We start from the raw sequence: 57,671 nt of genomic DNA on the forward strand, positions 1-57,671 counted from the left end.
ATTAAGGATTTTTTGTGAAAAAAATAAATCAGGCAACACTACTCTTAGTTGCATTATTAGGGTTGAGCGCGTGTGGCGGTGGCAGCTCTAGCGAAACTCAAAACGATGTAAAGCAAGAGCAAACCAGCACGCAACCTCAAAAAAAAGATATAACAATTACAGGCAGTGTTGAGAAAGGACCATTCGTTATTGGTTCAACAGTGACAATTAATATTCTTGATGAAAACGGCGAAAACACAGATTCTACGATTGTTACCAAAACTACAGATGACTTAGGAAACTTCGAGTTCAAGGTACCTGAAGGCTCAATCATTCAAATTACCGCTGCAGGTTACTATAGGAATGAAATAACAGGCGCACTCTCTGAAGGCCAATTAAGCTTAAGAAGTATTTATAAGGCAACTTCTGATGACACTCAAAGTGCAAATGTAAACTTATTAACTCATCTCACTAGTAATCGAGTATTAGAACTGATTAAAGCCGGTGAAACTGACTTTGATAAGGCCATTTCACAAGCTGAGGAAGAGTTCTCTGCTAACTTCCAAACTGTGATCGCACGTTCAAATAATGAAAGTTTCTCTGAACTATCTATTTATGCAGATGCAAACTCAGATGATAATGCCTATCTACTCACGCTTTCTTCAATGCTATACCAACATGCTATTGATCTAGCAGAGTCTAACAAGTCTTCTGCAGAAGCTGAGTTAACTTCAATACTAAATGAACTAGAAAGTGACTTTGGTACTGATGGCAAAGTAGATAACACTGACAAACTTACTGCTATACAACTTACCCAAAAGCGAATTGATCCTGCTAAAGTGACACAACACTTAATTGATTGGCTTGGAGATAATAGTCAATTCACCGTGCCAGACATCAATGCGTATCTTGATACTGATTTGGACGGCATCGCAAACAATAAAGATGACGATGATGATAACGATGGCATCGCCGATGAAGATGATACATCTCAATTTGTAGCTGATTTTGTAATTGATAATCAGAATATCTCTCTTGCCGAAGACGAAACGGTTAGCGTTGAAATCGCAACTAATAACCCACTAGGCACTGACGAGACAATTAAATTTGAACTCATCTCAGATGTAAGCTCAGGTTCTCTTAATATTGACTATCCTAACATCTCATACACGCCTGTTGAAAATTACAACGGCAAAGACGAGTTCACGTTTAAACTTATTCAAGGGAATGTTGAAAGTAAACTTGTTACATTTTCTATTGATGTTACTGCTGTGAATGACGCACCAACTATTGAAGGAAAACCTGATTTAAGCATTATAGCTAATAGTGAGTACTCTTTTTTACCTTCAATTTTTGATATTGAAGGTGAACAATTAAATGTATCTGTTGAAAATTTACCTAAATGGCTTACTTTCGATTCTGCAACAGGAGAACTTAGAGGTACCCCCACAAATGCCCAAGTCGCAATTTATAATAATATTAAAATGTCAGTTAGTGATGGTTCTATTACCAGTAAACTTTCAACTTTTTCTATAGAAGTAACTTATTCAACACTTGAGGCCCCTGTTAACCTTAAACAAGCGAACACTTCGAAGGATAAACTTCAAGAAATACAACTCAGCTGGGATAAAGTAGAATTTGCTAAAAGCTACACTGTAGAAATTTCTCTTTTTGATGATTTTAGTAGTATTTTACAAACAGAGACTACCGAACTTAACAACATTTCCTTAGAAAAAACGCCTAACCATTATTTTTGGAGGGTAAAAACTGTAAACCCAATTGATCAAGAAGGCTTTAGCAGTGAAATCATGTCACTTGAAGCTGGTGTTTTTACTCGTACATATGGTGGTCTCTCATCTGAATCTGTAAAGACTACAATTTCAACAGATGATGGTAGTTTTATTACCCTAGCTTCTACGAACTCCTTAGATCTAAATTCCAATCTGAACGGTGAAGATGACTGGATTTTTAAAATCAATTCTCAAGGTCAAGTGGAATGGGAGTTTTTTTATATAGGAAGTGGAAGAGATAGATTAAGAGATTTAACTGTTCTTGAAGATGGAAGTATCTTGGCTGTTGGTCAAGATTGGGATACTAAAAAATCCATCGTACTAAAACTCAGTCCTGATGGAAATAAAACCTGGGAAAAACTATATAGGCCAGATAACTTTAATGAGAGATATGATTTTTCCCAAGTTATAGAAGTCAAAAATAAAGTTTACGTTGTCGCTATACCTTGGATATGCACAAGTTCCTCATGTAATTGGGACTCTGCTAAACTACATTCAATAAATCCTCACAATGGTGTTATTTCAGGTCAAATTCAATTACCAGCTTTTCAAGGAGCTCAAACTTCTCCCAGAATTATTAAAGCCACTAAAGATGATAAGATCTTACTTTCTGGTGATACCTATGCTGACTCTACAGATCCACTAAATAGAGGTGCGTTCATGTTCGTTCTGAATGATGACTTATCTATGCAAACGTCTTGGAATAATCAGGGGCAATATGAACTTATGGGTGCTGATGATATTATCGAGCTAAGGAATGGTTCTTTCGCCCTAATAGGGGGAGATGCAGTAGATGGAGACAGTGCGGTTGTTACTCTTGTGAACAATAAAGGAGAGTTCATAAGACAAAAGGCTTTTCCTGATCTGCGAACTTCTGGTTTCTTTAAATTGGTAGAGAGTGAACAAGGACATATTCACTTTGCAGTAACTCAAAACGGCCAGGTTTCTATCGCTAAACTAGATCAGAATCTGAATGTTCTTGATACAAAACTGCACTATAGTTCAAGTGACTCCAATCCCTCTATTCACTCCACACTAATTAATAAAGATGGGACCCATACGGTTACGTTAATTGATAAAAATAACAATAAATCAATTGCTATTATTAAAAAGTAAGGTACTACGGGGGTTGGGTTCTTACCAACCTCCTTCACCTGTTTATTTCACAACCTAAACCCTTTCATCTGCTGCTTCAGATTATCGATAAACATCCTTGTTTTTAAAGGCGTAAAGCTTGTTTTAGGATAATACGCCCATAAACGATTCACTTCGCTTTTTACGTTGGGTAACACAGGCGCTAACACGCCCATATCTAGTTCTCTCTCAACATAATCTGGAGAAATGAATATTAGACCCATACCTTGTATGGCGGCTTTCAAAATTGCATCAAGATTCTCTGACACAAAGTTATAGTTCGAGAAAGCAACGAACTCGCCGTTTTCCAGTAAAATACCGCCTTTTTGCTGGTAATAGTTATTGAGCAACATCTTATGCAGAGCTAGGTCTTCTACTATATTAATGGATGGGTGTTTTTCTAAATAGCTAGGTGCAGCAAACACACTCATTTGATAATCAATTAAGTGCGTGCCTTTGTGCGACACAGAGTCAAACTCTTCATGATACCGAGTGATCACTAAGTCATGACTTAAATCAGGATCATTACCTGGAATGAGTACATTTAATTGCACCGACATTTTTGGATATTTCTGCAAGAACCGCTCTATGTTTGGCATTAACAATGAGCTACCAACAGCTTGCGTTGCCGCGACTTTTAGCACGCCCTGAGGCTCTTCATGGGCACTTTTTACTGACTCCAGCATGGCATCAAATTGCTCAAGCCAAGGTGAAGCCTTTTGTAAAAAGCCATGTCCTGATTCGGTTAGACTAACTTGTCGAGTGGTTCTTACAAATAAACTGGTTGCTAGTTGTTTTTCCAACCAATCAATGCGTTTACTTACCGCTGAAGCCGAAATACCTTGTTGTTCGGCAGCCGATGTAAAGCTTTTAGTGTTGGCGACAAGTTCGAAACTTTTTACTGCAGATAACCAATCCATTTATTATTTCCCGTTAGGAACTAGTATTTTTATTATTACCCTATTTTTAAGAAAGTAAAAACCCAGTATTTTGTGAGTCTGTTTATTTTTTTAAGAAAAGTTATGTCTTCGATTGTATTTCTAGCGGTGCTATTGATGTCTTGCTCTCAGTTTGCAAGCCAACTTTATATGCCTGTTTTGCCAGACATAGCTAAAGATCTGGCGTTAAGCTCCAGCGCCAGCCAAGCAGTGATAGTCAGCTTTTTCATCACGCTTGGGCTAACTCAGTTAATTGCTGGACCTCTAAGAGATAAATATGGTGACAGACACATTCTAATCGCTGGGCAGCTCATCTTAGTAGCAGGCGCGTTAATATGTGGTTTTGCAGAGTCAAATTGGCAATTTTTGCTAGGCCGAGTTTTACAAGGAATAGGTTCAGCCTCACCAGTTTTGATCAGTCGAACCTTGTTAGCGCAGTATTTAACTGGTGCAAAATTAAAAAGTGCGATGGCAAGTCTTGCAATGGCAGCGTCGATCACGGCAATACTTTCGCCCATGATAGCGGGTACACTCGCGCAGCTTATTAATTGGCAAGGCCTCTCTTTTATCATGGTGCTGCATTTTGCACTGGTGTTGTGGTTAGGCTTTGTGATCCTTCCTAAATCACAAAAAAACGATGCTCATTCTATTAGACCTCGAGCGTTGGCGAGTTTATATAAATCACTGTTACAAGATAAAAATTTAATCTTACTGGCAAATTTTAAGTGGTTACCTACTTACTTATATTTGACCATTCAGCTGTATTTACCTTTTTATTTACAGGCACAGTTTCAGTTTAATACAGAGCAAATTGGCTACGCGATGATGTTACCTATGGCGGGCTTGTTAGTCGGTTCGTCTTTAGCAAAAATAATGCAAAAGCGTATGAGCTATATGAAAATCGTCAAATTGCTCTGGCCTGCGCTGCCAATAGCTGCGTTTATTTTCGAGTTTAGCCATATCAGTGCGTTAGTTATGCTATTTGCTTACACGCTAATTATGATGGTATTTGGTGCATATTTTCCGAGTTACATGCACATCATTGGCTTACTACAACCTGAAAAAGCCGGCTCAGCCAATGCGCTAGTAGGCGCGATAGAGTTACTATTTTTTACAGCTTTGGCTTGGTTGACTAATGTTATTTTATTTAGCAGCCAACACATATTGCCCCTTATCGTGCTAGCTTGTTCAATGGTCTTATGGTTTTGCTGGAAAAAACTATCATTAAACCTAACCCTATGTGAGAGATAAAAAGAAATGGAATTCACAACAAAAAGACTGATTATCCGCCGACTTAAAGTCTCTGATTTAGAGGCAGTATTAGCACATAGAAGCGACCCCTATACCTCTCGCTATATTGGCAAGCCCGCGACTCTTGCTGATGCGCAAGCGCGGATCGCACAAGCTCAACTGCCCTGGGAAGGCAGAGAAGGTGAAAGACTCATACTTGCGATTGAGTGTAAAGAAAGTAGCCTGTTACTTGGTGAATTGATGTTCAAGTATGTTTCTATAGAACATCTATGCGGCGAAATTGGATACCGTTTAGCCAGTCAACATCATGGTAAAGGCTATGCATTCGAAGCTGCCAGCGCTTTGATCAAAGAAGTCTTTACTCAGTTTGAACTTAACAAGTTAAATGCAATTTGCGCCGTTGATAATATTGCGTCTTGGAAGCTAATGGAAAAGCTGGGGATGAAAAGAGAAGGAAGACTCAGAAATAATTTGATGCTTCCTTCTGGCACAACAGACTGCTTTACATATGGCGTATTAAAGCATGAAGTGATTTAGACCTTTGACTTTTATCACTGTTAATTATGTATCCACCTAGCTCTTTATGCTTTTAACTTTTATACCCTTATCCCTTTAACTCTTTATACCCTTAAACAAGAGCGGATAGCGTCTGATCACTTCGCCGATATAGTCATCGGCAAGTATCGATTTTTCAAATTGCTCGATATCTTTACTGGCATGGATCACCCATTCAAGGCGCTCAATCGCCCTTAAAAACCCCCGCTTCAAATGAAATTGTTGCTTATACTCATCACAATTTCGCGCTAATATCTCGATTTTTGCAGGGTCAGCTTTCAAGGCACTCAGTACTTCCTGAATATAAGCATTGTCTTGTGGTTTCGGGGCACGTCTCACTCTATTTCTCATCACTTAGCCACTGAATAATATTGTCTATAATCACTTTACCCTCCAAGTACGGCTTTGAGAGCTGTCTTGATCATAACGCATGTCCACAAATGTGTGCGGACAGTTTAACACCCGTCCGAAATCTGTCCGACTGACCGTCCGATATTTATTATTAATATTAACAAACTATAAAAAACAAATAATTTCATAAACTTATATGTTGGCACACTGTTTGTAATACCTAACTATCATTCAGGTATTATTTTTAAGGCGGACAGCTGTGATCAGAGACACCCAAGGACAAGACAAGCAAGTAACACCACGTCGAAATAGCAAAAAGTGGTTATTGTTTGCATCAGGCTTACTAGCTACAACAGCATTAACGGCTTATTCAGTGCCCAAATTTAGTCAGCTTTTAAGTACTGATTTGGTGGTTTCACAATCAGTGATCCAAACTGCCGTTGTTGAACGTGGCGATATGCTCGAAGACATTCGAGTAGAAGGTAAAACACTGGCAGCAATTAACCCTGCGGTGTATGCCATTGCACCGGGTACGGTCACTTTACATGTGAAAGCGGGCGATAACATTACTCAAGGGCAAGACTTGTTGAGTATTAACAGCCCTGAATTAAGAAATCAATTACTTCAGGAACAAGCAACTTTAGCGCGCTTAGAGACAGAGTTTAATCGTCAGAAAATCACCACAGAGCAACGCTTACTCGATACCCAGCAGCGTGCTGAACTAGCACGTGTTGACCTAGAAGCTGCATCGAGTGCCATGGAGCGTGCTAATGCCAGTATTAAAAAGCAAATTATTTCTAAATTGGAGCTCGAAGAGAAAATCGTTGCGCTAAAACGTGCAGAACTTAATAAAAAGCATGCGATTGAAGCGCTAGATTTAGAGCAAAAAAGCCTTAACTTTGAGCTTAAAATTGCCGAACTAGCGTTAACCCGTCAGCAGCACTTAACACAAGAACTCGAGCGTCAAGTGGCGGCTTTAACCATTCAATCACCGCTAACTGGCATAGTTGGCACTGTGAGTGTGCAACAAAAACAACATGTGCAACGAGATGCAGAACTGATGTCATTGGTTGATTTATCAGAATTAGAAGTCGAAGCTTTTATTCCTGAGAACTTAGCGGATGAACTTGCGATTGGCTTAGCCGCAAATATTCAAATCAATCAACAAACATACCCTGCAACTCTTGTGGCAATTTCTCCTGAAGTTGAACAGGGCCGTGTAGCAGGTCGCATTCGCTTTGACCAACAACCAGAGAAGCTTAGACAAAACCAACGTGTCAGTGCGCAACTTATTTTGTCGCAAAAACAAGATGTCCTAAAAATCAAACGTGGCGCCTTTGTCGAAACTGGCGCTGGCAAAATTGCCTACTTAATAAACGAAGGACAAGCACAACGTCAATCAATCAGCATTGGCGCTAAAAGTATTCACGAAGTTGAGTTAACATCGGGCGTGAAAGCCGGAGATAAGCTCATCATCTCAAGTCTTGCTGCGTTTCAAAACCAACAAAACGTCATGCTTAGTAATTAATAAAAAGGAAAATATCATGTTATCAATGCAGAACATCAGCAAAATTTATCGTACCGAGCTTATCGAAACCCACGCCTTGGTTGATGTCAACTTTGAGGTAAATGAAGGGGACTTTATCGCTGTCACTGGCCCTTCTGGGTCTGGTAAAACAACTTTCTTAAACTTAACTGGTTTGCTCGAACCTTTTGATAAAGGCCAATACTTTTTAGACGGTCAGGATGTTAGTAAATTAAACGACAGCCAACTTTCTAAAATTAGAAACGAAAAAATTGGCTTTATCTTCCAAGGTTTTAACCTGATCAGCGAATTAAACCTTTACGACAACATTGAAGTGCCTTTAATTTTTAGAGGCTTACCAAGCCATGAGCGTAAGCAACGTATCGAAAATGCCCTTGAAATGGTCGGTCTTGCTAGTCGCGGAAAGCACTTTCCTGCGCAATTAAGTGGTGGTCAGCAGCAACGTGTTGCGATAGCACGTGCACTTGCAGGGCAACCTAGATTCTTATTAGCCGATGAGCCAACAGGTAATCTCGATACGCATATGGCGCGCCAAGTGATGGATTTACTACAAGAGATTAATCAACAAGGTACGACCTTACTGATGGTGACACATGATAATGAACTGGCCCAACGTGCTCATCGCAACATTCAAATACTCGATGGCCAGTTAACCGACATCAACAAAAGCCAACTTACTGATTTAGCTGTTTAGAACCTAGGTGCGACATGAAAGATTTATTTCAACTCGCCCTGCAAGGCGTTAAACAAAAAGGCAAACTCACTATTTTAATGATAGCCAATTTGGTGATCGGTATTACATTACTTCTCACCATGAGTACCACAGTGAAGTTAAGCGGAAACAGTGTGCTAACCGACAAAGCGCCGCAGATGCATCACTTTAGCCTCAACTATATGGATAGCGATTTTGATATCCGTAACCAGTTTCGCTATCCGCCATTGACGTTTCAAGATGCTCAGGCACTTAAAAATGCCGAGTTAGACTACAAACATCTGTCATTTAACTATGACACGCGCTTTATTTTAGAGTCAGAGCAACTCGATAGCGCTCGACCTATGATAGCCACGGCATCCGCCTCAGATATCGATTACTTTAGTGTTTTTAATGTGCCTTTTATCTACGGTGCACCTTGGTTAGAAGCACAATCAGACAGTGACGTCATCGTGATCGATAAAAAAGTCAACGACCACTTTTTCTCAGGAGAAAACTCAGTAGGCCAATTTATCAAAGTCGATAAGCAGCCTTTAAAGATTGTCGGTGTGATGGACTTATCTCAACACAACCGTCGCATTTCAAATATGCGCTTTAGCAACCGTTATAACGATTTAGCGATAGTGCCTATGGCAACGGCCGAGAGAATGAACCTGCCTCGTGCTGGTTATATGCCTTGCCAGACCAAAGAAGAAAATCAACGCAGTGAATATCGCCAACATAATGTATCAGCACTTAAATCGGCTGAGTGCGGTTACCTTCACACTTGGATTGAATTTGACCAACAAAACCACCAGCAACAACTCGCTGCTGCAAGTTTGTGGGCGCGTAATTATACGCAACAGCAAGCAAACCTAGGTCGTTTTCCTCACGAAGAGAAGTATAAGTTGAACGATTTACAGCTACTACTGAATGAATTTACACAATTCATGCGTTGGGAAAAAGTTTATCTTCAGTTTTCTTATCTGCTATTTGCAATTTGCCTAGTGAATACGGTGGGCATTTTGCTTGCGAAGTACCAATCTAAGAACAAACTGGTTTCGCTCTATCGTGCACTTGGTGCGAGTCGCTGGTATATCGTAAAAATACATCTTATTGAAATAAGTTTAATTGCCTTCGCTGCCATTATTGCAGGTGTACTATTCGCCCACTTAGGCCTTGAACTAATGTTCCAAGTTAACATGTATCAAATGGACTATTCGGCAGATCCAAGTTTGGTCAAACACTTATTTAGTATGGATTACAGCTTTGCATTGACGTCTGGTGCGTTCATTTATGCCGCTATTTTAATTGCAGGTTTATATCCGGTTTACCGTATCAGCGGTATTTCACCAGCATCGCAGCTAAGGGGGTAATCATGTCTTTAAAACATATTCTAAAATTAATTCTGAAACAAAAAAGCATCTCGATACTAATTGTTTTCCAAGTTGCCATTACCCTAATGATCGTCAGCAATAGCGCCTTCATTAGCTATGCAACACTTCAAAACTGGTTAATTCCATCAAAACTTGAAGAAAAGCAAATCTTAAATGTGGTTACTAACGTCTATGATGAGCAAGTCGATAAAGGGCAATTAATTGAACGCGACTTAACCGCAATTAGAGCACTGCCTGAAGTTGTATCAGCAACATATAGTGGTGAAGAAAACGTCATTGATACACGTCGCTCGAGCAATGTTGTGTATGGCGATAACCTTGATGAGAATGCCAAAGATCACTCCATTGCACTGTTTGGTGTCGACCAACAGGGCGTGGGTTCTTTAATGCTCAATATCAGCAGTGGTCGTGATTTCTACGCAAACGAGTTTGTCACAGGTGATGCTGCAACCACGCCAGCAAGCGTTGCACTTATCAGCGATGATTTAGCTAAAACCCTATTCGAAGAGACTTCGCCTTTAGGTCAAACCGTCTATTTGAATGGTTCAAAAACACCTTATCAAGTAGTAGGGACTTTTGAAGATAAAATGCTTGGAGAGAGCGCAACTTACGACCAAGTTTGGTATCACGGCATGGTTATTCCAGAAGCGATTTACGGCCGTAACAACGAAATAAACTACATTATTCGTGTTGCACCTAATACCTCAAAGAAAGTCTTAGAAACAATTGAGACATTACTTTATCAAGAGCCGGGACGTATCGTGTCTCGTGTCGAATTCTCAGCACGTGCCAAGAAACGTTTATGGGATGGCAGAAGTAGCTTTGCTTTTGTGATGTTTGCTATTAGTGCGGTCGCCTTACTTATTACCTCATTAGGCATTATTGCGCTCGTTACTTTCTCGGTCAAAATGCGCCATAAGAATCTAGGTATTTTGAGAGCACTGGGCGCGTGTAAAGGCATGGTACTAAAAAGCCTGATCATCGAAAACTCACTACTGGCACTGGTTGGCTTAGTAATAGGCTTCTTTTTATCTTTGTGGCTAAACATGGCACTATTACAAACACTTGGGGTGCAAGGGACTCCCGATATTGTCGTTGGCATACTGGTGACCTTATTTGTTTGGCTTTTAACTTGCTTTGCGGCTTATTTACCCGCTAGAAAGGCAACGTTAATTTCGCCTGCGCAAGTGACTAAAGCCAGTTAAACCGAATAAATAATAAAACTAAGCTAGAGAGAAATAAAATCTCTCTAGCACAAAAAAGAAAAACAATATGCAGCAAAGTAAAATTCTGATCATCGACGACAACCCTGACATAGTAAAAGCACTCAGGGTTTTATTTTTAATTAATGACATTGAGTGCGATGGCGCAACTTGCCCAGAAGAAGGTATGTCAAAACTGCAACAAGGTGGTTTTGATCTCGTCATTCAAGACATGAACTTCACACGAGATACCACTTCAGGTGAAGAAGGCGAAGCACTCTACCACCGAATTCGTCATTTTGACCCAGACCTCCCGATTATTCTGCTCACTGCTTGGGCTAATCTTGAAATGGCCGTAGCGCTAATAAAAGATGGCGCAGCCGATTACATTGCCAAACCTTGGGAAGATCAAAAGCTTCTTACAACCGTGCAAAATTTGCGAGAGAGCTATCAGCTACAACAGCAGCAACTGAGCAGTCACGTCAAGCAAAGAGCCCGATTACAACACCTCAACGACAACTTCGATCTGGCTGGCATGGTATTCGCTGACAACAGTATGATTAACCTCGTTGAAATGGCCACTCAAGTTGCCCATTCAGATGCCCCCATCTTAATCACTGGACCAAATGGTGCAGGTAAAGAAAAAGTCGCTGAGCTTATCGTCGCCAATAGCCAATATAAAGATGCCCCCTTTATAAAAGTAAACGCGGGCGCATTACCTGCAGATTTAATCGAAGCAGAATTATTTGGTGCAGAGGCTGGCGCATATACTGGGGCAACCAAAGCCAGAGAAGGTCGTTTTGAAGCAGCCAATGGTGGCACTTTATTTTTAGATGAAATAGGCAACTTGCCTCTATCTGGGCAACAAAAGTTACTTAGGGTATTACAAAGTGGCGAATTTGAACGCGTAGGCAGTACCAAAACTCGTAAAGTCTCAGTGCGTATTATCAGCGCAACCAATACCAACCTTCCTCAAGCTATCGCCAATGGTGAGTTTAGAGAGGACTTATACTATCGGCTCAATATGATTGAGTTAAAACTCCCGCCTCTTTCCCAACGAAAAGACGATATCCCCTTGTTAGTGCAATCATTTCTTGATTCAGATAAAACACTGAGTGCCAATGCAGAACACACATTAATGGCGCACTCGTGGCCTGGCAACGTGCGAGAATTACAAAATGTGCTTGGTAGAGCTGCACTACTTTGCCAAAACAACACCATTGAAAGTAATGACTTAGGTATTACACTGTCAAAAGTACCGGTTGAAGAGAAAGTCGAATACAGTTTGCAAGACATCCAAAGTGCACTCGATAAACATCAAGGTATTATTGCTAAAGCAGCCCGTAGTTTAGGATTGAGCCGTCAGGCATTTTACCGTCGTATGGAAAAGTTCGGATTAAAGTAATGCAGCACAATGAGATAAGTTTATTACACAAAACAGGCTACTCTTTACTAGCCTGCTTTACGGTTTTTTGGTTCATTTATGCAGCGGGTGGTCAATTCGGATATCAGGGGCTTTGGCTAACCGCTGGTGCGTTTATTTCTTCATTTATATGCTTATCTTCTGCCCTACTCTATTTTGTTAGCTTTCAACAAAAGCAGCTTGATGCTTTACATGATGGCATTAAAAGTTTCAAAGATGGCGACTTTTCTATTCGTATTCACCCTGATGGCGATAAACACCTAGCACCCATATTAGATTTATATAACGACCTAGCTCGCAACCTTACTGAGCAAAGACAGACTTTAAGCCAAAAAGAGCACTTGCTAGATAGCATTGTTCAAACCTCGCCTATGGCAATTGTGCTTTTTAACCCTTTTAAGCAGGTGGTCTATCACAACCAACAGGCGAACGAGTTATTACAAGTTGCAGGCTCATTAAAAGGCAAAGAATTATATGGCTTACTTGATAACGTCAGTGCACCAATTCGTTCCTTTTTGCTTGAGCAAGGCTCAGGCATTGTCAGCTTTGAACACAATGACTTAAAACATAGTTATTATATTGCCAACCAAACCGTCACTTATAACCATCAGCCACACCAGCTTGTTTTATGCAAAGACCTATCTTTAGAAATTGGTAAAGAAGAGCTACAACTTTGGAAAAACGCCATTCGTTTAATTAGTCATGAACTAAATAACTCATTGGCCCCAATTTCTTCTCTCACATCGTCTGCAGAAGCCATTTTAGAAAAAAATACCCACCTAGATTTACTGCCTGATATTCTGCAAACCATTAGCCAAAGAGCCTCTAATCTGAACGCTTTTATCGCGAAATATGCCGAATTTGCACGTTTGCCTAAACCTAATATCAACAAACAAAACCTAGCAGATACACTGCAGAGCGTTCAAAAACTCTATACCTTTGAGCTATTGGCTGATTTGCCATGCGAATATGCCTATTTCGATGTTTTACAGCTAGAGCAAGTTTTAATAAACCTCCTTAAAAATGCCCATGAATCTGGTTCAAATGTGTCCGATATTGGCATTAAAGTCGTTAAAGATTATAACCGAGTTCGCTTTGCTGTGGTCGATAGAGGTCAAGGGATCACTCAGGGCAAAATCAGCCAGGTAACTTTGCCGTTTTTTTCAACAAAACAAGGCGGCAGTGGACTTGGCTTGAGTATTTGTTCAGAAGTGATCAACGCGCACCAAGGTCAATTAAAGATTAAAAATCGTACAAACGGTGGAGTTATAGTTGAATTTGACATCCCATTAAAACTTTAAAAACAAAATATTAAAAAACTCATAACTCATTGATAAACATCAAAATATGAATATATTCATAAAGCTATTTCTGCAAATTTGTAATGTGATGTAATAAAATTAAGCATAAAAATCGCATTAAGTAGTATAAATCTGTTTCAATCTAGGATAAATTAGTCCCCATAATGCGTTTGAAGACAGCCAAAACAGAAACTAAATTGTTCTGAAAACTTAACTCACTTCACGTATTAATTATCGAAAAGGAAGCAACCAGAACCAAAGCAAAACTACCGTCGGATAAGTGTAGTGCTTAAGTTTTAATGTATTACGACTTATGAATATATTCATAAGCGATTAAAGGAGCTAACTGTGAATTTTGAAACCAGACAAAATATGGCCAATGAAATTTGGCAAATAGATGCTCGCTCGGCGCTCGACAAAGTGCATCAACAAATCAAAAACAATACATTAAACTCTCTGCCAAATCTTCAGAACCAGCGACATGCGCATGGTGCGATCCAATCATATTGGCACAGTTGTTTTAAGCTGATGGCGCCACTTCAAGTTCAAATTGAATACGTGAACTCTACTAGCTCAAATGAATGTGTTGAATTAAAAAATACTGGCCCAGCTATTATTGACCTTGAGAGCTGGCGCTTGGAGCTTGCGGAAACAGGCGAGACTTTGTTCACCTTCCCACGTAATAGCTATATTAAACCAAGCCAAACCCTTAAAGTTGAACAGCAGCAAAGCACTTTCATGTTTAATAAGCTTAGTCCAGTTTTCAAACAGTGTGGTTGCCATATTAGATTATTAGATGCTGAAGGCAGTGTGGTTAGTGCTTGGATTAATGGCCGCAAGGCGCATGAGTCAATCATTATTTCGCACATCAGTCATGATACAAATACAAACCGCAATAAAGACAAAGATCACATTGAGTTAATCAACTTAAGTACTTCTTGGGTAGATTTATCTGGCTGGACTATATGTATCAAGGATGGGCCTGAGTTTACTTTTGCTCAAATGGCAAAAATGGAGCCCTGCTCTGAGCTAAAAATTTACGCTAACCATAATGAGCCAGGTTGTTACTCATTTGACAGCTCGACTCCTATTTTTCAACAAACAACAAGCACCGTTGTATTATTAGATAAAAATAAGCAGCGTGTTAACGAATATCACTTTGCATAACTCCCTAAGCTTCATAGTGATTTTGGGGGGCATTAGCCCCCTTTTTTTTACCATGCTATGATGCAAGCTCATAATAAAAATAGAGCTCAGGGATATGATTTTATATACACTTTTAACCATTCTACTGATTGTACTGGGTATGCTCACTTTTGTGCCCAAGTACCAAGATGCCATTAACCGATTTTCTACAGGTATTAATTTTTTCCTTACCTTAATTGCAACCTTATTTGGTGTGTTATTAGCTATGGCATTTGCCAACATAGAAGAGGATCAAAAAGAAAAAGAACACGTTATTAAGCTCATGCAAGCCACGATTGCAGCCATTGAGAGTTCTCATGATTACTCTAAAGATCTGTATGAGTTTTATTTAGATCTGCCAAAGGAAGATGAAACACGTGCACACTTTTTTGATAAAAACCCTTTACCATTTCCTGATTACCTCAACACCTTTATGAGGCAAAGCCTGGTAAATAGAACACTTTCAGAAGAAACCCTGATAGATTTAAACGAGTATAAGTTTAATTTACAGAAAACAAGTAATGGCAATCAACCGCAAATTTATCTTGTGTTATTGACGTATACGATTGAGTCACTGCGTCTAGAGATTGACTATCAAAAAGGTGAAAAGTCACTGCATGAATTAGAACAAGCAATAGACAGTAACGATAGAAAATTTAATTTAGCTTTGGACAAATTAAAGAGCTCAAGTCTTTAAGCTATTCTTAACCATATAAAGATGACAGAGCGAGGGGGAAGCCCTCGCCTACATTGAAGTTTCGTTTCTCGTTTCTCAAGAATCTTAAATAATCACTTCAAACTCGATCTTCGCTTGCTCTTGTGGCGATAGCAAGCTTTTAAGATGCTCAGCAATGTCTTTGCCACTATCATTCAAGAAAAAATCAAAGCCTGCCCCATTGCCATCAATAATAATGGAAAGCCCTTCATCAATTACGGTAACTTTTGAAATGCGTTCAATCTCAATACTTTGACCATTTTGAGTGCCAATAACTGTGTGTAATGATTTATTCTTTATTTTAAGCACATCGCCATCACGACGGATCTGATTGGTTAAGGCGTTGTCTTGTTTATACTTAGGATGAAAACGATAGCATTGGCCTGCGAACAAAATTGCCATACAAATCACGAGATAATCGGGCAACACGGGCTCTTCGATACTAAAATGTCCTATCAAGAGTAAGCCAGTCAAACCGAGCACTAGCCCCATAAGCGCTTTATCTGACACTCTTAATTCTGATAATTTCAAAATAGTCCCCCGCTTATTTTTATATACACGGTATCTGATGGTGTTTTAGTGTGCAAGTCACGAATGTAAAACATAGTAAAAAAGCACCTAAGCCTTTAATCCACACCAAAGTGTTTTAATCAAAAGCAAAGATGCTTCGAGTAGGAGTCTGCACGACGCAAAAGCGCAAAACTCTATTTCAAGGAGAATTTAGATAAAAAGTTTTACTTTTTAATTAATACCAATCCGCAATAACACTTAATCATTTTGAGGGATTAAACCTGATGATAGCGGCGTTAAAGATTTCTCATTTAGAACAACTAAATAACGAAATATTTGCCTTGCCTACACGGATGTAGGTACCTCAGCGATAGCAGGACGCGTGAGCGGTGCTATCAACGAGGTTTTCTTGCCTCAAAATAGATCACTTACTTAAGCGGGTTGGTATAAAAGAAAACTCCAGCACATCAAAACAAGCACCCAGCGTGTGGTAATCACATTTAGCACCCGCTTCACTCTTTTGATTACTGTATTTTTGATTTGCACCAGTCAATACTCTGAACCAAGCACCGAAATCATGATCTACAAAATGCTGCCAACAATAACCCCAAAGTGCGCTGTATTGTTCTAGGTACTGTGGCTGTTTAGTCACATCAAACAACATAGCTGCAGCTGCAAAGCTTTCGGCTTGTACCCAGAAATACTTATCGCTGTCACAAGTTTGGTATTCAGTATCAAAGCCATACACCAAACCTCCGTGGAAGGTATCCCACGCCTTGCTATAGGCCACATCAAATAAGTACTGGGCTTTTTCAACAAACTCAGGGCGCGCTTCAAAGGCATTGAGTTGCATTAGTAACTTAGCCCACTCTGTTTGGTGGCCCGGCTGGAAACCCCAAGGACGATATAGATTTTTCGGGTCGTCTTTGTTGTATTCAAGATCTGGCTCTAACTCTGGTGTAAAGTGCTCATACACTAAACCTAAACTTTGGGCTGAGAGCTCAAAACAAAAACGATTGGCCAAATGCTGCGCTTTTTCAAGATAACGAGGTGATTGAGTCGCACCATATGCTGCGATTAACGCTTCACAAATATGCATATTGGCGTTTTGGCCACGATAGTCACACAATCTGCCATCTTCATAAATGGTATCGGCGTAGATCCCCTCTTTCGCTTGCCAAAAGCGCGACTCTAGTAACTCGAATGTTTCACTTATTTTTGCATCCGAGTCAATCACACCGGCTTTATAACAATGGGCGTAACACAGTAATACGAACGCATAGCCGTAGGCTTGTTGTGTCATGTCTTGCGGTTGGTTGTCTTGCAAAGTCCATGCGTAAGCTTTTGAAGATTCGCGCCAATGTTGTTGCTCTACATAGTCCAAACCATGCTTTGCAATGACTAAGTAATCGTCGTTGTTTAACAGCTTTGCCGCACGACAAAAGTTCACAACCATTCGTGTGCTACTGACAAGCTGCCGAAATCCATTGTTAAATGTTGTGCCATCGTCTAAGTAGTTTTGGAAATAGCCACCAAGGTCGTTGTCGACGCAGCGGTCTTTATAAAAGTCGACGATCGATTGACTGTGTGTTGTTAAAAATTCTGAGTTATAAAAATTCACGTGTGTTTTACTCTAAAAAGGCAGCATCGTATGTGCCACTAAATTGTTCGTTAAATAAATCGCTGACTTGTGTGAAGCTTGGCAACGCAGGGAATGCACCTTGTGTCGAGACAGCAATGGCGCCCGCGCAACTGGCAAAAGCCACAGCAGCTTGAATTTGTGTTTCGCTATTCAGTAAGCTCTCAAGTTGGGTGGTTTCGCTAAGTAAGTATAAAATCGCGCCAATAAAGCCATCGCCACCGGCTGTGGTATCAACCACTTGCGTTTTCGCTGGACTCACAAAGCCTCGGAATTGTTTGCTCACATACTCAATCTCATCACCGCCATTAGTGATCAAAATAAGCTTACAATTTGCTGCTAAACAATCAGATAAGTACTGCTCAGGATTACCTTGTGATAACAGTTCAAACTCTTCTTTGGCAAACTTGACGACATCGGCTTGCTTCACCACTTGGTTAACCAGCTCAATATCAATGCGTTGATCTTTCCAAAGATTGGCGCGCAAATTCACATCAAAACATACCTGTAAGTTCAACGCTTTTGCCTGTTCAAGCACAGTTTGCGTGGTTTTTGCAGCACCCGCTTCGGTCAGCGTATTACTACATAAATGCACAAGGCTGTTGTTTGCAAACCATGCCTCGCTTACTTGCTCTGGTGTGAGCAAAAGGTCAGCGCTGTCTTTTCGCATAAAGGTAAAGCTTCTGTCGCCACTTGCATCTAAATGTACAAAGGCCAGAGGCGTGGGAGCAGTCTCGTGCTTTAAAGTAAACTGAGTATCAACGCCGTAATGCGCAAGGCTGTGAATTAAAAACTCACCAAACTGATCGCTCCCCACTTGTCCGGCAAATTGCGCCCGCCCACCGAGTTTGGCCAAGGCCACTGCAGCATTGGCAGGTGCACCACCAGGAAATTGTCGATAATCGTTAATGATTAAGCCATCTTGCTCTTGGCTTTGAAACTGCAAAAAATCGATCAGCGCTTCGCCATAACATAACACCCCACTCATGCTGCACTTACCTCTTGCGCTCGACCCTTATATTGGCTCATAGCAAAAAATAGGATGTAGACATAAGCGAACACAGGCACTAAAAAGCTCACTTGTACAGAGAACTTATCAGCGACAACCGCTTGAAGTAGTGGGAAAACCGCACCGCCAACGATGGCTTGGCATAATAAACCCGAGCCCTTGGCTGTTAGCTGGCCTAAACCACGAATTGCTAAACTGAAAATCGTTGGGAACATGATTGAGTTAAAGAAACCAACCGCTAATACGCTCCACATTGCAACCTTGCCGGTACTAAACACAGTGACCATCAATAGCACCACAGCCATCACTGCATTTAAGGCTAATACCAAGCTAGGCGCATATTTACGCATTAAGATTGAGCCGATAAAACGACCTATCATCGCGCCGCCCCAATAGTAAGCCACCATGTTGCCTGCTTGCTTTGTTGTCAGACCACCAATTTCAGGACGCTCGAAGTAGTTCACTAAGAAGCCACCGATAGACACTTCAGCACCCACGTATAAGAAGATACCCAGTGCGCCCATGACAAGGTGCTTTTGCTGCCAAATTGAGCCGTTCACTTCAACGTCTTTTTGCTGTTCAAAATCCAGCTTAGGCAGTTCGATAAACTTGAACGAGCAAGCCACCGTAATGGCTGCCAGTGCAATTAAGAAGTAAGGCAGTTGCACTTGCTCTGCACCAGCACTGCTGCTGGTTGCCGAAAGAATAAAGAAGGTACCAAACAGTGGCCCTGCAGTATGACCTAATGAGTTAATCGCCTGTGCCAGATTCAAGCGACTGGCTGCATGCTGTGGCTCGCCTAAGCAATTAACATAAGGGTTTGCAGAGACTTGCAGCACGGTGATACCGCCTGCAAGTACAAATAGTGCACCTAAAAATAACGCGTACTCTTTCACGCTTGCTGCAGGTATAAACAGCAAGCAGCCCAAAGCTAATGTCGATAAGCCAATGAACACACCATTGCGATAACCAAATTTAGCTACCACACGACCGGCCAATGGCGACACTAGAAAATAAGCGCCAAAGAAACAGAACTGCACCAACATAGCTTGGGTATAGCTCAGTGAAAATTCTGCTTTTAAGAATGGGATCAGAATGTCGTTTAACGCGGTAATAAAACCCCAGATAAAAAACAAACTGGTCATGGCATAAAACGCCATTTTTTGATTAATTTGTTTTGCCATGATTAATTCGCCTCAGACGTTGCTACCGAAGGAGCAGCAACTGAATAAGATGGTGGACGATGCTCAAGTGCACCACCGAACGCAGGGTTAGGCTTAGTATCTAAGGTAAACTCTAGACGCTGCGGGCTACGAATGTATGACTCGTCAATCCAGCTATTCAGCGTGTCTTTACCATTGATTTTTAAGCCTTTAATGTAAATGTGTTCGGCGCTTGCAGCAGGTGCTTGAATGGTTAAATTACCAATTTGTGCCTGTTCAAATGCTGGGCTTGATAACACCATGTCTGCACGACCTGGGTAGAACGGATACATACCTAATGCCGAGAACACATACCAAGATGACATCTGACCTAAATCGTCTTGCCCTGGAATACCTGACACTGAGTTATGCCAAAGTTGCTTCATGGTCTCACGCACCGTTTGCTGCGTTTTATACGCATCGCCTGTGTATAAATACATCCAAGGCGTGGCAATTGACGGCTGATTTGATACGTCTGCATATTGCGCTGAGTCACGGTATAACACCCAAGTACCATCAGGTTTACGGAAATGTGAATCTAAACGCTCAGACATCACCTCATCACCACCTAATATTTGGCTTAGCCCTTGGCCATCAAACGGTAACATCCATAAATACTGAGCCGGGCTACCTTCGACAAATAAGTGGCCACTGAATGGGTCAAACTCTTCTTTCCAGCTACCATCTTTATTACGACCTTGAATATAGCCAAGCTCTGCGGTCGCTTTAGGGTTATAAAGGTTTTTCCAATAACCTGAACGCGTAAGCATTTCAGTACTGTGTGCGTCTTTACCTAAGCGTGCTGCAAATTGTGACATGGCAAAATCAGCAGAGACTTGCTCTAAGGTTTCGCTCGCCCCTTCCCACGAATTAGATTGATCAGATAAGTAATTTAGCGTTAGCCACTCATCTAAAGACGGTTTTTGGCCACGACAGAACACCGGACACCCCACGTCTGACAAGTCGTACTCGGTTGGCACTGTTGAGGCTTTGTATAAAGACTCGTACGCGCCCTCGATATCAAACTTATCCGCACCAAATGCCACAAAGTTAGCAATGGCAATCGCTGATGGGTCGCCACTCATTACCCCTGTTGGGCCATTGTTGTGCGTCCATCTGTCCCAAATTCCATTAAATTGATTGGCTTGATTGAATAGCGACTGAGCGATATCACTGGCAACTTGCGGGTGCGTTAAGCTCACTAACTGCAGTTGTGAACGATACACATCCCAACCTGAGAAGTTCGCATACTGCGCCGTTTGCTTGTCAGTGACCGTATGAACTTGTTGATCAAAACCTCGGTACTCGCCGTTCACATCACTGAAAATATTTGGATGGAACTGACTGTGGAATAATGCCGTATAAAAAGTCGTCAGTAAGTCTTTATCGTCAGACTTCACTTTCACGCGACTAAGCGCATCATTCCAACCCGCATAGGCTTTGTCTTTTATTTGCGCAAAGCTTTGCTGAGCTTGTTCTTTGGCAAGGTTCTCACGGGCATTGTCTAGGCTTACGTAAGAAATACCCACACGCATTGTGACAGGTTGTTTTGCTTTAACGTCTAAATCGACCCATAGACCTGAGCCTTTACCCCACTCTGGCACACCGGTTTCACCATAGCCCATTCCGCCTTGGCTAGAAGTCGCATTGGCTGTGACCTTGTCATCAACATACGCACCACTGCCCGTGATCGGCGCATCAATCTTCGCCACAAAGTGTAGCGTGTAATAATCACGACGGTTATATTCGCCTAAATAACCGCAAAAGTTACCACTGGTGACATAACCACTCACCTCACCTTTTTCTAAATCCACTTGGGTAAACGCATCACCACTGCCCAGCTGAGAATAAGCCGTTCTAAAAATAAGCTTGGCTTGCTCTGGAGAGTCAAAGGTAAATTCGGCAATACCAGTACGATCGGTTGCTGACAAACGTACATCAATGCCAGAATCTAGACCTACTTGGTAATAACCAGGAATGGCTGTTTCATCATCGTGGCTAAAGTTCGCGCCATAATAGGCGTTGATTTTATCAGTCGCAGGAGAGTGTTTAATGGCTTGATTAAACGGTAAAACTGGCACATCGCCTGACGCACCTAAACATCCAGTGCCCGACAAACGGGTAAAAGAAAAACCCTTTAAGCGCGTCGCTTGCCAGTTATAGCCGCCCGGTGAGACTGGAATACGCACGTTGTCTTCATTGATGCGCTTGCTGATCCCTTCGCTATCTTTCATTAATGCTTCGGTGTAAGCGTGCTCAGGGCCAAAGTTGAACATACCAAATGGCTGTACCGCACCTGGCACAACGTTTGCTGCTTGACGATGGTTAAATGGACCTTTGGTACCAATAAATGGATTTACAAAACTGGCTGGATCTTGCACATAAGCAACGGCTTTGCTGTTTGCTTGCTCTGCAGGCTTTGCCTGTGCATCTTCATTGCGGTTATCGCCGCAGCCGCTGAGCACAAGGCTCAGCGAAACCGCCGGCGTAACAAGAAGCAATGAACGAGAGAATGTCTTTTTCATGCTTCTGTCTCTTATTTTAATAAGTTGTTGTTCACTGGGTTACTCATTGACGGCGGACGTGCAGACAGTGATTGACCAAATGACTTGTTAGGCTTAGCCGACATAGTGAATTCAAGCTTGCCACCGCCCATGATGTCATCATGAGTGATGTAGCTGCGCTCAAGCTTTTTGCCGTTTAAGCGTACTTCTTTTACAAATTTATTCTTCTTAGACAGGCCTTTCGCAACCACAGTGAATCGCTTGTTATTTGCCAATGCTAAAGAAATCTTCGGTAATTGCGGTGCACCTAATGCATAAGTTAAATCGCCCGGTGATACTGGGTAGAAGCCCATTGCCGAGAAGATATACCACGCCGACATTTGACCTACATCGTCGTTACCCGCAAGACCATCTGGCTTATCCGAAGACAGCGTATCCATGATTTGACGAATACGTGCCTGAGTACGCCACGGCTCGCCGGCATAATTATAAAGGTAGGCAATATGATGGCTTGGCTCATTACCGTGAGCGTATTGACCAATTAGACCTGCAATGTCTTCATGCTCTTTGATTTTCTCGTACGACAGCTCTGTTTCAAATAACTCATCTAGACGCTCAACAAACTTCTTGTCGCCACCTTTTAGCTTAATTAAACCGTGTACGTCTTGTGGTACATAAAAACTGTACTGGTAGCTGTTACCTTCGGTGAATGCACCCATGTATTTTGCTTCTTGCGGATCAAAGTCTGGATTCCATGAACCATCTTTCATGCGACCACGCATAAAGCGTACTTCTGGGTCGAACACGTTTTTGTAGTATGTTGCACGCTCGTAGTATTCAGCCGCTGTTTTCTTATCACCAAGCGCCGTGAAGAATTGACCAATCGTATAGTCATCATATGCATACTCTAAAGTGATAGACGTTGACTCAGGTAGCACGTCTAACGGTACATAACCATATTGTTTGTATTCAGGAATGGCATCGTAATGCGGGTGGTTTGCAGTATCGATCATGGCTTTTTTAGCTAGCTCAACGTCGAAATCACGAATGCCTTTTAGATATGCATCAGCAATGACTGATACCGCGTGATAACCGATCATCGTCCACGTTTCATGGGCTTGGAACGACCAGATAGGCAGCATTTTGTCATGGCTCTGCTGATAATGATCAAGCATTGAAGAGATCATATCTGATACTTTATCAGGCTCAATGTAAGTCAATAATGGGTGTAGTGCGCGATAGGTATCCCATAGTGAGAATAGCGTGTAGTGCGTGTGCTCTTTCGCTTGGTGAATTTCACCATCAACACCACGATATTGACCGTTTACGTCTTGATATACACTCGGTGCTTGTAGTGCGTGATAAACCGACGTGAAGAACTGACGCTTTTCAGATAGCGAGCCTTCTACTTCAAACTTATCAAGTGATTTGTGCCATGTTTCATCTGCTTGCTTAACCACTTTATCGAAGTTCCAATGCGGGATTTCTGTTTTTAAGTTTTCAAGTGCATTTGATTTACTTACTGCTGAAATACCCACTTTCACCATCAGTGGTTCGCCTTTTAGACCTTCAAAGTCTGCAACCACTTTAATGGCTTTACCTGCTGCTTCTGGGATTTTGTAGTTAACAATGGTCGATGGCTTTTTGCCATTACCTTCGGTTAAGCAGCCATTACAACGGTAGCGTGTGTTGTCTAGGTTAATCAGCTCGATATCGCTAAACGGTTTTGAAAACTCAATGGCAAAGTACATTTGACGATTATTCGCCCAGCCATTGGTAGCACGATAAGCTAAAATAGTACGGTCGTCGATAACGCGCACATCACTCCAAATGACTTTGTTTTTGAAGTTATAAATGCTGTGCGTTAAGTCCATTAACACGCTGCCTTTATCATGCTCTTTAAAAGTGTATTTGTGCATGCCCACACGGGTAGTCGCAGTCAGTTCAGCATTCACCTTGTAGTCTTGTAACCAAACTTGGTAATAGCCCGGCTTTGCCGTTTCATTGTCGTGACTAAAGCGAGAACGATAACCCGCATCTGGGTTGTCAGCTTTACCCGGTTCTAACTTCACTTCACCTGTAATTGGCATCATCAGTAAATCGCCAAGATCTGAGTGACCCGTGCCGCTAAAGTGGGTATGCGAGAAACCAACAATGGTGGTGTCGTCATAATGATAGCCCGCACAACGCTTGTAAATTTCTGGCTGTGGGTCAATACCTCTAAATACTGAATCGGTATCTGGGCTCAATTGCACCATACCAAAAGGTACAACTGCACCTGGAAAAGTATGGCCGTCGCCGCCAGTACCAATAAATGGGTCTACATATTGCGTGTTTGCTGCAACTTGTGTCGCACCTAACATCATCACACCGCCCGTAACGAGTGAGTAAGTCATGCGTTTAGCACTGTGCCACCCGTGGCTTATCGTTTTCATTGTTTGCCTCTTTGCCAAATAGCCTAAATAAATATAGATTCCAATCTTTAACGATTGGTATTGGAATGAGCCGATTATCCTTTAATTTCCTATTAAAGGTAAAATGGAACGTTCCAAGAATAATTTGAATATACTGATCGATTTGCTAGAATACAACCCATTGCGACAAAATTAATACCAATACTCTTAATTAAGTGTTCAATTTTGAGGCGAAGAAAGCTTTCGATAACAAGGCAAAAATTTTGCTATTTAGTTGTTCTAAATGAGAAATTTTTAACGCAGTTTGCGGTAGCTTTATTCCTTCAAAAGGATTACGTATTATTGAATATTGGTATAACCACTGGTTGGCGCTGTTATCGAGACAACCACATTTTATAGATAGCCAAAATTTGAAAACAAATAATACTAACAAGCAGTCTGTCACTGTACATGACGTAGCCCGTGTAGCGGGTGTTTCAAAGTCTACGGTGTCACTTGTTTTACGCGGCAGCGATAAAGCCAGCGACCGCGCAAAAGAAAAAGTACTCAAAGCCATCGAAGAAACAGGATACGTATATAATCGTGAAGCCGCAGCGATGCGCAGTAAGTCTTCAGATTTAGTCGCTATTGTGATCAACGACTTAACCAACCCTTATTCTGCAAATTTAGCGGTTGCCCTTGAAAAACACATTCGTGAATTGGGTTTAATGGCAACGCTCGTTAACACCAGCGAAAATGCCCTAACGCAAACGCAAATTGTAGCCAAACTGCAAGAATACCGTGTGAAAGCCTTTATTATCTGTCCAACGCCAAACACCCAAGCAAGCTGGCTCAATCAATTACAAAAGCCGCATACGCAAGTGGTCAGCATCATGCGTCAAGTAGATGGCAGCCAAGTACCTTGTGTATTACCAAACAACGAAATGGGTGCTTATAACGCGACGAAAGCGTTAATCGCACGCGGTCATAAGAACATCGCCTTTATTGGTGGTGATGCAGCAATATCGGATTACCATCAACGTTTAGCTGGGTTTAACAAAGCCGCCAAAGAGCAAGGCGACATACAAACTTGGGTGTTTAATAGCACCACAAACCGTCACGGTGGTCGACTCGCCATGTCAGAATGCTTAGCTCAAGTGCCGCAAGTTGAATCTGTGGTCTGCTTTAACGACATTGTGGCTTATGGCGTGATTGAATATCTAGCCGAGCAAAACTTAAAGCCTGGTGCTGATATCGGCGTGATCGGGTTTGATGACTTAGACGACTCTAAATTGATGAGTGTGCCACTGAGCACAGTAAAAATTGATGCCAACGATATCGCTAAAGCCGTGTGTCATATCTTAAAAAACGACACGCAAGAAGGATTAACGCAAGTCCCAGTAGAGCTAATAGAACGCAGCTCATAACTGTTCAAACCAAGTTCTATTCATGGCGCCATTATTGCGTCATGAATAGGCTGTGAACTAGAGGCCGGCCCCGGTTATTTTTTATTTTCAAACGTGTTGTTCTCAATTTCTCCAACTTCGTCACTCTTTCAAAAACATTATTCATTTGCATAGAACGACCTAGCCATTTCGATTATTTTATAACTTATACCCAAATTTTATACATACCGATTTTTTCAATAGATTCAACATTCTAGTACCTTAAACACGCCTAAAAGTAAAAATTTTGTGAATTAAAGGTTGATCCCTTGCGAAATAACGTCAATTATTTAGGAACGTTCCAAACAGGCAAAGTAATTAAGTAAACAACATTTTGCTTTTCTAAAAAGCCAAAATTGGAACGTTACAACAACATCAATGGGAACAAGTTATGACATCTAATAAACATCTTAAAACACCTATCTCGTTAGCACTTGCTTTCGCAGGCCTAAGCTTTAACACACTTGCATCTACCACGTTGAATGCCGATCTCACGGTACCAAATGGGATGATTAACGCATCTGAACAAAACACACCATACGAAACAGCGGACAAAGCATTTGATAACGACCAATACAGCAAATGGTTGGCGTTTTCTCCTACAGCTTGGCTTAGCTATGAGCTCAATGATGCGAAAATCATCACTGGCTATACGCTGACTTCAGCAAACGATGCGCCAAGTCGTGATCCGCAAAATTGGCAGTTACAAGGTTCAAACGATGGTATTAATTGGCAAACAATTGATAACCAAGCGGGTCAAAGCTTTTCAAGTCGATATCAAAGCAAGCAATATTCTGTATCGAGTAATCAAGCCTATAAACATATTCGCTTAAATATCTCAGCCAATCATGGCGCAAGCCTAGTGCAACTCGCCGAAGTTGAACTATTTAGTAAAAACGCAGATAACAATAATGGAACAACACTGCCAATCAACCAGTCTTTGAGCCTAAGCCAAGGTCAATGGCAACACTTTGGTCCTTTCAACGTCGCAGGCAGAGTAAACGCCTCAACGTCTGGCAGCGGTGATGCTGACTTGTATATCAACTTAGGTACACCTGCGACGACTCAAAACTACACTTGCCAAAGCATTACTCCAACCGCAACAGAAAACTGTGAGGGATCTGGCCAAAACCTTTATGTGTCGGTATACGGCTACTCGCAAACAAACGTCAATATCAACATCACTGAACAAGGTGTCACAGATCCTAACGATGGTTTATGGAAAAAACCTGTGGTGGATTTTGTAGATGTAAACCCAGAAACAACCGGCTCACAATTGTTTAAACGTATCATTGCCGACCCTGCAGGCCATATGGCACAGCGCTGCGTTGATGTCGCTAAAATTCTATATAAAGACCCAATTGAGTCTGAACGTTTCAGAAAACTACGTTTCGAGTTGCGTGCAAAAGATCATTGGGGCCAAGACTTTGTTGCATATAAAATGGGTCAAGATGGTTCGGGCGAAATGACAATAGTCGTCAGTACCGCACACCTTGAGCGTTTATATCGTGAGGGTGGAAATTCTGACTCTGCGATTTCAGACGAAATCGATGGTATCTTATTCCACGAAGTGACTCATGGTTACAACAATTCGCCGCTCACACATGACAACTACGGCGATGGTCAAGCTTACTGGGCTTTTACCGAAGGATTAGCTGATGCCGTACGGATTGGTGCAGGCTTCCACAAAACACGTACGCCAAGCACCTTAGACCCGAGAAAGTGGTTAACAGGCTATGAAGGAACAGGTTTCTTCTTACACTATGTTAAAACCCATTTAGACAATGACTTTATCTATAAATTTAATAAGTCGGCAAAAGACATGGGGAATTACACTTGGTCGTTCGATGCGTCATTTAGACAGATCTTAGGACGTGGTGTCGAAGACGTATGGAATGAATACGCTAACTTTATAAACAGTGGCGGTCAGTTACAGTACTAATCGAAAAAGGCTAAAGCGTAAACTCCAATCAACTTAACACCGAGTTAAAACGCTAACGCCCAAAAACCTAAAATGGGGCTGAAAACGCAAACGCCCAAAGTTATTGGCTTTGGGCGTTAATTCTGTCTTGATTTGCTTACTTTCATCGAGCTCACTTTACTTTAAATTGTTTGAATACACTCTATATCCCCATCATAACGACATATGAAGAATTGGAAATGGTTTCCCCATATCATCTAAAGGCGAACGAGAAACAACTTTAAACCCCATCGCTTCGTAAAAACCGACAGCTTGAGGGTTCTGTTCGTTCACATCGACCTTATTGATGGAATGACAATTCAATGCGTTCTTAAATAACGATTTGCCAATACCTTGCCCTCTATATTCATTCAAAATAAATAACATTTCTATTTTCTCTGAATGAACACCAATAAAACCGACAATTGTTCCCGCTGTATTTTTCATGCAGTGCAAAATGACATTCGGAAACGCCTGTTCCACAATAATTGGCTTAAAGAACGCAATATCTTCTTCACTTATAAAGCTGTGAGTTGCTCGGACTGAGTTTTCCCAAACGCTTAGCAGTTCTGCAAAATCGCTGGGAAGCACATCATCTATATACATAGTTATCTCATAATTAATAATTATTGATTAAAATTGCTAAATAAATAGCGCTGTGCAGCCGCGCATCAAGGTTACTAGAGATTACCCAAGTTGAACAGAAATCACTTCAAGCTATAGAGGAATATTTATTCGTTAATCCATCCCCAATACTTTATTTATAAGTGCATTTACCCAAGGCAAACAGTCTTGATGCGCCAGTAAAAAAACGCGCTCTTTATATGACAAATCACCATTCGTCATCTCAACCGTTTTGAGTTGCCATTCTCTGATCATAAAATCAGGTAAGAATGCCAGAGCTTGACCACCTTTTACCAGTTGACTCAATACAGCGTAGTCATTGACTACCCACTGAACTCGACGGGTTAAATGCCTTAACTGCCAGCCATCACAGCCAACGCCTCTCTGCTCTCCACAAAACGGAGATGTGTTTGGTACTGCAAAAGGGTGTGCCACAACTTCCTCAACTGAAGCGTTAGTATTCATAGCTAAAGGGTGAGTCTGCCCCATAGCAACTTGCATCTGGACATCTCCAAGTTCAATCGCTTTAATCCCATCAGGAAGATGAGACAACATTTCTCCTGTTACGATAGCTAGCTGAACCTCGCCATTTACCAATTTTTGTAATGCTTCCGCTTCATATTCTGTATCGAACTCGAGTAACACTTGTGGCTGTTTACCCGCTTGACGGCCAAGTACACAGGCCCATTTAAATTGTAGAATGCTTGGCGCAGCGACTTTACATACCAAAGGCATTTTATTGGCTCTCAAGGCTTGGTGTGTATCCGCAGCAAGGTCAGTAAGTGCAATTGCCCTTGGCTGTAGTTTTTCTCCTTGCTCGTTCAAACGTAGCGTCTTACCCACCCTATCAAACAATTTAACATCTAAAGAGGCTTCTAGCCTTTTGAGTGACTTAGACAATGCACTTGGCGTAATGTCTAGAGAGAGTGCTGCTTTTTGGAGGTTTTGATGACGTGCGATCACCAAAAACTTTTTAAGATCTGCTATTTCCATTTTGGACTTTAATAAAACAAATTAGAAACGATTTAGAATTAAATATACCGTATCTTAAAGCAATACTCCCAATTATTTACGGTTATAAATGAAATACACAATCCTAATTTTATTGTTTTTCAGCTTTACGTTATTTGCACAAAGTAGTGAGCACGATCACTCTATCGGTACTCACGGTATGGTTTTGTTTAATCTTGAAGAACAGTTATTTGCTTCTCATTTGCCAATGCCTAAAGGCAAACATGCGGTTCAATTAATTTTTCACGTAGAAGTCGCAGCTCATCAAAAAAAACTACTACTTGATAAGTTAAAAACGCATAATTTGATTACACTTCTCCCTGAGACTTTGTCACTCAATGCACTTAGACAAGGCCGTATTAAAAGCTTCCTAGCTGATGTTTATGTCGGGCATTTTGAACGTGAAGGAACACGTATTCACGAAGCTGACAGCTTTAAAATCAATAAAATAATTTTAAATAAAGATATAACATTAGAAAATCAGAATGGTTATTTTTTCAATATTAAAGCAACTGTTCAACACTGCTTGTTTGTCCATAAAATTGCAGCGACGTCGAGTTTTGATCAGATCCTTTCGTATCCATGTCATAAGAAAAACGATGATGTCGAGCTCATCAAAACCGAGTATGTTGAACCTGTTTTAACATTAGGATCGCACGCTCAAAAAAGCATGACTCAATTATATTTAGAAACCAAAGATTTTCAGTAATCAGGTTAAAACAGGAACATTTATGCCAAACCTAGAAGCACTTATTGCCTTTTCAGCCGTCTGCTTTGCGCTAAGTATTACGCCTGGCCCCTCTATTTTATATATTGCCGCTCGCAGTCTAAGTCAGGGTCCATCAGCTGGTGTTGCCGCTGCATGTGGTATGGCCATTGGGTCATTCGCCTATGTCATCGCAACAATTTTAGGTTTATCAGCGATATTTGCTCATGCCCCGCTTCTATATTCTGGTTTGAAAATAATCGGGGCGTTGTATTTAGTTTATCTTGGCTGGCAATATTTTAAGCCTAATGTTCACAGCTGTGAAAAACCTGAACTGCAGAATCTGTCTAATCTAAATATCATGAAGCAAAGTTTTATTGTCGAGATCACAAATCCAAAAACGGCTTTATTTTTTATCGCCTTTTTCCCTCAGTTTGTGTCTGAAAATACGACTTCCATTTCAATGCAACTCTTAATTCTGGGCATAATTTATACATTGATTACTTTGCTCTGTGATACATTCATTGCCATCACATCAGGTAACATATCGAAGAAAATAAGCGTAAAGCAAAGCGCGATAAATTGGCAGGATAAAGTAGCGGGTAGTGTTATGTTTTTATTGGCAGCTTTCATGGCTGCAGAGACCCTAAGTTAGGTACTAATAAGTATTTGTATTATACTAAGCTAAAACAATAACAAACTGGTCTATATAAAAAATGAATAAAACTATAATTGCGCTTTCAATACTCTCTTTATCTTTATCGTTTTCATCTGCAGCTTCATCAATCTCAGATTTAAATGCTGAATTCAAAAAATACTATTCAGACTACCAAGCCGCAGTTCAATCTGGTGATAAAAAAGCACTAAAAGACACAGCTCAAAAAGCCTATGAAGTTGGCAAAGAACTTTACGGTCAGCACGATATTAACACCATCAATCTTGCTATTAACTACGCAACATCAATGGGTAACAGCAACCCTGATAAAAAGGTCTTACTTGAAGAAATACTCAAGATTACCAAAGAGCATCATACCGACAAGCTTGATGTTGTTTTTAATATTACCCTACCACTTGCAAAGTTAAACTTTAAAGAAAATCGTCGAGAATCACTCAATAGCTTAGAAGACATTGCAGAACAAGCTGAAGCCAAACAAGACTATGAATTTGCTTCGGTTGCATATTTAGAAGCAGCCAAACTTGCAGCAAAAAATAGTAGAACAGTAGGTAAAGCTAAAAAGTTGATACGTAAAACTGATGAGATAAATAAGGCTCATTTACCTGAAACCTCAGTTCAACGTCTTTCAACAGATATCTGGGTTGCTGCTTTAGATGAAGCAAGAAATAGAAAAAGTGCTGCAATTGAACGCTTAGAGCATATTGTTAATGTGTTTGATTCTAATCTCGACTTCGACCATCCTTTTGAACTATCTGCCCATTCAAAGTTGGTTAACCTTTACGAAAAAACGCGTCAAAGTGACAAAGCCACCAAACATTGTTTAGCCATAGCGAAAATGGTGCCTTGGAAAGACTCGCAAGAACAAGAGCCACTCTATAGAGCAAATCCGCAGTACCCAAAAAATATGGCTCGGAAGATGAAAAGCGGTTGGGTACAACTGCAATTTACCGTTAGTAAGTCAGGGTTTGTTAAAGACATAGAAGTAATTGACTCTTCTGAAAAAGGCTTTATAAAAGCTTCTATTGAAGCGCTTGAACAGTGGCGTTACGCACCAAAATTTGAAGATGGCAAACCTGTAGAAGCGGTTTCAACAGTACAGTTAGATTATGTAATTAATAGAGGTTAAACCTTTAATTGCTGTATCTACTTTTTGCGCATATTACCTAGCAAAATATCAAACCAAAAAAAGCAGGCCGAATGGCCTGCTTTGACTCTCACATTAATAATCTAGGGAAAATATTAATCTTGTGTCCAAATCGCGATTTCACCGATTTGCACTAATCTACCGTTGTCACCGCCAATCCCCTCTCCTTGACGCTCATTCTTAAATGAGAAACGAACGTGTTGCACATCAACTGGCTTTTCAAGTTCGTAGGTGTAAGTGGTCACCAGTTCTGGTAAGGCCGTAAATGATTGCTCATCGATTAGTGTCCATGTATCGCCATCGTTTGAACCAAATACTTGCCAGCTCGTTGGGAAGCGAATTTCGTTGTCACCAGCAGTGGCAATCGAGTATTTCGCTACATTAACCGATTGTGGTAACACAAAATCAGCATTCACTGCTTCAACTTCATTTATCGGTAAAATATCAGGAAGATACTCTGGTACCCACCAAGGTGCTTCGACAACCGCATTAAACTTCTTACGAATATCGTTATCAGCTAGGGCTTCTGGACCCTCACCCCAAATACCAATATGGCTTGCATTGGTCGTCACCGTTACACCATCAAACTGTACGGCATTATTAAAGCCTACAACTGGTGTCGGATAAGGTGGTACTTTACCAAGTGATTTGAGGTAAGTTTGGTATTCGCCAACAATCACTTCGAGGCCTCTATTATCACCAAAAATATGCTTAAATGCGGCATCAAACGACCATTCAGGTAATGCCTTTGCAGCTGCATTTAGCTCATTCATAAAGTCGATATTTCGGTTCGTGTTTACTACCCACTCCAAGAAGAATGAGGTCTGGTTATACGCATCTTTATTGATGTCATCTAACCAATCAATATTTGCTCGCGCATGCTCATAGAAACCCGCTTCGATGCGAATAAAATTCGCCATCGCTTCAAGATAAGTATGATGGTCAGTGCCTTCAATGTAATCACCTGTATTTGGCACATTTTGGTAACCATGGGTCAGCTCATGCCAAAGTACACCGATTATCTCGTCACGAATAGCTTGGTCGCCTTTGCCTTCTTGATTAGCAATATGGTTAAGATCAAACATCAATTGCATGTTTTTATCTGTACCACCTTTCGCCGCTGGGAAGTCATACTCATCAGTTATAAATTCAACAGATTCAAATACGTTAATTTCGGTGACATTGTTGAATAAACGCTTAGCGATCAACTCAGAAATTCGGTGAATTTCTGCTTCTAAGTCAGGCATAACTCGCTCAAGTACCGCTTGACCTGGATGCTCAGGTTTATTCTTAGTGAATGTCACTGTAGGCTGAGGGAAACCTGCCCAAGGGCTGGCTGGATCCCAAACGCGAATGAAGTCAGTTTTAACTAGCTCAGACTCACCCTTGTCGTTCTTAGCAACTAAAGTCACAGTTTTCGCGCCCAGTTCGTTAAAACGAACAAGCGGTTTACGCTCAGTGCTGGTTGCAGGCGTGCCGCCTTCAAACGTCCATTGCCAACTTGTTGGGTTAACTAGTGAGGTATCTTCAAATACCACAAGCTCGCCCACTTCAGGCGTTAAGTTAGACGCGCCAAACGACACGATAGGCGCTTCTGCAATCACGATTAATTCAAGCTCTGCAAGCTGAGTAATATCAGCACCATAGCTGTCTGTGCCACCGTGCTCCAAGTCGAATTTAAAGTACTGATAAGCTGCTTGTTCACCTTCAAGTTCGTACGCTTTTAACTCTGCGCGGCCAGTAAACGCTTCATTTGCACGAGAGTCAATTTCTACCCATTCTTGCTTATCGTTTGAGCCATATACAACCCAGTTTTTAGGATCACGTTTAGGCTCATCGTTTGCTGAAACAAAGTGGTACTTTTGCAATGCAGCCGCTTTCGCCGCTTTGAAGATCACGGTGGCTTTTTTATCAAAGGCCAAAAATTTGCTGCTGTGATTACCGTCGATTAAGTTTCCAACTTGCTCACCATCTGGTGAAGTCACACCCTCAGCTAATACAGCCTCAATCTCTGCCCCTTTATCTTGTGACATATTTCGCAAGGCACTTTCACCTGCAGCAGACGTCACTTGCGTGCTTTGCTCGGCTTCGCTTTGTGTCGAAGTAAAGCCTGAGCCATCATTACAGCCAACCAGAATCGCCGAAACCGACAACGCCAGTGCTGATAAAGTAAATTTATTCATGTTCGTTCCTTATTATTCTTGTTAGAACTCGTAAGTCATACGCAATACAAACTCACGACCAATGCTGTCGTAGTTACCGCCCAAATAGAACGGATAGCTACCCATGGTTTCGTCTTGCGGTGGCATTGCATTGAGTAGATTCTTCACAGAGAAAATCAAGCGGGTGTTGTCACCAATAAATTGGCCAAAAGTTAGGTTATGACGGTACCAAGCCGGTAGCTTTTGACGCTCGCCATATGGCGCTAAGTTCCACATTTCGCCTTTATAAAGGCTCAATAGGGAGATCGAAGTATCTTCTTTTTGCCAAGTTAAACTAAAGCTTGCGGTATCGTTGAAGTCGTAATTGTTCTGATCGTCTAATATATCTTTAAGTGGATCAGCCGCTTCAATACGTTCTTTCTTCTTTAATACTTTGTTGTATTCAAACTTATAACGGAACGTTCCAAATTCAGTATCAAATAAACCACGCACGCCTAAATCAATACCGCCGTCTTGAGTTTCTGAGGCATTGATATAACCTTGACGCACTGAGTGTGGCGTATAGGCATCACCCGAGATTGGGTTGCCTAAGCGATCTGTACCTTTACCATTTTCATCATAGCGTTGAATACGGGCGGCAGTGTTTTTACACAGTTGAGAGTTTGGATCTTGAATGCCTTCGTTACACTCCCACATAGTATGAAGAATGCTGCCTGCGCTCAGTACTTTGATTTTGTCTTTAATAACGATGTCATAAAAATCAACGTTAAACGAAAGATTCTCTGAATATTCATACACAAAACCTGCTGTAAACGAGTGGCCAGTTTCTTCTTTCAAAGTCGGATCGCCCGCAGATACCGTTTCAAAGCTCGCTTGTAATGAAGCCAATTGCGGGTTCGATAAATCGACGTTTTCACAGGTCGCTGTTAGCGCATCAGTTACATAGCCTGACACCTCGCCTTGGGCAGCAAGTACTGCACACGCATCGGCGGTAATACGGTCGTTGCCAGAGCCAAAGTTTCCTGAGAAGCCTTGATAAACCGAAGACATACTCGGGCCGCGGAATGTCGTGCTATAAGCAGAACGAAGTACTAAAGATTCAACTGGTGTGTAGGTAAAACCAAGCTGATAAGTTGGCGCACCGCCTACATCAGTAATGTCGTCATAATGGTCGTAACGAACAGCCGCTTCTACATCAAATTGCTCTGTAATTGGAATTAAAAACTCCATTGCAGCAGCATAACGGTCACGTTCACCTTCGGTAATAACACCAGTTAATCCCACAAACTCTTTATTTAAAATACGCGCATCTGGCGTTGCACGTGTACCTTCATTCATCGCTTCAACATAAGCGGCAAAAGAAACGGCCCCAGCAGGTAATTCAAATAAGTCGCCTGTGATATCGGCTGTAAACGTGTTATTGAACGAGTTACCGTCGTACGTCGCCCAATCGGCAATTTGCATTGCTGTGTCTGGTGTTAACGGCGCAAACCACATTTCATAGTTAGGACGATAAACAGGCATGCCATTTACTTCACCGTATTGTTGACCCTTCAATAAACGGTTGCCCTCGTTGGTATGATGTAAATAGCGGTCATTGAAGTCATAGTTTGCACGGCTATAACCTACTGAATAGTAATAATCGCCAATCTCACCTTTAATACCCACATTGAAAGACAGTGACGTATCGTTATACGTACGACCTAAGCCATCTTCAGTATATTCTTCATCAGCAACCACTCGCCACATGTATTTAACCGGTGCACCCAGTGTACCTTCTTGGTTTTCGATATCTGGATCCCAGAATGTACCGCCATGAATTGACTCATGATGACCCCAGAAGAAAGTGTTACGACGGCCTTTTTTCTCTTGATCGATATAGAAGCCATTCGCAAATAAGCTGTGCTGATCGTTTAAGTGATATTCTGAGTTGATGTAAACACTGAATGCTTCTGACTGATTTCGAAGTAACTTATCGCTGGTTTCATCCCAACCACAGCTTGCACCATAACTATTTCGCTCAATAAAATGCTGTACAGCGCGTGGATGCGGGTTTTGCTCAGAGTTACAGTACTGCGCAGAATACTGGTTTTTATACTCGGTATTGTCAGCCCAAACAGTGATTGAACGGTTTGTTTCGTGGTGTGCTTTTGGATCTGGGTTGTCCCACACACTATCATGGTAAGGTCTGTCACCTGATAGCAAAGGATCAGTATGTTTATACTCTAGTGCATAGTCGAATGTGAACTCGTCTTGTTGGAAACCACCAACAAAAGTTAAGCCTTTTTTAGCGCCCGTTCCATAAGTATCTTGACCATAATAGGCATCAACATAATGAGAATCTATGCCTTTTTTCGTGATGATATTAACAACACCCGCCATCGCATCTGAACCATAAATCGCTGATGCACCACCCGTTTGAATATCAATGCGTTCAACCATGGCTGTTGGGATCATATCAAGGTTAACAAAGTTAGTTTGACCGCCGTAAGGCATTGGGTAGTAGGCTAAACGCTTTCCGTTTACTAGGATCAGCGTGTACTCAGGGCCTAAGCCTCGCAACTTTAGCTCTTTGGCACCCGGCGTGTAAGAACCCGTTTCAACTTCACCTAAGATCTGGCCATTAGCCGCAGTCACACTACTTAACGCTTCATAAACATTAGTGAAACCACTTCTAACCATATCTGCAGATGAAATCGTTTGAATATTTGTAACACCCTCAAGTTCAGTACGCTTAATACGTGAAGACGTTACTTCAATACGTTCTACTTTTTCTTCGACCTGATTTTGCTCTGCTGCAGTTGCAGAAGCAGATATCGACAAAGACACGGCCAGTGCCAACGGCGATAGCATTAAAATTTTGTTGTTATTCATCTTAGCCTCTAAGATTTATTTTTATGGAACGTTCCACTTTTAAGTTAAAAAAATACTGAAGTGAATATCAATAAACTCACAACAGCATGGAACGTTCCAATAATTGCGCATCATTTAATCATTGTCAACAATTTAGGTAATAAAAATTCATCTAATTGTAACTATCTATTACAAGTTGTTTAACGAATATTGAAGTGTTAATACTAAATGGAGGCTTTGAATACATATTCAAATATAAAGAATGATCATCACCACTTGAGAGGAAGCGATAATGACCATTTGAATAAGGAAAGATTTATTATTTAGTGAGTTCAGCTTGGTATTCTTGCCAAAGCTTTTCTACTTTTTCGCCAGTTACATATTCAATGGCAGCGGCAAACGTCCAATCCGGTAACTCTGTCGCCGTTGCATTAAATTGATGCTCAAACGCTTCATACCGTTTACTCAACCAAGATAAAAAGAAGCCGGTATTTGTGTACCCACCCAGCCAAGTCTCTGAAGGTTCTGGGCTACGTGTCTTATGAAAGCCTGCATTAATTCGAATTAAATCTGCAACCCCTTCAATAAATGCATGAGTTTCTTCTGGTGAGCCCATTGCTGATTGTGGGAATAACTGATAGCCATGGGTCAGCTCATGCCAAAGGACACCAAGCAACTCGTAAGTGACTTGTTCGTCTGGTTTATCAGCTAGTCTTTCGGTAATGTATTTACTACTAAACGCAATTTCCATATTTGAATAATCACCCGCTCGGTAAGCGAGCGTATCCATCCATTTTAGTCTGAATGTAACCTGCTCAAATTCAGGTACTTCGGTGAAATTTTTATACAGCATAGGCACTAAGTCACGGGTGACTTCATTAATCGCTTGTTCGATATTTGGCAGCAATTTAATTAGTCTTTTTGCCCCCGCAGATTCAGTGTCTTCAAGCTTAACCACCACTTTGGGTAACTGTAGACCAGCCCATGGACGATGAATATCCATGGCTTTAATGACATTTTTTTGTGTGATACTGTCTGTGCCGGCGCTGTTTTTAGTCTTTAACGTAACCGAATAGCTACCCGGCTTTGTAAAGCGTACTTTTACGTCATTACCCATATGCTTAATCTTTGCGCCAGGTATTATCCATTCGACATCACCAGGATCATTGTCACTGGTGTTTGTAATGGTGATTTCTTCATTAAGCCTAACAATGCGCTTATCAAATTCAAATGACGCTAAAGGAAGGTCGGTGGCAGCAAACAAGCCTATATCGGCTACTTGCAAATAGCTATCACCCCATTGTGTTGTTCCCTGTTGCTTTAACTCAAAGCGTACGTGTTTCACATGCTGGCTATTTGCCACTGTATAAGTTTTGGTTTGTGCTCTAGAATCAAAGCTTTGCTCTGTTTGGTTATCTAAAACAAGCCAATTTTTTCCATCAACAGAGCCTTTCACTTGCCAATGTTTAGGGTCTCGAGCTGGGGCATCCCCTGCTGATGTTAAAGAATATTGATGAATTTGGAACGCGTCTTCAAAGTCAATTTGCACCCAAGCTTGGGACTTATCAGACAAAAACTTACTGTGAATTGAACTATCAAACAATTGCTTAACGGATTCGTTCTCAACAAAAGCAGGATGTTGCGCTTGTACAGTAAATGACTCTTTATCTGTAATATCATAAAGGACAATATCTTTTGCGACTGCCGCCTGCGAACACACTGCAGTTAAAAGCATAATCAAGTTATTTTTTTTAAACATAATCAAGTTATTTTTTTTAAACATAATCACATTCTTTAAGTTTCTAAATGAGACACACGATATTGGAACGTTCCATAAATGCAAGTGTTTTGCGTTAAAAACACACACTTTTTATACTTTCCTAATAACACACACCACCTTTAGAACATCTAAACTCATGAAAATTATATCAATATCTATCTCTAGCTCACATCAAGATTTTTTCATAATTAGAAACTGCTTTGCCGCACCTAAAGCTTGATGCTAATGTTAGCTCAGAGCTTTTATTGCATGGAAACTCAATATGAAAAGTGCACCACTCGCTACAAATGAGAAGTTACGCATAAAAACCTTAGAAAGGTATGAAGTTCTTGATACAGAAGCAGAGCAGTGCTTTGACGATATCACCAAATTGGCATCTGTCATTTGTAACACACCTATTTCATTAGTCAGCCTAGTTGATAACAATCGCCAATGGTTTAAATCTAAGGTTGGCCTTGATGCAGATGAGACCAGCCGAGAAATCGCATTTTGCTCACATGCAATTTTAGAAGAACACATTTTCGAAATTGAAGACGCACGAAATGACGAGCGTTTCTTTGATAACCCTCTGGTAACCGACGGGCCAAAAATTCGTTTTTATGCAGGCGCTCCTTTACGTGCTCCAAATGGCGAAGCAATAGGCACACTTTGTGCTATAAGTGACGAGCCACAGAAATTGACAGACGAGCAACGCTTAGCACTTCAAACACTGGCTAAACAAGTCATCGCTCAACTAGAGCTGAGACTAAAAGTAAAGCAATTGAAAGAGTCAAACCATGCAAAAGACGAGTTTTTATCAACAATAAGCCATGAACTTCGTACTCCGCTCAATGCCATTACAGGTTTTAGCGAAATTTTAAAAGAGTCGGCCGACATAAAAGCTCTGCCAAAAGAGCAATATGAGTTTATAGACAACATTGAGTTTAGTAGTCATCAGCTACTCGAGATAGTCAACTCGGTGCTCGATTTAGAAAAAATTGATGCCGGTAAAATGGAGCTAAAGCCTCAGCCAGTTAGCCTTGATAAGCTATTTCGAAGCATCATGAACATGATGGGAAGTAAGGCACAGCAGGGTGAGATAGAACTGAATTACGATATTGATAGTGCTCTTGCTACGCGTTTTTTTGATGTTGATAAAACAAAATTAACGCAAGTCATTGTAAATATTATTGGTAATGCCATTAAATTCACCCCTCTAAAAAAGCAGGTTAATATTCGCTTTTATTTAAATAAAGATAAATTACATATAGAAGTTGCAGATCAAGGCATAGGTATCAGTAAAACCGATCAAGCCCTACTATTTGATAAATTTAAACAAGTCGGTATGCAAAGAAAAGAAGGTACAGGTTTGGGCCTATGTATTTCTAAAGGGTTAGTCGAACTAATGAGAGGCAAAATTCAATTATCAAGTACTTTAGGTAAAGGCACCTTAGTTTCAATATCACTGCCTGTAGACGAATGCGAGCAATGTACTGAACCTGAGCCAATCGAAGCAAAGAGCTTTGCAAAACTTCATATTTGCGTTGTCGAAGATAACCCGCTTAACCAAATGTTAATTAAGGCAATGTTGCAACAGCTTGGTGGTCAATATACGATTTTCGAAACCGCTGAGGCACTCTTTGAAATGTCGAGTCTAAACACATTTGATATTTTCTTACTTGATATTAATTTACCAGGAATGTCTGGATTACAAGCATTAGAAAAGCTAAAAGCCTTGCAATGTAAACAACCAAAAGTTGCTGTCACCGCTGATATTTTTCAAGAAAAAGAGCTAAGTTCACTTTTTGATTCGGTTATTACAAAACCCTATAAAAAGTCAGACTTAATCGGCGTTTTAAATGAGCTTGTATCTTCTCAGCTCACCTTATAAAAACAATGGATGAATCACCACAACTTGTGTGGTTGTAATAAACTGACAATTTGTATTCGCTAAAATTTAATTTATTTTTTCTATTGCAACGATTTCAGAACGATTCATAGTCACTTTGTAACGCTCTAACTGCTTGACCGAGTCTTCTCTGTTTGTGGTGTATTTTAAAACTAGATTTATCTGATAACGACGCTCAACTCCTTGCCCTGATACTTTATTACCTTCATGGCTATAAAGTTTACCCGCGCCTTTTTTTAAATAACGGGCAAATGAGCTTAAATTGAAAGTAATTCGCTGCTGAATTTCTTCGTAGCCAGGAATAAACTCTTGCTGTTTAACTTCATTTTTACTGCAAAAGTGTAAAAGGGTTGCTGATTGCTTGTTTTGTTGACGACGCTTTTGCAGCAAGGCGTCGACATCTTCTGGAAGCTCTTTGCTTTTTATTAATTCGAACCACACGGTTTGTCGCGCTACAACTTTGTCATCCACCGAGTTTTTAAAAATATTGCGCCACTTTGGTCGACCATGCTGTATTTTACGCCATGCCCATTGGGTGATTTCATCTTTGAAGGTTTCACGCAGGCCATAAATAACACCTAATAAAGCAATCAAGGCGATGGTGATTTCTTGAAAATTTGAACGAGCATTTAAAACCAAATACATCACAAAGGCCATGATCACCCCAGTTACTAAACCGCGCACTAAACGTTTCAAATTTAAGTTTAAGTCTTGCGTCTTCTTATTGAACACCACCCCATGTTCAATCAATCGCTGCAATAGTCGCATTTTATTGGTGATCCGATTTGGATCTTCAAGTGTCACTTGTGAATTGTAATTGTGCTTTTCTCTGTAAGCGGTTTCTTCTTTACAAAACGCCAAAATCTCATTTCTTTCACTGCTAAATTCACTAGACTTTGGGCCTTTTGCTAAGAGTTTTAAAAATGCCTGTTCGCTGTGCCAACTTAAATAGTTATCGGCATTCTGAAAGTAAGGCTTTAAGGTTTGCTCTGGTGGCTTGTAACGACGTAATTTCTTTAATAACTTTTTAGCTTGTTCAACCAGCTCACAGGCAACGGGATAAAACTCATCGGCTTGCTTTAGTTTTAACGTCGCTTTTATATCCGCATCGAGTGCAATGCGAATTTGATACGAGAAGAGATTTAAGTTAACTCTGTAATCGCTTTTTTCTCCTTTGTTTTGGCTGATATATCGGCTTCGAACTAACGGAAGATGGAGTTGTTCAGAATAATAAGCGCAGTGCGTTTTAATGTGGGCGTTAAAAAAATCGACTTCATTAAATGTATCTTTATTAATTCCCATATCAGTCGGGATTGAAAAATATAGATCTAGCTGGCTGGCTTCTTTTGGGAGTAACTGTGTAACAAGTTTAAATGATAGGCTTTCATCAGAGCTTAATTTGGTTTTAGTCATTGATTAAAAATCACCTTTACTACTACACCCCCCTTAATTTTAGCACAACTTATTGCTTTATAAATTAAAATCTAGCCAGGTTTATTAGCTTTAACCGCATCTAAATACCGCCCTTCTATAAATTTCTTCTCTTTATTTAAATGCTTTATCTTAGTTTTGGCTTGCTCTAGCTCGTTTTGCAGTTCTGCAACTTCAGCAGGATCAACTTCTCCACTAGTTTGCAATGATAACTGCTCTATCAGCTGGTTTTGTTCGTTGATCTGGCGTTTGTAATTGTTCAACATAGTGGCCATTTCAGATTCATTTTGACTGGCTGGTGCCATGGGCTCGCTGATCCACTCTTCCTTTTGTGCTCGAAGTGCAACCACCTCATTTTGTAGCTTTTGATTACTACTCTGTAAGTCTTCAAAAGAAGAGGTTTTTATTTCTAGCTCTGTTTTAGCAACATTAAGCTTTTTAGCCGTAACATCTAAATCACCCTTTAATTTGCGGATAAGCTTATGGGAGCGGCTCAACTTTTTATTTAACTCATTAATAGACGCTTGTTCTTCTTTCGTTATATGGTCAGCAGTAGAAGAACGTATTTGAGCAAGTTGCTGCTCTAAACCAACCTGTACCTGTACTAACTCTGATAATGTTTTGCCATGCTGCTCAGAAAATTGACTAGCTCGTTGCACAGATTCTCGACAAAGAGCAATAACGGCCTCATGGTCCTCGTTTGAACGCCCCTTTCCTGTTATTGACACAGCGAATTTCCTAAACTCGCGTAGGATCAATAACAGAATATAAAACCACGTAGCTAAAATAAGTAAGCCAAAGTTGAGCGCTACATATTGATAGGCCTCTAGAGGAAAAAGAGTATCCACACACATAACCTCTCTGTTATTAATGATATAAGTTTAGTTTTAATGAGAAATTCTGCCTATACTCATTAAAGTTAATTTTTTTTAGGGTTAGATGTGAAAGTACTAATTGTCGATGATAGCTTAGCCACAAGAGAAATTATTAAACGTGCTCTAATGAACTATGAGTACCGTAAGCTTTTTATTCGATGTGTTGAGAGTGTTGAAAAAGCAAGAGCTGAGTTAGTCGATTGGCACCCTCACATTGTGCTCACTGATTGGTATATGCCAGAACACACAGGCCTCGTTTTATTAGAAGAAATCCGATTATTAAGGCCTGAGCTTCCTGTTGGAATTATTTCTACAATTGATGAAAAAGAAAAGATAATTCAAGCAAGAACAGCTGGTTGTAATTTCTTTTTATCTAAGCCGTTTACTGACGAACAATTACATACTCAACTACAGCCTATTATTGAAAAGCTTGAACAAATTGAACTTGAGGTAGAGCAGTCGGTGCCTTTAAAAGAAGGCTTGCCATTGCCCAAGACCGAACAATTAGAAAAATTAATGCAAAAGAACATTAGCGAATGCCTTACTTTGAACCCCATTCGAGCGCAATACTTCGATGAGTCCAAAGTTCCCAGCGTTATGGTTATTTATGCAGAACGTGGAAATCAGAAAATTAGAGTAATTGGGGTTTTAGATATTTACGCTGTTTGTGTATTAGCTAGTAGCTGTATGAATATAGAAAAAGAAGAAGCGCTTAAAGCAATACATGAAAACAACGTCCACCCTGATATCTTATCCGCCTGCAAAGAAGCATTGGAGAAAACAGCTTACGCATTCTTAGATAACCACAGCCGCATGAGTTTGTTCGTAAGAAGTTGTAAAATCATTTCTCAACCGCACCCACGCCTTGAGCAAATATTTAGCTATCCATTAAATAGCCGCATAGACTTAAGTTGTGAGCGCGAAGGCATGGCGCAAGGTAAGATGCTGATTGTGGGCGTTTAATATCATTGCTCCCACAATCAGCCATTATAAAATAAGATTAAACTAAATATTATTAATATTATCTAAGTAAGTTTCTGCCTGATTAAGTACCTCAGCCCTTTGCTCATCGGTTTTCTTAAGCCAGTTTTTAAGTACCATGGCTGTACGCGGGTTATTGCCTAGCTTTTCTTGATTTCGATGCATAAAGTGCCAATACAGGGAATTTAACGGACATGCATTACTGCCCACTGTTTCTGTCACTTTGTAAGCACAACTAGAGCAGTAGTCGCTCATCTTTTTCACATAGTTTCCGCTTGCTGCATAAGCTTTGGAGCCGACAATTCCCCCATCAGCAAACTGACTCATGCCACGGGTGTTTGGCATTTCAACCCATTCAATGGCATCGATATACACACCCAAATACCAGGCATCAACTTCATCGGGGTGAATACCTGCAATCAAACAAAAATTACCAGTGATCATTAATCGCTGAATATGATGCGCATAGGCGTAATCAAGTGATTGGCTAATTGCATGATGTTGGCAATTCATTTTAGTGTTCGCATCCCAAAACCAACTAGGCAGCGCACGTGTTGTGTCTAAGTGATTCAATGAGGCGTAGTTCGGCATATTCGCCCAGTAAACGCCTCTAACGAACTCTCGCCAACCAAGTATTTGCCTAACAAAGCCTTCAATTTGCGCCAAATTGATTTTACCATTTGATTGTCGATAGTAATGAATTGCAGTATCAACTACCTGCTTGGGAGACAAAATCTTACTGTTTAGAGCGAATGAAATACGACTGTGGTACAAACTCCAGCCCAGGTCTTCACATAAGCTTTCACCCAAGCCTTTAAGCTGTCCCGTCATGGCATCTTGAAAGCGGCCGAAGTTAGGTAAACAGACTTCACAAAAAAAGTTCAGAAGCTCAACAGATTGCTTGCGATTTATGGGCCAGAGTAAGGTGTTATCACCTTTACCTATAGTCTTTATGTTGTGCCGTGCGATACGCTCATTTATCTCAGTAACATCATTGGCAAATAACAGAGGTTGCGGCACATTGCTTAAATCTTGTTTTTTAAGCTTTTCACGATTGTCTTTGTCGTAATTCCATTGCCCACCTTCAGGCTCGCCATTTTGCATTAAAATATCGAAACGTGCGCGCATCGTGCGATAAAAGTGCTCTAACCTGTGTTTTTTGTTAGCTTTAAAGTATTGCCCTAGTTCTTGGTCACTGACATAAAAGTGCTCGGCTTCAAAGCCCATGTTTTGGATTTCTAGGCTTTGGCAAAACTCGCTGATTTGAGTACGAAGTCTCGCTTCATCAGCTAGCTGGTATTCAAATTGCTGAATACTGAACTTTTGAATTAAATGCGATAACAGCTCAGGCAAGCTTTTAAATTTTGCAGTGTCGTCTAAGGTGAGGTGCAAAACATGAAACCCTGCTTGCTTTAAGCCTGCTGCAAACCCTTGCATAGCAGCGAAAAACGCCTGTACTTTTTGAACGTGATGCACTGTGTAAGTGGCTTCTTGATGTAATTCGGCGATGACATACAATACTGAATCGTTTTTATCTTGATACCAACTGTGACTGGCATTGAGTTGATCACCTAAAACTAATCTGAGTGTTTGATACTGATTATTCATACCAACTCCTTATCTTGTTTGCCTTTATTGCCCGCACAGCGTTTAGAGCAATACTTCACATTTTCCCAATCTCGCTGCCACTTTTTACGCCATGTAAAAGGTCGCTCACACACTGGGCATAGTTTGGTCGGTAATTGGCTTTTCTTCATATTACTCTTCATTTTTTTCTAATCGGGTCTGACATGGCGGGCTAATAGATGACCGACTTGAGCACGAACTTCGGGGCGCTTGCGCCACTTCCACAATAAATCTTGGGCTGCTTTGTAGCTTTTTGATACATCAACAATGGGGTCAGGGTAATTTTTGCCAAGTTCAACGCCATACATAAGTTGCTCCATTGGCGAAAGCTGCCAAGGCTCATGTACGAGTGGCGCGGGAATATTGGCAAGCTCAGGCAACCAAAGTTTTACGAACTCACCGTCTGGGTCTTTTTCAAGGCCTTGTTTGACTGGGCTATAAATTCGTATGGTATTAAAACCCGTTACCCCAGCCTGCATTTGCATTTGGCTGTAATGAATACCCGGTTCAAAATCTAAGAAGAGACTGGCCAAATAAGGGGCACCTTCGCGCCAATCCACTTCGAGATGATGACATAAGAAACTCACTAACATCGCCCGCATTCGAAAGTTGATATATCCGGTTGCAATTAAACAACGCATGCACGCATCAACCATGGGCACTCCGGTTTTACCTTGTTGCCATGCAATAAGGCGCTCGGCTGCGAGTGATTTATCAGCGCGCGGTAAATGTGTATAGCCCAAGTTAACAGGCTCAAACTCCATCGAACTCTGACTTTCAAATTTTTGGATAAAATGACAGTGCCAATGCAATCTAGAGGTAAAAGCAACTAGGCTTCTGCGCCAACCTTTTTTTTGCCAGTTTTGTAATACAGCCTGATACGCTTGCCTTAAACTGATATTTCCCCACGCTAAATAAGGAGAGAGCCTAGAGCAATGAGTTTGGCTCAATATCGGGCTCGAAACACTGTAAGCATATGCTTGGCCACGTGTATCAAAGAAGGAATCTAAAACCTCTTTGGCAGCTATTTCACCACCTTGTTGGTATTCTCCTGCTTCTAAAAACCATTCTGGGTGCTCGTCAATTTCCGCCTTTTTTACACTGTCTGAAAATTCATTTTCAACACACCAATTAACTGAATCTAGGTCAACATCAGCAGTTGGGGCACGCATGACTTTTTGCCAATACTCGTCCCAGGTTTTGCGATGTGTTAGCCCTCTAATTACGGCGCCATATGGGGTTTCATGCCAAGTAATGCCAGCATTTTCGCAGCAAGATGCAATCAACTTGTCTCGCTCAAAAGTGTTATTTAAGCCTATTTCTTGATGAGAGTAGAGTCCGGCAATGGTGTATTTATCATGCAGCTCTGCAAAAGTGTGTTGAACGTCTTTAAAACTGATATAGAGCGAACCTTCTGGCACGCGTGCAGCTATGTCTTTTAGAGATGACAGAACAAACTGCCAGTGCCGAGGTTTGTAATGCGGATCATGAAGCAGCATGGGCTCAAAGCAATACACTAACAAAACAGCATGACCTGACTGCGCAGCTTTAATTAAGGGCTCATGATCTGTGAGCCGTAAGTCTCGTTTTAACCAAACGACTGAAATCGCCATAAACTATTGTGCACGCGTATCAACTGGCCAATCAGCGGCATCAACCGAGTCCAGCGGTTGAAAATCTTGCTTACTAAGCCAGTGATTAATAAAGACATCATGAGGGTCATATTGTGCATGCTGTTTTTCGATATTGAAGTGACGACCACCTCGGGGATCTGCACCCACACCAGCAATGTACTGCCAGTTGCCCCAGTTAGATGCCACATCATAATCGAGTAATTGTCGCTGAAAATAAGCAGCACCATAACGCCAATCAAGACAGAGCTCGTTTACTAAACAGCTAGCCACGATTTGTCTACCTCGGTTAGACATAAACCCAGTATGATTAAGTTGCTTCATACATGCATTGACCAGTGGGTAAGGAGTTTCGCCTTCACACCATTTTTTAAATCGTTCAGGGAAAAAGCTCGTTAATGGCTTGCTATTCGCTTGTCCTTTAAATGAAAACAGGCTTTCACCTTGGTACAGGGCTAACCATTGAAAGTACTCGCGCCATAACAACTCAAATTTAATCCAATAAGTTGATTCATTCTCTATGACATTAGATTCATATTGCTCAACCGCATGCCACACTTGCCTTGGTGACAAACTGCCTTGCGCAAGATAAGGGCTAAATTTAGTAGACAGCTGCCAGCCATCGAGTTCGTTGCGAGTTTCTTTATAAGTACTTGCTGCAGTTGAATCGAAGTAACTTTTTAAGTGTGCTGAAGCTGCATGCTCACCACCTTGAAATAGTGACTCGGTAAAGTCTTCATCACTTAGCCCTTCACTTCGTAAAATGTCACCAATCACCTGCTCTGTACTCATAAAATCTAATGCAGTTTTAGTCGCTGGCGGAAACAGCTCATTCAGTGTTAAGGGCTCGGCAATCTCAGAAGTTTTTTGTTTTTCGACAAAACGGCGATATTTTGAAAAGCTATCAAGGTAGGCCGGATGACTTAAAATTTCCGTGTCATGCCAAAGAGTGTGTTGCCAAGCACTATGCAGCCTAACGGAGGTGTTCTGCTCAATCTCTTTGAGCCATTGCTTTTCATACACACCAACTTGATGCGCTACAGCTAAGGTATTGACTTGTAGCTTCTGACATAAATTGCTTATAGCAGTAACAGGGTTGCCTTTGAGAAGTATTAAGTTGTGGCCTCTGGCGGCTAGTTGAAGTGCCAAATTTGAGATTGCTTGCAAAGTAAAAACGAGACGCCGTTTGCCCATTGCTCGTTGCTGAAAGTTGTTCGCTTTGAAATCTGACTCATTCAATATATAAACAAACGACATTTCATCTGAAAAATCACACACATTATTCAGCAATAGATTATCTTGTAACCTTAAATCGTGAGTGAACCAATAAAGCGTGTTTATCTTTAGCAAAGTATTTATCCAATAGAAATAGGCACCTAGTCTAATTACGTTTAGTTCAACTCATAAGTTCACTATCAAAACGAAATTAGGACAAACAATGAAAACTACAGTTAGCTGCGATGTGCATGATTACTTTGAGATTGTCTGTATGAGGAAAAGTCAGATCACCATCACATTACACTCAGGTCAAAAAATATCAGGCGAAGCAAGTAATATAATCACGAATAACAAAAGAGAAGAGCAGATTACCATTATTAATGAAAGGCTTACCACTGCAATAAAGTTAACAGATATTGCTAAATTAGAAGCTCATGATAATCTTGTACCCGAACATAACTTCATTACAAATATAAGTTCACCAGAAAAGTAATTAATTTAGTTAAGTAGTTACTAAGTTTTAAGTTAAGGATAATTATGTCATCAAAAACATGGGGGATTTGCCTTGTTTCTTGCGCGGTCTCGTTTAGTGCGGGGTTTTATTTAAAAGGGTCTCAGGTAGCTATAAACGACTCTAGCAAATTAAACAATTTAAATGGAACTGTTTCACAACAATCCCCTTCAGAACAGGGGGTGAAATCATACGAAAAAACAAAACTTCACACCACAAATCAGAACTTATTCACTAAAAAAGTCGTACTTGATAAGGTTGACGACTTTTTGATTCGTAATAAAAACATTCACGATTTAAACATTACAAACAAAATGGTTGCGCCTTTTTATCAACTACTTTCAGAGCTAGACGAATACCAGTTGCAGCAAAAAGCAGAAGATTTAGTTGATCAGTTACCAAACTACGCAGCGTCTCGTCTACTCATTATTACACTTGAAACACTCGCAGAATTACAACCTCAAAAAGCCCTTGAAATATCAATGAGTATGAGTGACGAACACTATCAAAAATTAGGAAATATCCAGTCAGTTTTTTCAATATGGAGTGCCTCTTCTCCAGAGGAGGCACTCGAGTGGTACGCTTCCGAAGACTTTAGTCAAACTGAATATGAACATTTAGCAAAAGATTTTTTATCAGCCACAGTGCTAAATCACCTCTATAATAAAAATAAATCTCTAGGGTTAACTAAGATCTCCGAGCTATTACAGCAAAATAAATTAACCGCTTTTTCGATGGAAAGATTATCTGAAAGTATTAATCAGTCTAATGAATTTAGATCTTTATTAGATGTGCTTAGTGTTTCGCAATTTCACGACAGCGGTATGGTAGAGGTTACTGCTCAATGGTTTGCTAAAGCACCTCAAGATGCAGCAGCTTGGGTCAATATGTTGGATGAAGAGCAAAAATCTCCGCGTTTATTCAATCTCGCTCTAAAGAATTGGATCAAATCAGAACCAAAATATGCATCTGATTGGTATATTAAACAATTTGACGAACAACAGCAGAGCGAAGCAATTTCCAAAGCCGCAACGTATTTTGCTAGAGAAGACCCTAAATCAGCTTTAGAGTGGGTTGAAAGTTTAAACATGACAAACTCTCAAAATGCAATTTATAACATTCTAAAAAATGCTAGTTATCACTATCCTGATTTTGTGATCTCAAACCTAGATAAGGTACATGGCACAAAAAGTAAATTGTCTGCTTTCCAAGATGCTATTTACTCTATTTATTTGAGCAACCCAGACAAAGCCCAAAAGCTTATAGACGCCTCTGAACATAAAGAAGCTTTAGAAGCATATATACACAAGTTAAATCAATCATAAGGAGGGAAATTGGTTTAATCACTATTCTCTTTTTAGATTAATTAACTGTGTAAACCGGTGAATCATTAAACCAAGCATCAACTCGCGCTATCAACATAGGGTTATCGCTGTGATTGGCGATAACCTGAGCCTTTTTCGCAAACTGTTCCGCTTTGCTTTGCAATAATTGGCTCCTTGCAATATCAGCCCTAGCTAATAATACCCAAATCTGGTTTGCAGGTGCTTGTGAGTGAGTCGCGATTTCAAATGCTTGTTGTAAATATTGCTCTGCAAGCGCATTATTTTGCTGCGCATTTGACACCTTTGCTAATTCAATTAGCGCAGCAGTTTGACCATAATCACCTTGAAACTGCTTATGATATTGCAGTGCCGCAGTGAGATGGTGTGCAGAGTCGCTAAACTCACCTTGCAAACGCTTGATTTTGCCAAGCTCTTCATGAGAATACGCAATAAATAACTCATCGTTTTGCTGCTCAGCCAATTGTTTCGCTTGTTCAACATACTGCTCAGCACTGAGCAATTCGTTTTCTCTGTCGGTTTGCTGTGGCCAATTTATTTGCAAATATCCAATCATTAAATAAGCGCGCAATAACTCTCTACCTTGCTCTCCTTGAGTTTGAGCCAGATTAATACTGTCTTTAAGCAACGCTATCGCCTCTGTAATTTGCCCTGAGTTTGCATAGCTCGCAGCCAAATAACGTTTGGCCGCCAATAAATCTGGCTCTGTACTTAACGCAGTTTGCAACAAGGGTTTTGCAGCAACGAAATCTTGCTCTAAATATTTTGCAACACCTCTAGCAAAGGCCTCATTACTAAATTGGCTGATGCTTTTATCATTACCTGAGGGCTGATATTCATCGAAGCGAATTGCTATTTTGCTCACTAATTGATTGAACGCGTCATCAACAGAGGATGCGAACTCAATACCTTGCTCCACACCAAATGGCGTTTGTAATTGATAATGCAGTTGGAAATCTTCAGGGAAGCCTGTTAAACGAGTGGCAACGATTAAATCAGCTTCTAACTTCTCTTGAATGGGATAAAGCGCCCCACTTTGATAAGCTCTTCGTTGCTCGGCGTTCAGCCTTTCTATCGCGAAAAGTACATGATCGCTCTCAATGACGGTTAATTGAGTTGACTGACTTAAACCAAGCGAGAGTTGCTCCTGACCACGCAATGGGACCCAATTGTGAACGCTGTCTTGCACATCATTCTTGACAGGTAAAAATGCCACTTTTAGAGGCGGCTCTGAACGAATAAATAAAAACACAAATACCATTATAAGCAGCAAAAGAACGGCGATTGACGCGCCAATCCAAACTTTGCTTTTATCTATGACTGGCCGAGTTTTAATTCTAGCTTGAGAGTTAATTGACGGAATAGGCTCTGCCTGAACTTTTTCAGGTAATAAAGGCGCAACCCACTGATAGCCTTTACGAGAATAGGTTTTTATTACATTAGCACCGAGTAAGTCTCGGATCTCTTTAATCGACTGTGTCAGAACTTGGTCTTGAACAACAACATCATCCCAAACGGCGTTTATGACTGCCTGCTTGCTAACAATATCGCTTTTATGCTCAATAAGATAATTAAGAACTTGCAAGGTTTTTGCACGAATAGAATGTTCAGAGTCAACGCTGCTTACTATCCCTGTTACTGTATCTAACACTTTGTCGTCTATCTGAAATCGCATGACATTCTTTGGCATTATATTTAGTTATTCTCTTTAGTAGTCTGCTATATCAACTAAAAAGTAGCAAGTTTATGAGGTTGGGAAAATGTTCATAAACTTGCTAGTAAAGTTAAAGTATTAACCTGAGCTTTGGTTAAGGGGTTTACTAAAGTGTTGATCTTGAATTGATAAGTATTTTTCAAGTCTGCAGCCAGAAACTTTCAGGGATAACAAGACGAATTTACGCGTCAATAGCTAGCCTATTGCAAGTAAATTCAACGTAGTTAGCGTTGAAAGTAGCCGCTGGAGATAAATTTATTATCCATAGCTCAGGTTAAATTAATAATATCTTAGGTCGTCGACTTTGCCCCAAAACACGCGATACGAATAAGCGGTGTAGGCCAAGATTGTTGGCACCACAAGTAATGCTCCCCAAAGTAAAAAGGCCAGTGATTCTGCCGCTGCTACTGCCTGCCAAATAGTAAGATGATTTGGCACTATGTCTGGAAAGAAGCTAATTGCTAACCCCAAGAACGACAGAGTAAAAATAGTCACGCTCAAGATAAACGGATGATGTGCTTTATTATCTGGCTGGGTTGTTAACTGCGATAGCTTTCGAGCAATTAATACAAAGCAACTAAAACAGATAATCGGCAACGGTAATAACAGCAGCATGCTCGGCCAGCTAAACCACTTCAAGAAAATCTCTGGCGACAACCATAAATTGGCGCCTGACACGAGGGCAATGCCTACTAATGCAACATACACACAACGCTTGCAGACTTTAATTGCGTATTGCTGCAACTCACCTTCGGTTTTCATCACTAACCAAGCTGCACCAATTAGAGTATAAGCCGCAGCTACACCGACAGCACTTAACAGGGCAAAACCATAAGACCAAGCAGATTCATCAAAGCCCATTACATAGCGCCCTAACATATAGCCCTGCGATGTTGCTGCCAGCAGTGAACCAAACTTAAAAGCCAAGTCCCATGCACTCTTGTGGTCGACAATGGCTTTAGCTCTGAAATCAAACGCAACGCCACGCAAAATCAAACCAATCAGCATAAAAGTACAGGGAATATACAGCGCTTTTAGTACCAAACTATGCGCGGTTGGGAACGCAATTAACAGTAAACCAATTGCTAAAACTAACCAGGTTTCATTGGCATCCCAAAATGGACCAATTGAAGCGATCATTTTATCGGCATCATGATCGTTGTTGGTGGGCAATAAAATACCCACTCCCAAGTCATAGCCGTCCAAAATCGCATATAACAGCACAGCTAACGCCATTAACGCTGCGTAAATAATCGCTAAGGTATCTTGTTCAAACATGCGCAGACTCCTTGATTTCAATAGTTGAACGTTTTTTGCCAACATGCTCTTGTAGCGATATCTCTTCAATGAGCACCGCTTTTCTCGCCATCAAAAATACCGTGTGTAAGTAAGCAACCAATAAAAATGCATACACGATTAGGTACATGACTAAGCTAAACCCGACATTAGCTGGCGCAATGGTGGTGGCTGCTTGATCGACAGTTAAAACACCGCTAACAATAAAGGGCTGACGGCCAATTTCAGTGACATACCAGCCAGCTAGCGTTGCCACCCAGCCAGAGAAACTCATTGCCACCAAAGTTCGTAGTAACCAATTTGGTAAAGCGTTATTTTTATAAAGCTTAAATGCGGCAAACCAAGCAACTGCAATCATGAATAAACCAAGCCCCACCATAACTCTAAAACTAAAGAACACAGGCTTCACAGGCGGGTGTTCACCTTTAAATTCATTTAAGCCTTTAATTTCGCCATCTAACTGATGGGTTAGAATTAAACTCGCTAAATTTGGCACTGCCAGTTCAAAATGATTTGTTCGCTGCTCTTCGTCTGGAATAGCAAATAATAATAAAGGGGCGCCTTGTGTGGTTTCCCACACGCCTTCCATCGCAGCGACTTTTTGTGGTTGATGTTCAAACGTATTGAGGCCGTGCAAATCACCTACATAGGCTTGTAACGGTGCCAACACTGCAGCCACAACCAGCGCGACCTTAAGCGTGAGTTTTGGCGCTTTCTTATCATCGCCTCGCAGCAAACGATAACTACTGATCCCAGCGATTAAAAAGCTCGCTGTAAGGCCCGATGCAATCAGCTTGTGAGTAAAACGATAAGGAAAGGAAGGGTTAAAAATGATCGCCCACCAATCGGTCGGATAAGCAATGCCGTCTCGCATTTCAAAGCCAACGGGAGTTTGCATCCAAGAATTAAGGCTTAAGATCCAAAATGCCGATAAGGTTGTGCCAATCGCCACCACAAAACAGGCAATGGTGTGCACGCGCACTGGCACCTTATTAATACCAAACAACATGATCCCTAAGAAAGTTGCTTCTAGAAAAAACGCGGTTAGCACTTCGTAACCGAGTAATGGCCCTGCAATGTTGCCCACTTTTTCCATAAAACCCGGCCAGTTCGTGCCGAATTGAAACGACATGGTGATGCCACTCACAACACCTAGTGCAAAAGTCAGCGCAAAAATTTTTACCCAGAAACGATAGGCTCGCATCCAAACCGCATCGCCGGTTTGTTCAAACCTGACTTTAAAGAATACGAGAAACCATCCTAACGCGATGGTTATAGTAGGAAATAAAATATGAAAACTGATATTTGCCGCAAACTGTATTCGCGACAGCATTAATGTATCTAACATGTTCCCCTCCGAACACGACCCAAGCACGCCTTAGTTGCAATCCTCCTCAACTAAGATTCTAAAGTTTCAATAATTACTGAAACTTTAGAAATATACTAAACACTAAATTGACTCAGATCAATTAATATCCCGGTTTTATTTTGAACAAATTGAGATAGCTCAGAAAATTCCTGTGTTAAGAGAGAGTGAAAAATGACATGATGAGCAAATACTATTAAAACGCTTAGGTCGTGCGCTTTGAAAACGGTACGCTTTTTTATTTATATCTTTCTATCAATCACCACCGTGGCTGCAAATGCAAATATTCTCTCTATTGAGCAAACGCCAAGCTTTGTTTTAACTGATAATGTTCAAGATGTTGATGGGTTAAATAACCCGAGAGACATCGCATTAAGCAAAGATAAGAAATGGGTATTTGTTGCCAGTGCCGATGATAACTCGCTTTCGGTATTTAAGGTGAACTCTGACTTATCGCTTTCACATCAGCAAACAATTAAAAGCAGCGACAGAATTAAACTCGAGGGCGCACTTTCTGTGGTGAGCGACGAAAAAGGCCAAAACATTTATGTGTTAAGTTATTACCACAGCGCACTGCTACACTTTAGCTTTTCTAAAAAAACAGGATTAAAGTTACAACACACCTTGTCTGACAATCTGCCTTTTATACAAGTATTTAAACAACCTGAAACCATCAAACCAGAACAAGATACGGTTGGGCTCTTAGGCGGTTATGAGCTAGCAATTAACCACAATACGAATCAATTGTTTATCGCTGCAACCGTCAGCCATAGTGTTAGTGTATTTAACTTGAATCAAGATGGTAAACCGATACTGTCTCAACGAATTCATACAAACAAAGATGCAGCCCTTTTTGGTGCGGTTTCTGTGACAACCGATAATACAGGCCAATTTTTGGCTGTCGCTGGTATGAGTGGTAAAGCCGTATCTGTTTATAAACGTAATAAAGCTGGGAAGTTTCACTATTATCAAACTTTAAAACACTCATTTGATATGCCAATTTCTGTGACTTTTACTGGCAACGGGCACTATCTTGTTGCGGTCGATGCCATAAACAGCGGTATTGTTTTGGCTCGCCAAAACCATGAACAAGCATTTGAAGTTGTGAAGGTGGTTAGTAAAGACGAGCATGAGATCAAGGGGTTGAATAAAGTAACGCCATCTAGAAGCGAAAACGCGATTTTAACTTTCTCAGAGCAAAGCCATCGCATTGATGAATTTCAGCTAAATGAGACGTTACTAAAGCATTCAAAAAACCTAAGACCAAGCGGTCTGCAATCAGCCACTGCACTTGAGTTCATTAACTCGACCCATGCAGTCTCAACATGGGCGAAATCTGATGCAATTACAGTATTTAAATTAAATGCCGAATAATAGAAGCACTAAAAAAGCAACTAACGTTGCCTTTTTAAACACATTTAATCTTAACTCAGGTTAAAATTAAAAGTTATAACGGATACTTAAACCGGTGTTTTTATAATCATTTGCATTTCTGTGAGCAAAATTCAGTGTAAAGTTCTCTGCAAAATTGTAGTTTAACTGTACTTGATATACTGCATTATTTTCTGACAAATAATCAAAATCCAAATGCTCATACCCCACACCAACAAGCATGTTTAAGGCTTTGTTAAACGCGAAGTGATAATTGGCTTCTAAACCATATATTGTTGCGTCGTAAGAGCTTTTATCACTACCTCCACTATATGAATATTCAATTTCAGTTTTTAACTTTCCAAAGTAGGGAGATACTTCAATAACCTTATCTTCTTCTAAGAACGTTAGAAAACCAAAACCTGCATACAACTTACCCAGCTCATAATCATCATTATCATCTGAGTCTGTTGTTACTATATAACTGGCTTTGATTAAAAACTTCTCTTCCAATTGTTTACTGAACTTTAGCCCCACACCTTTTGGATCAAATCTAGAGTCATCAAACGATATAGTGGCGTAGCCTGCCTCAACATAATCAAAGTTAATGTTGCTTGCAAAAGCTGAAGAAGAGATTAGCGAAGTTGCTAGAAGAATTGCGCGAATTTTCATTTTTTCCCTTATATTCCATTCCTAAAAATTCGTCGCAATTCTAATTACTTACTCTGCATAGTGTAAGCCTTTCATGTAATACATTGTAAACAGTTTAACGGCACGTAAAACTCATCACCAACTCGTATGGCTGGCCCATTGAATCTTCAGCGATACCGCCGCCTATCGACATCGCTGCGCCTACATCATCAACTGCATTTTCACCTAAAACCCAAAGTACAGTACCCGCGGTTTCTACCGCGCTAGCGATATTTAAATTTTGTAAATATTCTTCTTCAGGCATGCTGCCAACATAAGTGATGTTTTCATTCAGTACGTAGGCTTTCTTGTCTTGCTCATCACAAAAGTGCTTAGACTGTTTTAATGCTTCATTGCCTGCTTCAGATTTGGTTTGTGCCGTGAGCTTCACATAATGCTCGCCACTGTCTGAAGGACGCACATTATTGTGGTGCGCACACGCGGTTAATAAAGTCGCTAAAGAAAGTGAGATTAGTGTTTTCGCTGCATTCATTGTAAGTGCCTAAGGTGTTTGTTTTGATGAGTCTAAGTTAGCGCGATTACCTGTGAGAGTCCGTCAAATGTCGTGAGAAGTTGTAGAAAAGTGTAAAAGGACTAAACGCTCAAATAAAAATAAAACCTTCTGATTTACGACATTCATAAATAGTTTATGCA

45 protein-coding genes are annotated in these 57,671 nt (G+C 40.8%); 21 read left to right on the forward strand and 24 right to left on the reverse strand.

Annotation, left to right across the window (positions count from 1 at the left end; genetic code table 11):
- Positions 1–14: 14 nt before the first annotated feature.
- On the forward strand, positions 15–2,885 hold the full coding sequence (locus ACXAC4_RS21620; RefSeq protein WP_475165268.1) for a putative Ig domain-containing protein: 2,871 nt from the start codon (positions 15–17) through the stop codon (positions 2,883–2,885).
- A gap of 47 nt (positions 2,886–2,932) precedes the next feature.
- On the opposite strand, the gene ACXAC4_RS21625 is transcribed toward ACXAC4_RS21620, so the two are convergent.
- A complete protein-coding gene (locus ACXAC4_RS21625; protein WP_475165270.1) occupies positions 2,933–3,823 on the reverse strand; it encodes a LysR family transcriptional regulator in 891 nt (296 codons plus the stop codon).
- Between the two features lie 102 nt (positions 3,824–3,925).
- Between ACXAC4_RS21625 and ACXAC4_RS21630 the strand changes: the two genes are divergently transcribed.
- Both ACXAC4_RS21630 and ACXAC4_RS21635 read left to right on the forward strand, forming a co-directional pair.
- The gene (locus tag ACXAC4_RS21630) at positions 3,926–5,092 is read left to right on the forward strand and encodes an MFS transporter (protein WP_475165271.1); all 1,167 of its coding nucleotides are present in this window, start codon (positions 3,926–3,928) and stop codon (positions 5,090–5,092) included.
- A 6-nt stretch (positions 5,093–5,098) separates the two neighbouring features.
- The gene (locus ACXAC4_RS21635; RefSeq protein WP_475165272.1) at positions 5,099–5,629 is read left to right on the forward strand and encodes a GNAT family N-acetyltransferase; all 531 of its coding nucleotides are present in this window, start codon (positions 5,099–5,101) and stop codon (positions 5,627–5,629) included.
- A gap of 75 nt (positions 5,630–5,704) precedes the next feature.
- Here the strand turns inward: ACXAC4_RS21635 and ACXAC4_RS21640 are convergent, their stop codons facing one another.
- Positions 5,705–5,998: a hypothetical protein gene (locus ACXAC4_RS21640; protein ID WP_390442466.1), complete on the reverse strand. Its 294-nt coding sequence runs from the start codon at positions 5,996–5,998 to the stop codon at positions 5,705–5,707.
- A gap of 259 nt (positions 5,999–6,257) precedes the next feature.
- On the opposite strand from ACXAC4_RS21640, the gene ACXAC4_RS21645 reads away from it, so the two are divergent.
- From ACXAC4_RS21645 to ACXAC4_RS21680, 8 genes are all read left to right on the forward strand, one after another.
- Entirely contained in the window at positions 6,258–7,526 is a 1,269-nt protein-coding gene (locus tag ACXAC4_RS21645) for an efflux RND transporter periplasmic adaptor subunit (RefSeq protein WP_475165275.1), read from the forward strand.
- A 16-nt stretch (positions 7,527–7,542) separates the two neighbouring features.
- Positions 7,543–8,238, forward strand: a complete 696-nt coding sequence (locus tag ACXAC4_RS21650; protein WP_130254242.1) for an ABC transporter ATP-binding protein — start codon at positions 7,543–7,545, stop codon at positions 8,236–8,238.
- Positions 8,239–8,252: 14 nt separating this feature from the next.
- Entirely contained in the window at positions 8,253–9,611 is a 1,359-nt protein-coding gene (locus ACXAC4_RS21655; protein WP_475165276.1) for an ABC transporter permease, read from the forward strand.
- 2 nt (positions 9,612–9,613) lie between these two features.
- Positions 9,614–10,837, forward strand: coding sequence for an ABC transporter permease (locus tag ACXAC4_RS21660; RefSeq protein ID WP_475165278.1), 1,224 nt, complete (start codon positions 9,614–9,616; stop codon positions 10,835–10,837).
- 67 nt (positions 10,838–10,904) lie between these two features.
- A complete protein-coding gene (locus tag ACXAC4_RS21665; RefSeq protein ID WP_475165279.1) occupies positions 10,905–12,239 on the forward strand; it encodes a sigma-54-dependent transcriptional regulator in 1,335 nt (444 codons plus the stop codon).
- Positions 12,239–13,558 carry a sensor histidine kinase gene (locus ACXAC4_RS21670; protein ID WP_475165282.1) on the forward strand — a complete coding sequence of 440 codons (1,320 nt, stop codon included), beginning with the start codon at positions 12,239–12,241 and terminating at the stop codon, positions 13,556–13,558. Before ACXAC4_RS21665 ends, ACXAC4_RS21670 begins: the two co-directional genes overlap by 1 nt.
- A gap of 348 nt (positions 13,559–13,906) precedes the next feature.
- Positions 13,907–14,725 (forward strand): lamin tail domain-containing protein, encoded by an 819-nt coding sequence (locus ACXAC4_RS21675; protein WP_475165284.1) that lies wholly within the window; start codon positions 13,907–13,909, stop codon positions 14,723–14,725.
- Between the two features lie 94 nt (positions 14,726–14,819).
- Positions 14,820–15,440, forward strand: coding sequence for a hypothetical protein (locus tag ACXAC4_RS21680; RefSeq protein ID WP_475165287.1), 621 nt, complete (start codon positions 14,820–14,822; stop codon positions 15,438–15,440).
- Between the two features lie 84 nt (positions 15,441–15,524).
- Here ACXAC4_RS21680 and ACXAC4_RS21685 read toward each other — a convergent pair whose 3' ends face one another.
- The 6 genes from ACXAC4_RS21685 to ACXAC4_RS21710 all read right to left on the reverse strand — a co-directional run bounded on the left by ACXAC4_RS21685 (position 15,525) and on the right by ACXAC4_RS21710 (position 24,757).
- A complete protein-coding gene (locus tag ACXAC4_RS21685; RefSeq protein ID WP_475165289.1) occupies positions 15,525–15,989 on the reverse strand; it encodes a hypothetical protein in 465 nt (154 codons plus the stop codon).
- Between the two features lie 403 nt (positions 15,990–16,392).
- A complete protein-coding gene (locus ACXAC4_RS21690; protein ID WP_475165291.1) occupies positions 16,393–17,589 on the reverse strand; it encodes an AGE family epimerase/isomerase in 1,197 nt (398 codons plus the stop codon).
- Positions 17,590–17,596: 7 nt separating this feature from the next.
- Positions 17,597–18,595: a carbohydrate kinase family protein gene (locus ACXAC4_RS21695; protein WP_475165294.1), complete on the reverse strand. Its 999-nt coding sequence runs from the start codon at positions 18,593–18,595 to the stop codon at positions 17,597–17,599.
- The gene (locus tag ACXAC4_RS21700; RefSeq protein WP_475165296.1) at positions 18,592–19,800 is read right to left on the reverse strand and encodes a sugar MFS transporter; all 1,209 of its coding nucleotides are present in this window, start codon (positions 19,798–19,800) and stop codon (positions 18,592–18,594) included. The genes ACXAC4_RS21695 and ACXAC4_RS21700 overlap by 4 nt, the downstream gene beginning before the upstream one ends.
- 2 nt (positions 19,801–19,802) lie before the next feature.
- The gene (locus ACXAC4_RS21705) at positions 19,803–22,343 is read right to left on the reverse strand and encodes a GH92 family glycosyl hydrolase (RefSeq protein ID WP_475165299.1); all 2,541 of its coding nucleotides are present in this window, start codon (positions 22,341–22,343) and stop codon (positions 19,803–19,805) included.
- Between the two features lie 11 nt (positions 22,344–22,354).
- Entirely contained in the window at positions 22,355–24,757 is a 2,403-nt protein-coding gene (locus ACXAC4_RS21710; protein WP_475165302.1) for a GH92 family glycosyl hydrolase, read from the reverse strand.
- A gap of 389 nt (positions 24,758–25,146) precedes the next feature.
- On the opposite strand from ACXAC4_RS21710, the gene ACXAC4_RS21715 reads away from it, so the two are divergent.
- Positions 25,147–26,142 (forward strand): LacI family DNA-binding transcriptional regulator, encoded by a 996-nt coding sequence (locus ACXAC4_RS21715; RefSeq protein ID WP_475165305.1) that lies wholly within the window; start codon positions 25,147–25,149, stop codon positions 26,140–26,142.
- Positions 26,143–26,551: 409 nt separating this feature from the next.
- Entirely contained in the window at positions 26,552–28,102 is a 1,551-nt protein-coding gene (locus tag ACXAC4_RS21720; protein ID WP_475165306.1) for a basic secretory protein-like protein, read from the forward strand.
- 192 nt (positions 28,103–28,294) lie between these two features.
- Here ACXAC4_RS21720 and ACXAC4_RS21725 read toward each other — a convergent pair whose 3' ends face one another.
- Positions 28,295–28,726 carry a GNAT family N-acetyltransferase gene (locus ACXAC4_RS21725; RefSeq protein ID WP_475165308.1) on the reverse strand — a complete coding sequence of 144 codons (432 nt, stop codon included), beginning with the start codon at positions 28,724–28,726 and terminating at the stop codon, positions 28,295–28,297.
- A gap of 132 nt (positions 28,727–28,858) precedes the next feature.
- Positions 28,859–29,737 (reverse strand): LysR family transcriptional regulator, encoded by an 879-nt coding sequence (locus ACXAC4_RS21730; protein WP_475165310.1) that lies wholly within the window; start codon positions 29,735–29,737, stop codon positions 28,859–28,861.
- 88 nt (positions 29,738–29,825) lie between these two features.
- Between ACXAC4_RS21730 and ACXAC4_RS21735 the strand changes: the two genes are divergently transcribed.
- From ACXAC4_RS21735 to ACXAC4_RS21745, 3 genes are all read left to right on the forward strand, one after another.
- On the forward strand, positions 29,826–30,464 hold the full coding sequence (locus ACXAC4_RS21735; protein ID WP_475165312.1) for a hypothetical protein: 639 nt from the start codon (positions 29,826–29,828) through the stop codon (positions 30,462–30,464).
- 22 nt (positions 30,465–30,486) lie between these two features.
- Positions 30,487–31,116 carry a LysE family translocator gene (locus ACXAC4_RS21740; RefSeq protein ID WP_475165317.1) on the forward strand — a complete coding sequence of 210 codons (630 nt, stop codon included), beginning with the start codon at positions 30,487–30,489 and terminating at the stop codon, positions 31,114–31,116.
- A gap of 61 nt (positions 31,117–31,177) precedes the next feature.
- Positions 31,178–32,263, forward strand: a complete 1,086-nt coding sequence (locus ACXAC4_RS21745; protein ID WP_475165323.1) for an energy transducer TonB — start codon at positions 31,178–31,180, stop codon at positions 32,261–32,263.
- Between the two features lie 113 nt (positions 32,264–32,376).
- Here ACXAC4_RS21745 and ACXAC4_RS21750 read toward each other — a convergent pair whose 3' ends face one another.
- The 3 genes from ACXAC4_RS21750 to ACXAC4_RS21760 all read right to left on the reverse strand — a co-directional run bounded on the left by ACXAC4_RS21750 (position 32,377) and on the right by ACXAC4_RS21760 (position 39,079).
- Positions 32,377–34,464 (reverse strand): basic secretory protein-like protein, encoded by a 2,088-nt coding sequence (locus ACXAC4_RS21750; RefSeq protein ID WP_475165325.1) that lies wholly within the window; start codon positions 34,462–34,464, stop codon positions 32,377–32,379.
- Positions 34,465–34,485: 21 nt separating this feature from the next.
- A complete protein-coding gene (locus ACXAC4_RS21755) occupies positions 34,486–37,317 on the reverse strand; it encodes a TonB-dependent receptor plug domain-containing protein (RefSeq protein WP_475165327.1) in 2,832 nt (943 codons plus the stop codon).
- Positions 37,318–37,615: 298 nt separating this feature from the next.
- The gene (locus ACXAC4_RS21760) at positions 37,616–39,079 is read right to left on the reverse strand and encodes a basic secretory protein-like protein (RefSeq protein WP_475165331.1); all 1,464 of its coding nucleotides are present in this window, start codon (positions 39,077–39,079) and stop codon (positions 37,616–37,618) included.
- A 259-nt stretch (positions 39,080–39,338) separates the two neighbouring features.
- Here ACXAC4_RS21760 and ACXAC4_RS21765 point away from each other — a divergent pair, with 259 nt between their 5' ends.
- The gene (locus ACXAC4_RS21765; RefSeq protein WP_475165336.1) at positions 39,339–40,946 is read left to right on the forward strand and encodes a GAF domain-containing hybrid sensor histidine kinase/response regulator; all 1,608 of its coding nucleotides are present in this window, start codon (positions 39,339–39,341) and stop codon (positions 40,944–40,946) included.
- Between the two features lie 66 nt (positions 40,947–41,012).
- Here ACXAC4_RS21765 and ACXAC4_RS21770 read toward each other — a convergent pair whose 3' ends face one another.
- Together ACXAC4_RS21770 and ACXAC4_RS21775 are read right to left on the reverse strand one after the other, a co-directional pair.
- A complete protein-coding gene (locus tag ACXAC4_RS21770; protein ID WP_475165342.1) occupies positions 41,013–42,377 on the reverse strand; it encodes a hypothetical protein in 1,365 nt (454 codons plus the stop codon).
- 71 nt (positions 42,378–42,448) lie between these two features.
- The gene (locus ACXAC4_RS21775) at positions 42,449–43,123 is read right to left on the reverse strand and encodes a chromosome partitioning protein ParA (protein WP_349286726.1); all 675 of its coding nucleotides are present in this window, start codon (positions 43,121–43,123) and stop codon (positions 42,449–42,451) included.
- 213 nt (positions 43,124–43,336) lie between these two features.
- Between ACXAC4_RS21775 and ACXAC4_RS21780 the strand changes: the two genes are divergently transcribed.
- On the forward strand, positions 43,337–44,233 hold the full coding sequence (locus tag ACXAC4_RS21780; RefSeq protein ID WP_475165352.1) for a response regulator: 897 nt from the start codon (positions 43,337–43,339) through the stop codon (positions 44,231–44,233).
- A gap of 42 nt (positions 44,234–44,275) precedes the next feature.
- Here ACXAC4_RS21780 and ACXAC4_RS21785 read toward each other — a convergent pair whose 3' ends face one another.
- From ACXAC4_RS21785 to ACXAC4_RS21800, 4 genes are read right to left on the reverse strand one after another with little or no spacing between them, the layout of a single operon-like run.
- The gene (locus tag ACXAC4_RS21785; protein WP_475165355.1) at positions 44,276–45,859 is read right to left on the reverse strand and encodes a cryptochrome/photolyase family protein; all 1,584 of its coding nucleotides are present in this window, start codon (positions 45,857–45,859) and stop codon (positions 44,276–44,278) included.
- Positions 45,856–46,008, reverse strand: coding sequence for a DUF2256 domain-containing protein (locus tag ACXAC4_RS21790; protein WP_130256784.1), 153 nt, complete (start codon positions 46,006–46,008; stop codon positions 45,856–45,858). Before ACXAC4_RS21790 ends, ACXAC4_RS21785 begins: the two co-directional genes overlap by 4 nt.
- An 18-nt stretch (positions 46,009–46,026) precedes the next feature.
- The gene (locus ACXAC4_RS21795; protein WP_475165363.1) at positions 46,027–47,490 is read right to left on the reverse strand and encodes a cryptochrome/deoxyribodipyrimidine photo-lyase family protein; all 1,464 of its coding nucleotides are present in this window, start codon (positions 47,488–47,490) and stop codon (positions 46,027–46,029) included.
- 3 nt (positions 47,491–47,493) lie between these two features.
- Positions 47,494–48,858, reverse strand: a complete 1,365-nt coding sequence (locus tag ACXAC4_RS21800; RefSeq protein ID WP_475165367.1) for a DASH family cryptochrome — start codon at positions 48,856–48,858, stop codon at positions 47,494–47,496.
- Between the two features lie 88 nt (positions 48,859–48,946).
- On the opposite strand from ACXAC4_RS21800, the gene ACXAC4_RS21805 reads away from it, so the two are divergent.
- Positions 48,947–49,219 carry a Rho-binding antiterminator gene (locus ACXAC4_RS21805; protein ID WP_475165369.1) on the forward strand — a complete coding sequence of 91 codons (273 nt, stop codon included), beginning with the start codon at positions 48,947–48,949 and terminating at the stop codon, positions 49,217–49,219.
- Positions 49,220–49,263: 44 nt separating this feature from the next.
- Complete coding sequence (locus tag ACXAC4_RS21810) at positions 49,264–50,562, forward strand: hypothetical protein (RefSeq protein WP_475165372.1); 1,299 nt, start codon at positions 49,264–49,266, stop codon at positions 50,560–50,562.
- Positions 50,563–50,599: 37 nt separating this feature from the next.
- Here the strand turns inward: ACXAC4_RS21810 and ACXAC4_RS21815 are convergent, their stop codons facing one another.
- From ACXAC4_RS21815 to ACXAC4_RS21825, 3 genes are all read right to left on the reverse strand, one after another.
- The gene (locus ACXAC4_RS21815) at positions 50,600–52,255 is read right to left on the reverse strand and encodes a winged helix-turn-helix domain-containing protein (RefSeq protein ID WP_475165376.1); all 1,656 of its coding nucleotides are present in this window, start codon (positions 52,253–52,255) and stop codon (positions 50,600–50,602) included.
- Positions 52,256–52,573: 318 nt separating this feature from the next.
- Positions 52,574–53,572 carry a cytochrome d ubiquinol oxidase subunit II gene (locus ACXAC4_RS21820; protein WP_475165381.1) on the reverse strand — a complete coding sequence of 333 codons (999 nt, stop codon included), beginning with the start codon at positions 53,570–53,572 and terminating at the stop codon, positions 52,574–52,576.
- Complete coding sequence (locus ACXAC4_RS21825; RefSeq protein ID WP_475165383.1) at positions 53,565–54,938, reverse strand: cytochrome ubiquinol oxidase subunit I; 1,374 nt, start codon at positions 54,936–54,938, stop codon at positions 53,565–53,567. The genes ACXAC4_RS21820 and ACXAC4_RS21825 overlap by 8 nt, the downstream gene beginning before the upstream one ends.
- Positions 54,939–55,175: 237 nt before the next feature.
- On the opposite strand from ACXAC4_RS21825, the gene ACXAC4_RS21830 reads away from it, so the two are divergent.
- On the forward strand, positions 55,176–56,330 hold the full coding sequence (locus ACXAC4_RS21830; protein ID WP_475165386.1) for a lactonase family protein: 1,155 nt from the start codon (positions 55,176–55,178) through the stop codon (positions 56,328–56,330).
- A 66-nt stretch (positions 56,331–56,396) separates the two neighbouring features.
- Here the strand turns inward: ACXAC4_RS21830 and ACXAC4_RS21835 are convergent, their stop codons facing one another.
- Together ACXAC4_RS21835 and ACXAC4_RS21840 are read right to left on the reverse strand one after the other, a co-directional pair.
- The gene (locus ACXAC4_RS21835; RefSeq protein ID WP_475165389.1) at positions 56,397–56,999 is read right to left on the reverse strand and encodes a hypothetical protein; all 603 of its coding nucleotides are present in this window, start codon (positions 56,997–56,999) and stop codon (positions 56,397–56,399) included.
- A gap of 94 nt (positions 57,000–57,093) precedes the next feature.
- Positions 57,094–57,510: a hypothetical protein gene (locus ACXAC4_RS21840; protein ID WP_138560060.1), complete on the reverse strand. Its 417-nt coding sequence runs from the start codon at positions 57,508–57,510 to the stop codon at positions 57,094–57,096.
- Positions 57,511–57,671 lie beyond the last annotated feature (161 nt).

The organism is Pseudoalteromonas sp. AWM4_233, assembly GCF_056158285.1.

Coding starts and splice junctions, on each gene's coding strand:
- ACXAC4_RS21820 (WP_475165381.1), bottom strand. CDS start 53,572: ATGTTTGAACAAGATACCTTAGCGATTATTTACGCAGCGTTAATGGCG.
- ACXAC4_RS21720 (WP_475165306.1), top strand. CDS start 26,552: ATGACATCTAATAAACATCTTAAAACACCTATCTCGTTAGCACTTGCT.
- ACXAC4_RS21815 (WP_475165376.1), bottom strand. CDS start 52,255: ATGCGATTTCAGATAGACGACAAAGTGTTAGATACAGTAACAGGGATA.
- ACXAC4_RS21770 (WP_475165342.1), bottom strand. CDS start 42,377: ATGACTAAAACCAAATTAAGCTCTGATGAAAGCCTATCATTTAAACTT.
- ACXAC4_RS21670 (WP_475165282.1), top strand. CDS start 12,239: ATGCAGCACAATGAGATAAGTTTATTACACAAAACAGGCTACTCTTTA.
- ACXAC4_RS21710 (WP_475165302.1), bottom strand. CDS start 24,757: ATGAAAACGATAAGCCACGGGTGGCACAGTGCTAAACGCATGACTTAC.
- ACXAC4_RS21790 (WP_130256784.1), bottom strand. CDS start 46,008: ATGAAGAAAAGCCAATTACCGACCAAACTATGCCCAGTGTGTGAGCGA.
- ACXAC4_RS21700 (WP_475165296.1), bottom strand. CDS start 19,800: ATGGCAAAACAAATTAATCAAAAAATGGCGTTTTATGCCATGACCAGT.
- ACXAC4_RS21730 (WP_475165310.1), bottom strand. CDS start 29,737: ATGGAAATAGCAGATCTTAAAAAGTTTTTGGTGATCGCACGTCATCAA.
- ACXAC4_RS21725 (WP_475165308.1), bottom strand. CDS start 28,726: ATGTATATAGATGATGTGCTTCCCAGCGATTTTGCAGAACTGCTAAGC.
- ACXAC4_RS21810 (WP_475165372.1), top strand. CDS start 49,264: ATGTCATCAAAAACATGGGGGATTTGCCTTGTTTCTTGCGCGGTCTCG.
- ACXAC4_RS21740 (WP_475165317.1), top strand. CDS start 30,487: ATGCCAAACCTAGAAGCACTTATTGCCTTTTCAGCCGTCTGCTTTGCG.
- ACXAC4_RS21665 (WP_475165279.1), top strand. CDS start 10,905: ATGCAGCAAAGTAAAATTCTGATCATCGACGACAACCCTGACATAGTA.
- ACXAC4_RS21840 (WP_138560060.1), bottom strand. CDS start 57,510: ATGAATGCAGCGAAAACACTAATCTCACTTTCTTTAGCGACTTTATTA.
- ACXAC4_RS21785 (WP_475165355.1), bottom strand. CDS start 45,859: ATGAATAATCAGTATCAAACACTCAGATTAGTTTTAGGTGATCAACTC.
- ACXAC4_RS21760 (WP_475165331.1), bottom strand. CDS start 39,079: ATGTTTAAAAAAAATAACTTGATTATGTTTAAAAAAAATAACTTGATT.
- ACXAC4_RS21755 (WP_475165327.1), bottom strand. CDS start 37,317: ATGAATAACAACAAAATTTTAATGCTATCGCCGTTGGCACTGGCCGTG.
- ACXAC4_RS21680 (WP_475165287.1), top strand. CDS start 14,820: ATGATTTTATATACACTTTTAACCATTCTACTGATTGTACTGGGTATG.
- ACXAC4_RS21745 (WP_475165323.1), top strand. CDS start 31,178: ATGAATAAAACTATAATTGCGCTTTCAATACTCTCTTTATCTTTATCG.
- ACXAC4_RS21735 (WP_475165312.1), top strand. CDS start 29,826: ATGAAATACACAATCCTAATTTTATTGTTTTTCAGCTTTACGTTATTT.
- ACXAC4_RS21650 (WP_130254242.1), top strand. CDS start 7,543: ATGTTATCAATGCAGAACATCAGCAAAATTTATCGTACCGAGCTTATC.
- ACXAC4_RS21655 (WP_475165276.1), top strand. CDS start 8,253: ATGAAAGATTTATTTCAACTCGCCCTGCAAGGCGTTAAACAAAAAGGC.
- ACXAC4_RS21625 (WP_475165270.1), bottom strand. CDS start 3,823: ATGGATTGGTTATCTGCAGTAAAAAGTTTCGAACTTGTCGCCAACACT.
- ACXAC4_RS21640 (WP_390442466.1), bottom strand. CDS start 5,998: ATGAGAAATAGAGTGAGACGTGCCCCGAAACCACAAGACAATGCTTAT.
- ACXAC4_RS21630 (WP_475165271.1), top strand. CDS start 3,926: ATGTCTTCGATTGTATTTCTAGCGGTGCTATTGATGTCTTGCTCTCAG.
- ACXAC4_RS21795 (WP_475165363.1), bottom strand. CDS start 47,490: ATGGCGATTTCAGTCGTTTGGTTAAAACGAGACTTACGGCTCACAGAT.
- ACXAC4_RS21695 (WP_475165294.1), bottom strand. CDS start 18,595: ATGAGTGGGGTGTTATGTTATGGCGAAGCGCTGATCGATTTTTTGCAG.
- ACXAC4_RS21750 (WP_475165325.1), bottom strand. CDS start 34,464: ATGAATAAATTTACTTTATCAGCACTGGCGTTGTCGGTTTCGGCGATT.
- ACXAC4_RS21805 (WP_475165369.1), top strand. CDS start 48,947: ATGAAAACTACAGTTAGCTGCGATGTGCATGATTACTTTGAGATTGTC.
- ACXAC4_RS21635 (WP_475165272.1), top strand. CDS start 5,099: ATGGAATTCACAACAAAAAGACTGATTATCCGCCGACTTAAAGTCTCT.
- ACXAC4_RS21835 (WP_475165389.1), bottom strand. CDS start 56,999: ATGAAAATTCGCGCAATTCTTCTAGCAACTTCGCTAATCTCTTCTTCA.
- ACXAC4_RS21705 (WP_475165299.1), bottom strand. CDS start 22,343: ATGAAAAAGACATTCTCTCGTTCATTGCTTCTTGTTACGCCGGCGGTT.
- ACXAC4_RS21825 (WP_475165383.1), bottom strand. CDS start 54,938: ATGTTAGATACATTAATGCTGTCGCGAATACAGTTTGCGGCAAATATC.
- ACXAC4_RS21660 (WP_475165278.1), top strand. CDS start 9,614: ATGTCTTTAAAACATATTCTAAAATTAATTCTGAAACAAAAAAGCATC.
- ACXAC4_RS21765 (WP_475165336.1), top strand. CDS start 39,339: ATGAAAAGTGCACCACTCGCTACAAATGAGAAGTTACGCATAAAAACC.